At 71.5% G+C, this 56,125-nt stretch carries 51 protein-coding genes, 1 tRNA gene and 1 pseudogene (2 of these 53 only partly in view); 29 read left to right on the forward strand and 24 right to left on the reverse strand.

The genetic code is table 11. From position 1 onward, the window contains the following. The 3 genes from ACH4KB_RS06645 to ACH4KB_RS06655 all read right to left on the reverse strand — a co-directional run. A protein-coding gene (locus ACH4KB_RS06645; protein WP_398064242.1) for a 4'-phosphopantetheinyl transferase family protein crosses the window boundary here: on the reverse strand, positions 1 to 519 show its 5' portion. 258 nt of this gene lie to the left of the window's left edge; 519 of the gene's 777 nt are visible here — the first part of the coding sequence; its start codon is at positions 517 to 519; its stop codon lies beyond the left edge, outside the window. A 10-nt stretch (positions 520 to 529) separates the two neighbouring features. Beyond that, positions 530 to 781 (reverse strand): acyl carrier protein, encoded by a 252-nt coding sequence (locus ACH4KB_RS06650; RefSeq protein WP_398064244.1) that lies wholly within the window; start codon positions 779 to 781, stop codon positions 530 to 532. A 125-nt stretch (positions 782 to 906) separates the two neighbouring features. Then, complete coding sequence (locus ACH4KB_RS06655; protein WP_398064247.1) at positions 907 to 1,764, reverse strand: hypothetical protein; 858 nt, start codon at positions 1,762 to 1,764, stop codon at positions 907 to 909. Between the two features lie 429 nt (positions 1,765 to 2,193). Between ACH4KB_RS06655 and ACH4KB_RS06660 the strand changes: the two genes are divergently transcribed. Genes ACH4KB_RS06660 through ACH4KB_RS06675 form a run of 4 tightly spaced genes read left to right on the forward strand, consistent with a single transcriptional unit; the run spans position 2,194 to position 7,652 of the window. Continuing rightward, the gene (locus ACH4KB_RS06660) at positions 2,194 to 3,282 is read left to right on the forward strand and encodes a phytanoyl-CoA dioxygenase family protein (protein ID WP_398064249.1); all 1,089 of its coding nucleotides are present in this window, start codon (positions 2,194 to 2,196) and stop codon (positions 3,280 to 3,282) included. Next, the gene (locus ACH4KB_RS06665) at positions 3,264 to 4,574 is read left to right on the forward strand and encodes a DUF6271 family protein (protein ID WP_398064251.1); all 1,311 of its coding nucleotides are present in this window, start codon (positions 3,264 to 3,266) and stop codon (positions 4,572 to 4,574) included. Before ACH4KB_RS06660 ends, ACH4KB_RS06665 begins: the two co-directional genes overlap by 19 nt. After that, on the forward strand, positions 4,571 to 6,385 hold the full coding sequence (locus ACH4KB_RS06670; RefSeq protein WP_398064254.1) for a condensation domain-containing protein: 1,815 nt from the start codon (positions 4,571 to 4,573) through the stop codon (positions 6,383 to 6,385). Before ACH4KB_RS06665 ends, ACH4KB_RS06670 begins: the two co-directional genes overlap by 4 nt. Further along, on the forward strand, positions 6,375 to 7,652 hold the full coding sequence (locus ACH4KB_RS06675) for an MFS transporter (RefSeq protein ID WP_398064256.1): 1,278 nt from the start codon (positions 6,375 to 6,377) through the stop codon (positions 7,650 to 7,652). The genes ACH4KB_RS06670 and ACH4KB_RS06675 overlap by 11 nt, the downstream gene beginning before the upstream one ends. A 60-nt stretch (positions 7,653 to 7,712) precedes the next feature. Here ACH4KB_RS06675 and ACH4KB_RS06680 read toward each other — a convergent pair whose 3' ends face one another. Continuing rightward, positions 7,713 to 7,937: a hypothetical protein gene (locus ACH4KB_RS06680; protein ID WP_398064258.1), complete on the reverse strand. Its 225-nt coding sequence runs from the start codon at positions 7,935 to 7,937 to the stop codon at positions 7,713 to 7,715. A 78-nt stretch (positions 7,938 to 8,015) separates the two neighbouring features. Here ACH4KB_RS06680 and ACH4KB_RS06685 point away from each other — a divergent pair, with 78 nt between their 5' ends. From ACH4KB_RS06685 to ACH4KB_RS06700, 4 genes are read left to right on the forward strand one after another with little or no spacing between them, the layout of a single operon-like run. Next, positions 8,016 to 8,507: an SseB family protein gene (locus ACH4KB_RS06685; protein WP_398064260.1), complete on the forward strand. Its 492-nt coding sequence runs from the start codon at positions 8,016 to 8,018 to the stop codon at positions 8,505 to 8,507. After that, positions 8,504 to 9,139, forward strand: coding sequence for a hypothetical protein (locus ACH4KB_RS06690; protein ID WP_398064262.1), 636 nt, complete (start codon positions 8,504 to 8,506; stop codon positions 9,137 to 9,139). Before ACH4KB_RS06685 ends, ACH4KB_RS06690 begins: the two co-directional genes overlap by 4 nt. Then, on the forward strand, positions 9,139 to 13,872 hold the full coding sequence (locus ACH4KB_RS06695; protein WP_398064264.1) for a putative T7SS-secreted protein: 4,734 nt from the start codon (positions 9,139 to 9,141) through the stop codon (positions 13,870 to 13,872). Before ACH4KB_RS06690 ends, ACH4KB_RS06695 begins: the two co-directional genes overlap by 1 nt. Positions 13,873 to 13,906: 34 nt before the next feature. Continuing rightward, a complete protein-coding gene (locus tag ACH4KB_RS06700) occupies positions 13,907 to 14,350 on the forward strand; it encodes a hypothetical protein (protein WP_398064266.1) in 444 nt (147 codons plus the stop codon). 26 nt (positions 14,351 to 14,376) lie between these two features. On the opposite strand, the gene ACH4KB_RS06705 is transcribed toward ACH4KB_RS06700, so the two are convergent. Both ACH4KB_RS06705 and ACH4KB_RS06710 read right to left on the reverse strand, forming a co-directional pair. Beyond that, positions 14,377 to 14,610 (reverse strand): ferredoxin, encoded by a 234-nt coding sequence (locus ACH4KB_RS06705; RefSeq protein ID WP_398064268.1) that lies wholly within the window; start codon positions 14,608 to 14,610, stop codon positions 14,377 to 14,379. Continuing rightward, positions 14,610 to 16,079 carry an aldehyde dehydrogenase gene (locus ACH4KB_RS06710; RefSeq protein ID WP_398064270.1) on the reverse strand — a complete coding sequence of 490 codons (1,470 nt, stop codon included), beginning with the start codon at positions 16,077 to 16,079 and terminating at the stop codon, positions 14,610 to 14,612. Before ACH4KB_RS06710 ends, ACH4KB_RS06705 begins: the two co-directional genes overlap by 1 nt. A 180-nt stretch (positions 16,080 to 16,259) precedes the next feature. Here ACH4KB_RS06710 and ACH4KB_RS06715 point away from each other — a divergent pair, with 180 nt between their 5' ends. From ACH4KB_RS06715 to ACH4KB_RS06740, 6 genes are all read left to right on the forward strand, one after another. Continuing rightward, positions 16,260 to 17,306 (forward strand): MBL fold metallo-hydrolase, encoded by a 1,047-nt coding sequence (locus ACH4KB_RS06715; RefSeq protein ID WP_398064272.1) that lies wholly within the window; start codon positions 16,260 to 16,262, stop codon positions 17,304 to 17,306. Between the two features lie 345 nt (positions 17,307 to 17,651). Next, positions 17,652 to 18,902 (forward strand): prenyltransferase/squalene oxidase repeat-containing protein, encoded by a 1,251-nt coding sequence (locus ACH4KB_RS06720; protein ID WP_398064275.1) that lies wholly within the window; start codon positions 17,652 to 17,654, stop codon positions 18,900 to 18,902. Further along, positions 18,899 to 19,663 carry an SCO2322 family protein gene (locus tag ACH4KB_RS06725; protein WP_398064277.1) on the forward strand — a complete coding sequence of 255 codons (765 nt, stop codon included), beginning with the start codon at positions 18,899 to 18,901 and terminating at the stop codon, positions 19,661 to 19,663. The genes ACH4KB_RS06720 and ACH4KB_RS06725 overlap by 4 nt, the downstream gene beginning before the upstream one ends. Further along, on the forward strand, positions 19,660 to 20,931 hold the full coding sequence (locus ACH4KB_RS06730) for an energy-coupling factor transporter transmembrane component T (protein WP_398064279.1): 1,272 nt from the start codon (positions 19,660 to 19,662) through the stop codon (positions 20,929 to 20,931). The genes ACH4KB_RS06725 and ACH4KB_RS06730 overlap by 4 nt, the downstream gene beginning before the upstream one ends. Beyond that, entirely contained in the window at positions 20,928 to 22,640 is a 1,713-nt protein-coding gene (locus ACH4KB_RS06735) for an ATP-binding cassette domain-containing protein (protein ID WP_398064281.1), read from the forward strand. The genes ACH4KB_RS06730 and ACH4KB_RS06735 overlap by 4 nt, the downstream gene beginning before the upstream one ends. Continuing rightward, the gene (locus ACH4KB_RS06740; protein ID WP_398064283.1) at positions 22,637 to 23,611 is read left to right on the forward strand and encodes an ECF transporter S component; all 975 of its coding nucleotides are present in this window, start codon (positions 22,637 to 22,639) and stop codon (positions 23,609 to 23,611) included. The genes ACH4KB_RS06735 and ACH4KB_RS06740 overlap by 4 nt, the downstream gene beginning before the upstream one ends. A gap of 15 nt (positions 23,612 to 23,626) precedes the next feature. On the opposite strand, the gene ACH4KB_RS06745 is transcribed toward ACH4KB_RS06740, so the two are convergent. Beyond that, positions 23,627 to 24,805: a steroid 3-ketoacyl-CoA thiolase gene (locus ACH4KB_RS06745; protein ID WP_050357854.1), complete on the reverse strand. Its 1,179-nt coding sequence runs from the start codon at positions 24,803 to 24,805 to the stop codon at positions 23,627 to 23,629. A gap of 305 nt (positions 24,806 to 25,110) precedes the next feature. Here ACH4KB_RS06745 and ACH4KB_RS06750 point away from each other — a divergent pair, with 305 nt between their 5' ends. Further along, complete coding sequence (locus ACH4KB_RS06750; RefSeq protein ID WP_398064286.1) at positions 25,111 to 26,364, forward strand: cytochrome P450; 1,254 nt, start codon at positions 25,111 to 25,113, stop codon at positions 26,362 to 26,364. Positions 26,365 to 26,516: 152 nt separating this feature from the next. On the opposite strand, the gene ACH4KB_RS06755 is transcribed toward ACH4KB_RS06750, so the two are convergent. Both ACH4KB_RS06755 and ACH4KB_RS06760 read right to left on the reverse strand, forming a co-directional pair. Then, positions 26,517 to 28,724: a bifunctional glycosyltransferase 87/phosphatase PAP2 family protein gene (locus ACH4KB_RS06755; RefSeq protein ID WP_398064289.1), complete on the reverse strand. Its 2,208-nt coding sequence runs from the start codon at positions 28,722 to 28,724 to the stop codon at positions 26,517 to 26,519. Positions 28,725 to 28,872: 148 nt separating this feature from the next. After that, positions 28,873 to 30,021, reverse strand: a complete 1,149-nt coding sequence (locus ACH4KB_RS06760; RefSeq protein ID WP_398064676.1) for a serpin family protein — start codon at positions 30,019 to 30,021, stop codon at positions 28,873 to 28,875. Between the two features lie 124 nt (positions 30,022 to 30,145). On the opposite strand from ACH4KB_RS06760, the gene ACH4KB_RS06765 reads away from it, so the two are divergent. After that, positions 30,146 to 30,634, forward strand: coding sequence for a GNAT family N-acetyltransferase (locus ACH4KB_RS06765; protein WP_398064291.1), 489 nt, complete (start codon positions 30,146 to 30,148; stop codon positions 30,632 to 30,634). 93 nt (positions 30,635 to 30,727) lie between these two features. On the opposite strand, the gene ACH4KB_RS06770 is transcribed toward ACH4KB_RS06765, so the two are convergent. Further along, positions 30,728 to 32,854, reverse strand: a complete 2,127-nt coding sequence (locus ACH4KB_RS06770) for a DHA2 family efflux MFS transporter permease subunit (RefSeq protein ID WP_398064678.1) — start codon at positions 32,852 to 32,854, stop codon at positions 30,728 to 30,730. A gap of 229 nt (positions 32,855 to 33,083) precedes the next feature. Here ACH4KB_RS06770 and ACH4KB_RS06775 point away from each other — a divergent pair, with 229 nt between their 5' ends. Continuing rightward, positions 33,084 to 34,328, forward strand: a complete 1,245-nt coding sequence (locus ACH4KB_RS06775; protein ID WP_398064680.1) for a peptidoglycan-binding protein — start codon at positions 33,084 to 33,086, stop codon at positions 34,326 to 34,328. A gap of 231 nt (positions 34,329 to 34,559) precedes the next feature. After that, entirely contained in the window at positions 34,560 to 35,222 is a 663-nt protein-coding gene (locus ACH4KB_RS06780) for an HAD-IA family hydrolase (RefSeq protein ID WP_398064293.1), read from the forward strand. A gap of 72 nt (positions 35,223 to 35,294) precedes the next feature. Here ACH4KB_RS06780 and ACH4KB_RS06785 read toward each other — a convergent pair whose 3' ends face one another. Then, positions 35,295 to 36,029: an ABC transporter permease gene (locus ACH4KB_RS06785; protein WP_398064295.1), complete on the reverse strand. Its 735-nt coding sequence runs from the start codon at positions 36,027 to 36,029 to the stop codon at positions 35,295 to 35,297. 280 nt (positions 36,030 to 36,309) lie between these two features. Between ACH4KB_RS06785 and ACH4KB_RS06790 the strand changes: the two genes are divergently transcribed. From ACH4KB_RS06790 to ACH4KB_RS06800, 3 genes are all read left to right on the forward strand, one after another. Further along, a complete protein-coding gene (locus tag ACH4KB_RS06790) occupies positions 36,310 to 36,954 on the forward strand; it encodes an HNH endonuclease family protein (protein ID WP_398064298.1) in 645 nt (214 codons plus the stop codon). 227 nt (positions 36,955 to 37,181) lie between these two features. Then, the gene (locus tag ACH4KB_RS06795) at positions 37,182 to 38,909 is read left to right on the forward strand and encodes an alkaline phosphatase D family protein (protein ID WP_398064301.1); all 1,728 of its coding nucleotides are present in this window, start codon (positions 37,182 to 37,184) and stop codon (positions 38,907 to 38,909) included. Positions 38,910 to 39,026: 117 nt separating this feature from the next. After that, the gene (locus tag ACH4KB_RS06800) at positions 39,027 to 39,476 is read left to right on the forward strand and encodes a DoxX family protein (RefSeq protein WP_398064303.1); all 450 of its coding nucleotides are present in this window, start codon (positions 39,027 to 39,029) and stop codon (positions 39,474 to 39,476) included. Between the two features lie 253 nt (positions 39,477 to 39,729). On the opposite strand, the gene ACH4KB_RS06805 is transcribed toward ACH4KB_RS06800, so the two are convergent. Next, positions 39,730 to 40,503 (reverse strand): superoxide dismutase family protein, encoded by a 774-nt coding sequence (locus ACH4KB_RS06805; protein WP_398064305.1) that lies wholly within the window; start codon positions 40,501 to 40,503, stop codon positions 39,730 to 39,732. 197 nt (positions 40,504 to 40,700) lie between these two features. Here ACH4KB_RS06805 and ACH4KB_RS06810 point away from each other — a divergent pair, with 197 nt between their 5' ends. After that, entirely contained in the window at positions 40,701 to 41,513 is an 813-nt protein-coding gene (locus tag ACH4KB_RS06810) for a DedA family protein (RefSeq protein ID WP_398064307.1), read from the forward strand. A gap of 58 nt (positions 41,514 to 41,571) precedes the next feature. Here the strand turns inward: ACH4KB_RS06810 and ACH4KB_RS06815 are convergent, their stop codons facing one another. From ACH4KB_RS06815 to ACH4KB_RS06830, 4 genes are all read right to left on the reverse strand, one after another. After that, complete coding sequence (locus ACH4KB_RS06815) at positions 41,572 to 41,793, reverse strand: DUF2277 domain-containing protein (RefSeq protein WP_398064309.1); 222 nt, start codon at positions 41,791 to 41,793, stop codon at positions 41,572 to 41,574. A 93-nt stretch (positions 41,794 to 41,886) separates the two neighbouring features. After that, positions 41,887 to 42,351, reverse strand: a complete 465-nt coding sequence (locus tag ACH4KB_RS06820; RefSeq protein ID WP_398064312.1) for a hypothetical protein — start codon at positions 42,349 to 42,351, stop codon at positions 41,887 to 41,889. A 137-nt stretch (positions 42,352 to 42,488) separates the two neighbouring features. Then, entirely contained in the window at positions 42,489 to 42,833 is a 345-nt protein-coding gene (locus ACH4KB_RS06825; RefSeq protein ID WP_398064313.1) for a hypothetical protein, read from the reverse strand. Positions 42,834 to 42,915: 82 nt separating this feature from the next. Then, the gene (locus tag ACH4KB_RS06830; RefSeq protein ID WP_228923307.1) at positions 42,916 to 43,134 is read right to left on the reverse strand and encodes a hypothetical protein; all 219 of its coding nucleotides are present in this window, start codon (positions 43,132 to 43,134) and stop codon (positions 42,916 to 42,918) included. 144 nt (positions 43,135 to 43,278) lie between these two features. Between ACH4KB_RS06830 and ACH4KB_RS06835 the strand changes: the two genes are divergently transcribed. Continuing rightward, complete coding sequence (locus ACH4KB_RS06835; RefSeq protein ID WP_398064316.1) at positions 43,279 to 43,902, forward strand: histidine phosphatase family protein; 624 nt, start codon at positions 43,279 to 43,281, stop codon at positions 43,900 to 43,902. 58 nt (positions 43,903 to 43,960) lie between these two features. Here the strand turns inward: ACH4KB_RS06835 and ACH4KB_RS06840 are convergent, their stop codons facing one another. Both ACH4KB_RS06840 and ACH4KB_RS06845 read right to left on the reverse strand, forming a co-directional pair. After that, on the reverse strand, positions 43,961 to 44,896 hold the full coding sequence (locus tag ACH4KB_RS06840; RefSeq protein ID WP_398064319.1) for an inositol monophosphatase family protein: 936 nt from the start codon (positions 44,894 to 44,896) through the stop codon (positions 43,961 to 43,963). A gap of 55 nt (positions 44,897 to 44,951) precedes the next feature. Continuing rightward, positions 44,952 to 45,620 carry a GNAT family N-acetyltransferase gene (locus tag ACH4KB_RS06845; RefSeq protein ID WP_398064322.1) on the reverse strand — a complete coding sequence of 223 codons (669 nt, stop codon included), beginning with the start codon at positions 45,618 to 45,620 and terminating at the stop codon, positions 44,952 to 44,954. 314 nt (positions 45,621 to 45,934) lie between these two features. On the opposite strand from ACH4KB_RS06845, the gene ACH4KB_RS06850 reads away from it, so the two are divergent. From ACH4KB_RS06850 to ACH4KB_RS06860, 3 genes and pseudogenes are all read left to right on the forward strand, one after another. After that, entirely contained in the window at positions 45,935 to 46,402 is a 468-nt protein-coding gene (locus ACH4KB_RS06850; protein ID WP_398064324.1) for a nuclear transport factor 2 family protein, read from the forward strand. 48 nt (positions 46,403 to 46,450) lie between these two features. Next, positions 46,451 to 46,741: a hypothetical protein gene (locus ACH4KB_RS06855; RefSeq protein ID WP_398064327.1), complete on the forward strand. Its 291-nt coding sequence runs from the start codon at positions 46,451 to 46,453 to the stop codon at positions 46,739 to 46,741. A 252-nt stretch (positions 46,742 to 46,993) separates the two neighbouring features. Beyond that, a pseudogene (locus tag ACH4KB_RS06860) lies at positions 46,994 to 47,575 on the forward strand (IS5 family transposase); the annotation flags it as partial. A gap of 34 nt (positions 47,576 to 47,609) precedes the next feature. Here the strand turns inward: ACH4KB_RS06860 and ACH4KB_RS06865 are convergent. The 3 genes from ACH4KB_RS06865 to ACH4KB_RS06875 all read right to left on the reverse strand — a co-directional run bounded on the left by ACH4KB_RS06865 (position 47,610) and on the right by ACH4KB_RS06875 (position 50,196). Continuing rightward, complete coding sequence (locus ACH4KB_RS06865) at positions 47,610 to 48,434, reverse strand: alpha/beta fold hydrolase (RefSeq protein ID WP_398064329.1); 825 nt, start codon at positions 48,432 to 48,434, stop codon at positions 47,610 to 47,612. Between the two features lie 154 nt (positions 48,435 to 48,588). Beyond that, positions 48,589 to 49,485, reverse strand: a complete 897-nt coding sequence (locus ACH4KB_RS06870) for an HNH endonuclease (RefSeq protein ID WP_398064331.1) — start codon at positions 49,483 to 49,485, stop codon at positions 48,589 to 48,591. Positions 49,486 to 50,124: 639 nt separating this feature from the next. Then, positions 50,125 to 50,196: transfer RNA gene (locus tag ACH4KB_RS06875), tRNA-Val, on the reverse strand. 316 nt (positions 50,197 to 50,512) lie between these two features. Between ACH4KB_RS06875 and ACH4KB_RS06880 the strand changes: the two genes are divergently transcribed. From ACH4KB_RS06880 to ACH4KB_RS06890, 3 genes are all read left to right on the forward strand, one after another. Further along, positions 50,513 to 51,313, forward strand: a complete 801-nt coding sequence (locus tag ACH4KB_RS06880) for a DUF4097 family beta strand repeat-containing protein (RefSeq protein WP_398064333.1) — start codon at positions 50,513 to 50,515, stop codon at positions 51,311 to 51,313. A gap of 71 nt (positions 51,314 to 51,384) precedes the next feature. Next, positions 51,385 to 52,830, forward strand: a complete 1,446-nt coding sequence (locus ACH4KB_RS06885; RefSeq protein ID WP_398064336.1) for a hypothetical protein — start codon at positions 51,385 to 51,387, stop codon at positions 52,828 to 52,830. A 59-nt stretch (positions 52,831 to 52,889) separates the two neighbouring features. Then, positions 52,890 to 53,108 carry a zinc ribbon domain-containing protein gene (locus tag ACH4KB_RS06890; protein WP_073867793.1) on the forward strand — a complete coding sequence of 73 codons (219 nt, stop codon included), beginning with the start codon at positions 52,890 to 52,892 and terminating at the stop codon, positions 53,106 to 53,108. Between the two features lie 36 nt (positions 53,109 to 53,144). On the opposite strand, the gene ACH4KB_RS06895 is transcribed toward ACH4KB_RS06890, so the two are convergent. The 3 genes from ACH4KB_RS06895 to ACH4KB_RS06905 form a co-directional block, all read right to left on the reverse strand. Further along, positions 53,145 to 53,804, reverse strand: coding sequence for an O-methyltransferase (locus ACH4KB_RS06895; RefSeq protein WP_398064339.1), 660 nt, complete (start codon positions 53,802 to 53,804; stop codon positions 53,145 to 53,147). 64 nt (positions 53,805 to 53,868) lie between these two features. Next, on the reverse strand, positions 53,869 to 54,753 hold the full coding sequence (locus ACH4KB_RS06900) for an HAD family hydrolase (RefSeq protein WP_398064341.1): 885 nt from the start codon (positions 54,751 to 54,753) through the stop codon (positions 53,869 to 53,871). After that, positions 54,750 to 56,125: the 3' portion of a phosphoribosyltransferase gene (locus tag ACH4KB_RS06905; protein ID WP_398064343.1), read on the reverse strand. It continues 1,216 nt past the right edge of the window; the window shows 1,376 of its 2,592 coding nt (coding positions 1,217-2,592); its start codon lies off the right edge, out of view; its stop codon occupies positions 54,750 to 54,752. Before ACH4KB_RS06905 ends, ACH4KB_RS06900 begins: the two co-directional genes overlap by 4 nt.

Raw genomic sequence — 56,125 nt, forward strand, 5'->3', positions numbered from 1 at the left:
CCACAGCCGCAGCAGCGCCGGGCCGGGGTCCGGCTCGGCGCAGGCGGCGTCCACCGCGTCCGCCGACAGCAGCCGCCGCAGTACGGGCAGGGGTCCCGGCCGGCGCGTCAGGGGTTCCACGTCGATACCGACCGGGCCGGGTCCGACCGCCGCCGCGGCGAGTCCGTCGGCATGGCTGAAGCTCGCCCCCAGGCCGGGGTGGTCCGGGAGATACGGCCGGCCGTGCCCGTCCCTCCCGCACCCGGGGCAGCGCTGGGCCGGCTCCACCACGTCCGGCGACAGCCCGGTGGCCCGGGAGGCGCACAGCCGCAGCAGCAGGCGGGCCGCGACCACGTCGTCGCGGCGGCCCGGCACCCGGATCCCCGCGAGCCGCCGCCGCTCCCACGGGGCGAGCAGGCGCTCGTCGAGCTCCGGGTGCGCCAGCACCTCCGCGGTGGTGGCCACCAGCGCGAAGGCGCCGGCGGCCGCCGGCGGCGCGGTGGCCGTGCCCTGTTCACGGGGCGGCGGAAGAGGGGTCACCGGTCCGGGCTCAGCCGGCCGGCGTCTCCGCCAGGTCGCCGGCGGCGAGGAAGCGCTCCTTGACGCGGGCGAGGGTGCGGAAGTCGTCGATGGTGACCTCCTGGAGATCGATGCCGCTGCCCGAGATCTCCTCCAGGAGGTCGATGAACTCCAGGAAGTCCATCGAGTCGATGAGGCGGGCCTCGATGAGGTCCTCCTCGACGCCGATCGGGCCGTCGAGTCCGGGGTTCTTCTCGTTGAGCCACGCTACGACACGTTCCATGGGAGAAATCGCTCCTCTTTGCTTCTGTTGACGGCACTTCTGCTGACGGCGCTTCTGCCGACGGCGCTTCTGCTGACGACGCTTCTGTTCGCATGACGGCCGGTCGGCCGGGGCTGAGGGTCGGTTCAGGAACCGGCGGCGCGGACCCGCTCCAGGGCCTGCTCGGCGGTGCCGTGCGCGAGGATCATCGCGTGCACCCAGCGCTCCATGCCGAAGGCGACGCAGGAGCTGTACGCGGGACCGTGCGAGCCGGCCCGGATGCCCAGCCGCTCGCCGAAGAAGTTGCGGTGCCGGTTGACGGAGGCGATGGCCGTGCCGTCGGGGGCGCTGTACTCGTACTTCACCGGGTCCAGTGCCATCAGGCGGGCCCGCGAACCCCTGTTGTCGTAGAACGGGTCGTCGGCCGCCGCCCTGGTCAGGGTCAGGCCGAGCCGTCCGGCCACCTCCTGGACGAACTCCCCGCCACGTTCCTGGTGTTCGGTGGCCCCTTCCTTGGTGCCGAGGTAGATCACCTCGCGCATGTGGAACCCCCACAGGCGGCGCAGGCCGTCATAGTGGGTCTCGTTGCGGAAGCAGCGGCCGACCGCCGAGAGCCTCAGCCCGTCCTCGCCGACGTCCTCGCCCTCCAGGGAGAGCAGCAGCCCGTAGCAGGTCGCGGACGGCAGCACATGGCCGGTCGGCTGCAACGGCAGGTCCTGGGGCGACCCGCCGGAGGCCAGACCGTCGAGCGCTTCCGGGCCGAACCGCCCTGCGGAAACCCCGAGATGGGGAAAGTTGCGGAAGAAGTCGAGCCGTGCCAGCCCCTCGACGGACAGCAGGGGCGGCCCCACCACCTCGGGGGCGGCGAGCCGCGCGGCGAGGCCGGTCAGCAGATCGTCCAGGCCCCGCAGCAGTGCGGTGCGGACCGGGTCCAGCGTGATCAGCCCCGCACCGGGACTCTTCAGCGTGATGTCCGGCAGGGCCGTGATGCTGGATGTGTTCATGGAACCGCATCTTTCTCGGTGTGGGCCGGCAATCGGGGACGCCCCTCGGGCATACGGACCACATCGCCGTGGCGTCGGCGGTCGCGAACAGGTCCGCGACTGTCCGGAGTGCGGACAGAAGTAGAGGTGACGACTCGTCACGAAGCTGACCGCGCCCTTGGACATTAGGCCGGTCACGCACCTGTTGTCTAGACCAACAAAACCGAACGACAGGTATCGATTCCGTGGCCGACGGGTACAGGACGGCATCCCATATACCCATATGTGGATGCCACTTGACAGCTCGGGCGGTCTGGACCAATCCTGCTGATCGACGTGGTCATGGCTCCTCCCGCCACGGCACTGCCATCCGTCCCGCCGTCCGCGGCGACCCCGCTCCCCCGGGGTCGCCGCACGGCCGGCCGAGGAGAAGGACCTGCCATCAACCTCATGACGACCCCCGCCCCTCGTCGTCGGCCCCGCCTGCACCGCGCGGCGTCGGACATCCCGTACTTCAGCGCGGACGGCGAGGCCTACCTCGCGCAGACCGCCCTGCGGGAGCTCGACAAGTCACGCCCGCTGCGGGTGCTCTCCGAGGAGGACTTCGCCCACTGGCAGACGTACGGCTACGTCATCGTCCGGGAAGCGATCCCGGCCCCTGTGGCGCGTCAACTGCTGGACTTCACGTGGGAGTTCCAGGGCCTGGACCCGGAGCGGCCGGAGAGCTGGTACGAGGACCGGCCGCTGCGGTCCGAGCTGGACCAGCAACTCCACATCTACGGCTTCGTGGAGGCCTACCACCACCAGCTTCTGTGGGACAACCGGCAGTCACAGCGGGTCTACGACGCGTTCGTCGACGTATGGGACTGCGAGGAGCTGTGGGTCACCCTGGACCGGCTCAACCTCAACCCGCCCAACCGGGGCAACCGTGACCGCGCCCTGATCGAGCCGACGGACCGGGGCTTCGACATCGAGCTCCACTGGGACATCGACACCACGCTCGCCGTCCCGCCGCAGCGGGTGCAGGGCATCATCGCGCTCAACGACACCCGGCCGGAGACCGGCGGCTTCCAGTGCTGTCCGGAGCTGTTCCGGCAGTTCGACACGTGGAAGACCGCACAGCCCGGCGACCGGGACCCCCTGCGCCCCACCATCGACCGGGACGAACTCCCTGTCGTACGACCGGATCTGCGCCCGGGCGATCTGCTCATCTGGAACGGTCTGCTGGCCCACGGCGTGGCGCGCAACCTCTCCGAGAGCGGGGTGCGGGCCGTGCAGTACCTGTCGATGATGCCCGCGCTGGAGGAGCACGAGCGGTTGCGCAAGTCCCGCGTGGAGTCCTGGCGCCACCTGCGCACCCCACGCTGGAACCGGACCCTGGTCGGCGACCCGGTGCTGCCCGAGGCCAAGCGCTACCCCACGGCCGAGCTGAACCCCCTGGGCAGCCGACTGCTGGGGCTCGCCTCGTGGCAGGACCCCGTCGAGGAGACGGCACCCGCCGCGCGGAGCGGGGAGCCTTCGTGCGCCGCGTCTGTCTGACCCTGCCCACCCACCGGGCCTGCGCCGGCACCATCGCGGCGGTCGGCGAGGAAGCGGCGTACGGGGCACGGCGGTTCGGTGTCGAGGTGCACCTCCTGGTCCTGGACTCCTCCGCCGCGCCGGTGCTCGCCGAGCACCGGCGGGCGGTCGCCGCGCTGCCCCCGTCCCCCGGTGTGACCGTCCACCACCTCGACGAGGACGAGCAACGGGACTTCCTGCGCGCGGTGATCGACCGGTCCGGTGGAGCCCGGCCGGGCCGGCTGCTGGAACTGATGCTGCCGTCCCGCGTCTCCTACGGCGCCTGCACCAACCGGGCGTTCCTCATCGCCCAGGCTCTCGGCTGCACGTCCGTCCACCGCCGTGACTCCGACAGCCGCTACCAGCAGTTCGACGGCGAACCGGTCTTCCCGCTCCACGAGGAGCTCACCTATCTGGGCCAACGCGCCGACGACGTACGCGGGTCGGCGACCCGGAGCAAGCTGCCGCCGGGGGCCGGGAGCCGGCGGGTGACGATGGCCGGCGGCTCCTTCGTGGGGGAGATGTCGGTGGACGTCGCGGAGATCCGCGAACTCGACCCGGACACGTACCGCGAACTGATCGGCCTGTCGATCCCCGAGGGATACCCGGAGATCTGGCGCGGACATCTGATCGACGAGTCCTTCCGGGGCGCCGGGGACACCGCGTTCGACGGCGACCGCACCACGCTCGCCCCCGTAAGCCCGATGCGCGTGGACATGTGCAACATCGCACTCGACCACGAGGTCTACCGCCGAGTCCCGCTGCCGCCCGCCACCGACACCATCGGCAGCGACTACTTCCTGATCCACCTCCTCCACGACGCCCGGATGCCCGGCGTCCAGCACAACCGGCACATCGTCAACTTCCATACGGCGGAACGGCGTACGGACGAGGGGTTCCTCGCGTACCAGGTGCGCTTCGTGAAGTTCCTGCTGTCCAAGGCGTATCTCAACGCCGTGTACGCGAGGACGGCGGCGGCGGGTGACACCCTGCTCGACGCCGACGGCCACATCCGGGCCTCGGAGGTCGCCGGGTTCGTCCGGGACAGCACCGGCCTGGACCGGGCGGCGGGCGCCCTCCGCCTCGACGTCCTCGACGACGCCTACCGGCGGCTCGGCGACCGCTACAAGACGGTCGCCGACGTCCTCGTCGAACGCCGCTCCCGGCTCCTGGACGAGGCCCGCGACGACATGGCCGACTTCGCGCTCCTGATGGACCACTGGGAGGCGTTGACTCGTGCGAGCGCCGAAGCGGGCCTGGCCGTGACTCGATGACCCCCGCTGCCGGCAAGGACACCATGCACCCGAACCCCCCGCACACCACCACGACCACGGTCACCGTCGCCTACGCGGGCGGTGACGAGCGCCGGGGCCCCCTCACCATGGGCCAGGCCAACATGATCCGCTGCATCCTGCGGGACGACCCCACCCACATCAACATCCACGATGTATGGCCCGTCCCCGAGGGCGCCACCGTGGAGGCCGTCACCGACGCCCTGCGCGCCCTGGCCGGGCGTCACGAGGGGCTGCGCACCACCTTCCCGCACCCGCCGGGGGCCGCACCGGTCGACCAGGTCGTGTCGGCGGGGGGCACGTTCACGGTGACCGTCGTCGACCACGCCGACCCCCCCGCTGATCCGGCGGGGTACGCGGAGTCGGTGGCGCGGGCCGCCCGGGCCGCGCGTTTCGCCCTGGAGCGGGAGTTCCCGCTGCGGATCACCCTGCTCACCGTGGCCGGAGCGCCGGTCCACCTGGCGCTGGCGTTCAGCCACGCGGTGGCGGACGGCAGCGCGATGGCCATCCTGCGCGAGGAGTTCGCCGAGCTGCTGGCGGGCAAGGAGCTGCCGGAGCTCACTTCCCTGCCCCCGGTCGACCTGGCCTCCGTGGAGGCGTCCCCGGCCGGGCTGCGGAAGTCCGAGGCCTCCCTGCGGTACTGGGAGCGGATCATCCGCACCGGGCCGCAGGAGATGTTCGCGGAGCCGCGCGGAAGGAGGCCGGGGACGGACGAGGAGGCCCGGCAGCTGACGCTCCGCTCCCGCCGGGGCGCCCGGGCGCTCGCCGGGGCGGCCCGCCGCACCGGGCACCCCGAGGCCACCGTGCTGATGGCCGCCTGGTGCGCCCTGGTGGCCCACCGGGCGGGCCAGGACAGCTGTGTCACCGCCGTCCCGAGCGCCAACCGGTTCCATCCCCGGGTCGCCCGTTCGGTGACCACCGCCTCCCAGGACGCGCTGCTCCACCTGGATGTCCGGGTGCCCGGCTTCGACGCCCTGGTCGCCCGGGCCTGGGGGGCGGTGCTCGACGCCTACCGGCACAGCCAGTTCGACTCCGTACGGCTGTGGGAGATGATCGACCGGGTCACCGCCGAGCGCGGCAGCCACTTCGGCCGGGACGTGGTGTTCAACGATGTGAGCGCCCTGCCCGCGCCGCTCCTGGGCACCGACACGCAGGACCGCGACGACGCCGAGCAGGAGCTGGCCTGGGGGCCGCCCCAGACGCTGCCGACCCGGCTGCTCGCCTTCACGTACCGGACAGCGCCCCAGCTGCACATCTCCCTGTGGGCCGCCCCCTCGCTCTTCACCCCCGAGGAGGCGGAGGGTTTCCTCTCCGGGCTGGTCCTGCTCCTGGAGGCGGCCGCCGCCGGGGACGTGCCGATGGAGACGCTGGCCGAGGTGACGGGGGTCCGTCCCGCCGAACGCGGGCCCACCTGGCTCCGAGTGGACGGCTGCTGGGTCTCGCCCGCCGCCGTGCACGAGACCATCGGCCGGGCGGCGGGCGGACTGCCGGTGCTGGTGGCCGAGGAGCTCGCACCGGACGGGCCGGCGGACGGTACCGCGGAGGGGGCGGCCGGTGCGGAACCGCACCTCACGGCGTACATCGCCCGCGGTGACACCTCCTTGACTCCCGAGGGGGTCCACCGGGCACTGACCGCCCTCATCCCGGCCGCCGGTTCGGGGGTCCTGGCACCCCACCGCTACGTACTCGTCGAGAACCCGCCCACCGAGCCGGAGCGGAGCGACGCCTGGCGTCGGCTCCAGATCATCGAGGAAGGGACCGGCAGAAGCCGGCAGGTACGACATGAGCGTTGACGACACGACCCTCCCGCAGAAGCGGAAATCCCTGCCCAGCCCCTGGCGGTCGGGCCGGTTCCGGCTGTTCTTCACGGCCCGCAGCGCGTCACTGCTGGCCGACGGCATGCTCATGGTCTCCCTCACCACGGCCGTGCTGGGAGCGGGCCACGGGGCGACCGGCGTCGGCTACGCGCTGGCCGCGTGGATGACCCCGATCGTCCTGCTGGTGCTGTTCGGCGGGGTGCTGGCCGACCGGTTCACCCCGCAGCTGATGATGATCTGCGCCGACCTGGTGCGGATGCTGGCCATGATCACGCTGGCGGCGCTGCTCTTCTCCTCCGCCCGCGTCCCGCTGTGGCAGATCATGGCGCTGATGGCGCTCAGCGGGGCCGCGACCGCGATGTTCCAGCCCGGAATGGCGAGCATGGTCCCCCGGGTGGCGGAGGACATCCAGAAGGCCAACGCGCTGCTGCGCATATCCGAGGCCCTGAGCACGCTGCTCGGCCCCGGCCTGGCGGGCATCCTCGTCGCGTACTGGCAGGTGTCGGGCTCGTACCTGGTCATCGCGGCGGCGTACGCGCTCAGCGCGCTCGTCCTGCTGCCCCTGCGGAAGCTGCACACGGTCCGCGACGAGGGCGACGCCCCGATGTGGCGCAGGCTCGCGACGGGCTGGCAGGAGTTCCGGTCCCGGCAGTGGCTGTGGGGCGTCATCGCGGTCTGGTCCGTCTACGGCCTGTTCGTGTTCGGCCCCGCGCTGCCGCTCGGCGCGGCGCTGATGATCGAGCAGCACGGGGCGAGCGGATACGGCTGGATCGCCTCGGCGGACGGCGCCGGCACGATCATCGGCGGCCTGATCGGCATGCGGGTCCGCCCGAGACGCCCGCTGGTGGCCGGCGCCCTGGCCATGCTCTGCTTCGCGCTCAACCCCCTGGCCCCGGCGCTCGAATGGTCCTTCGCGGCAACGGCGATCGCCCACGTGATCGCGGGTTACGGCTTCGCGTTCTGGGGCGTGATGTGGGCGACCAGCGTCCAGTCGCACATCCCGCTGACGGTCCTGAGCCGCGTCTCCGCGTACGACGTCGCCGGCTCGATCATGGTCATCCCGCTCGGCCGCGCGCTGGCGGGCCCGGCGGCGGACGCGTTCGGCGCGAACGAGGTGCTGATCTTCTCGTCCGTCATGTCGTTCGTCCTGCTGGCCGTGATGCTCAGCGTCCCGGCGATCCGGGCACTGCGCAGGGCCCCGGAGAGCCCGCTGAGCAAGCCGGAGGCCGAACCGGCGGTCTGACCCGTTCCACCTGGGTGCGGCGTACCGGCCGGACTTCGCGGGGCGGGCGGGACGTACCGGTCAGACCCGCACGGCCGGTACGTCGTACGGCGTGATCCAGTCGTTCCGGGTGACGAGGACCAGCCGATGGACCTGCGCCTCTGCGACGAGCAGCCGGTCGGCCTTGGTGCACGGGGAGGCGGCGTCGGAGCCCGAGGCGGGTTCGGGGAGGCAGTAGGCGCCCACAGGCCCCCGAAGCGTCAGCGACCTCGCGTAGTCCCGGCCAAGGGCGGACGGCACGGTCACCGGCCTCTCATCGCAGAGGCGTGTCTGGCCGCATTTCGTCGTTGCTGCTCAGCAAAGCGCCATGACAGCATCCCGTACGTGACTGACCACGGGGACGACATACCTGAGCCCGGCCGCCGGTCCAGGCTCGCCGATCTGGCCGACTGGACCGTATCGGAGGACCCGGCGAAAGCCGCACCGACGGCACCTGAACCGGAGTCGGCGGGGGCCCTGTCCTCCGCCCGGCGCGAGTTCGCGATTCTGCTCGGCGAGTTCCGGCGTACGGCGGTCCTCGTTCCGTTCGACGCGTACGGGAGTCTGTGGACGGCGGACCAGAACGGCGTCCGCTGGATCTGCGCGTTCTCGAACGAGAAGGCGCTAGCGCGGTTCGCGCAAGCACAGGGCGACAGCCGGCGGGAGTGGACGTACCGCACAATTCTCGGTGCGCGCCTGCTGGATGTGATGGTGCCGGTGCTGCCGGGTCCGGCGGGAGTCGCGCTGGATGCCGGAAGCACGGACGGCGTGTTGTTTCCGCCGGTCGCGGGCATCGTGCCCGCCCATGTGGCAGTCGATCTGGGGGAGACGGGATGAGCGGGGAGAACGCGGATCTGAACGTGCCGCCGGCGACGTTGGCACAGATCGCGAAGGGCATCGACCTGGCGCACACCGAGTTGAAGGAACTCGGCATGACCGGGCAGGCGACGGCGGGCCGCGGCTTCTCGGATCTCGCACTCTCCGGAATTGAGTTGGGGCACGGCGGGCTGACATCGAGGTTCGAGACGTTCTGCAACCGGTGGGAGTGGGGCGTGCGGGCGCTGTCCCAGCGGGGCAACGGTCTCGCTGCCGGGTTGGGCCTGTCGGTGGGGTCGTTCGCCGAGCAGGAGCAGTACGTGAAGGACTCGCTCAAAATCCTGGTGAACTCCACCAACGGAAACCCCTACCTGTCCGAGGACGAGGTCAAGGGCATGAGCTGGGACTCGATCAGCAGCCAGCACGCCTGGGACGACCCGGACTGGAGCATGGACTCGTTCACCGAGGCCCACGGCGAGGTGAAGCAGCAGTGGAAGGACACCGGATACGACGTCGGGGACGCGCTGCTGGACGCTTCGGGGGCCGACGCGGCGCAGCGTGAAGGAATCGACGCATGGGCTGAGGAGCACCTCGATCCGTCACAGGAGACCGTGGCTCAGGCCGAGGAGCCGCGCTGGGGGCAGGACCGCTGATGGTGGACTGGCGAGGAGGGTTCGACGGCATCGTCGACGGGACCGTCCGGGGTCTCGACAAGGGCAAGGAACTCCTGGGCAGGGGGGTCGACGCGGCGACGGACAAGGTCGGCGCGGGGCTGGACAAGGTCGGTGCGGACGAGTGGGCCGACAAGGTCGAGGACTGGGGTGACGAGACGGCGTCCTCGCTGGGCGCGGAGGTCGGGGAGAAGCAGCTGGGGCAGAGCGAGGAAGCCAACGAGCTGATTCATGGAAAGCCGGAGAAGATCACCGCGACGGTGAAGAACCTCCGTGACTTCCAGAAGGCTTTCGATCTCGTCGGCGGCGGGATGAAGAAGCTCGATGCCGGTCAGTGGCGCGGGGAGGCGGCGGACGCCTTCCGGGCGAAGTTCTCGACGCTTCCCACCGACTGGCTGCGTGCGGCGGACGCGTTCGAGGACGCGGCGAAGGCGCTGGAGACGTACGCGTCGGCTGTCACGAGCGCCCAGAGCAAGGCACGTGCGGCGATCGCGCTCTACAAGGAGGGCACGCATGCCTCCGAGAAGGCGGCTTCGGCGTTCAACGAGAAGGTCGATGCCTACAACGCGGCCCGCACCGGCGACGATCCCCTCCCCCACCCGGGCACCTTCTCCGACCCGGGCGTGTCCAAACGGAAGCAGGCTCAGAAGGACCTGGACGACGCCCGCCGCATACGCAACGAGGCGGGCGGGCGGGCCGAGAGCGCGGTCAACGCGGCGATGGCACACGCCCCGAAGGAGCCGACGGGAACGGACCTTCTCAAGAACGAGCTGTACGACCACGGCCTCGCCCAGGGCGTGGAGCTGGCCCACTTCGGCGGGGGCGTGCTCAAGGGCGTGGGCGGCCTGGTGGGCTTCCTCCGCCAGACGAACCCGATCGACCCTTACAACCTGACCCACCCGGCGGAGATGTACAAGGGCGTCAACATGACACTCTCCGGCCTGACCAGAACGGTCGCCAACCCCGACCGGGCCCTGGAGAACGCATGGGACGCGGCCAAGGGCGACCCGTCCGAATTCGTCGGCCGTCTGCTCCCGGAGGCAGTCGGGACGAAGGGAGCCGGAGCGCTGAAGGGCGGCCTGCGGGCGGGGCTACGGAAGGGCGACGGGCCCGAGGAGCCACCGAAACCGCCGGGGCCGGCGCGCGAAGGGCATGAGAAGGCACCCGACTCCAATGGGAAGCAGTGCAGTGAAGTCAAGTGTGCCAATGACCCGATCGATGTAGCGACCGGACGCATGCTTCTTCCCCAGACCGACATCGCTCTCCCAGGGTCTCTCCCTCTCATCTTCTCGCGCGTGTTCGACTCCTCGTACCGAAGTGGCCGCTGGTTCGGCGCCAGTTGGTCGAGCACAGTCGACCAGCGCCTGGAGATAGACGAGCAGGGGGTCGTGTTCAGCTGTGACCAGGGCAGCCTGCTGGCGTATCCGCACCCTGCGCCCGGTGTTCCCGTCATGCCCACACACGGACGGCGATGGCCTCTTGACCGGGTGGCCGACGGCTACACCATCACGGACCCGCAATCCGGCCACGTTCTGCACTTCGCCGACCAGAACCCCGAACTGGCTCTGCTGGCCCAGATCGACGACCGCAACGGTCGCTGGATCGCCTTCGAGTACGACGAGCTGGGCACGCCGACCTCGATAGTCCACCATGGCGGCTACCACCTGAAGCTCACTACGCTCGGAGGGCGGGTCACCGCTCTGCACTTGGCTGGGGCAGCACCGGACGGAACCGACCAGGAAATCCGGCGTTACGGCTATACCGATGGCCACCTCACATCCGTGACCAATTCTTCTGGTCGCCCCCTGCGCTTCGACTGCGACGACCTCGGCCGCATCACCGCCTGGACGGACACCAACGACCGCCGCTACGAGTACGTCTACGACGATCTCGACCGCTGCGTCTACCAGTCCGGCACGGACGGCCACCTTAAGGCCAGTTTCACCTGGGACAACACCGACCCCGAAACGGGTCTGCGCATGACGTCCATGACCGACAGTCTCGGTCACACCAAGCGCTACGTGATCAACGAACGAGCCCAGGTAGTGACCGAGATCGACGCCCTCGGAGCGGTGACCCGATTCGCGTACGACCGCTACCACCGACTGCTTGCACGTACCGATCCGTTGGGTCATGTCCACCGCTTCGAGTACGACCGGCTTGGCCGACCTATTGCCGTAGTCCGCCCGGACAGCAGGCGGTCCACCACCGAATACAATGAACTCGGCTTGCCAGTAAAGGTGACTGGCGCGGACGGAACCGTGCTTCGCCAGAGTTATGACCAGCGAGGAAATCTCACGTCCGTCACGGACGGACCGAACTCCACCACGCTCTTCGCTTACGATGGAGCCGGCCAGCTCATCTCAGCTACCGATGCGCTCGGCCGAACCACGGTTGTACGCAATAACGCGGCAGGGCTGCCGCTGGAGATCACCAACCCTCTCGGCGCCACGACACGGTGTAAGCGCGACCCATTCGGCCGGCCGGTGGTGGTCATTGACCCACTCGGGAGAACGAGTTATCGACGGTGGACGATAGAAGGCCAACTCGCCCTTCGGGTCGGGCCTGATGAAGTCGAGGAGTCCTGGACCCACGACGGTGAAGGGAATTGCCTGTCTTACACCGACGCGATGGCCAGGACCAGCCGCTACGAGTACGGCGCCTTCGACTTGCTCACAGCCAGTACCGGCCCTGATGGAATGCGTCATCAGTACACACACGACAGCAACCTCCAACTGACAGGCGTGATCAACCCCCAAGGCCTGAAATGGAGTTACGAATATGACGCCACCGGGCGTCTGATCAGGGAAGTAGACTTCGACGGCCGAACTCTCACCTATGGCCACGACAGTGCGGGAAGGCTTGCCTTTCGCAGCAATGGCCTCGGCCAGAAAATCTACTATGAACATAACGTCATGGGACAAGTTGTCCGCAAAAATGCAGACGGCGCTGTCACGACATTTGATTACGACATCTTCGATCAACTTGCTCACGCGGTCGGACCCGACGCCACACTGACCCGTTTGCGCGACCGATTCGGCCGACTCAAATCGGAGACAGTGAATGGGCGAACTCTCAATTTCGAACACGACAAATTGGGGCGACGTAGCACACGCACGAGCCCGTCAGGAGTGGTGAGTACCTGGGAATACGACCTCATCGGGTACCGGAGCAGAATTATCACCTCCGGTCGCGAGATGGTTCTCACACGGGACGCCGCCGGACAGCGGACGCAGCAACGGTTCGGCGAGACGGTCATAATCGACCAGGAATTTGATGCACTAGGCCATGTCGTACGCCAACACGTGGGGACGTCGGATAATGCTCTGCGCAGTCGCTCCTACGCCTATAGTGCGGACGGAAATCTCACTGCAATCCATGACTCCACCGACGGCGAGCTACAGTTCGGACTCGACGCAAATGGCCGCGTCACCAGAGTTGGCGGTAGGAGTTGGTCCGAGAGCTACGCCTACGACGAGACGGGCAATCAGACATACGCGTCTTGGCCTCACCGCCACCCCGGCCGCGACGCCACAGGAGAACGCACTTACAGCGGAACACGCATAGAAAAGGCGGGCCGCGTGCGTTACGAGCACGACGCCCAGAACCGTATCGTTGTACGCCGAAAAACCCATCTATCCCGCCCGCCGGAGACATGGCGCTACACATGGGACTCGGAAGATCGACTCACCGCCGCGACCACCCCGGACGGCACGATCTGGCGTTACCTATACGATCCCCTCGGTCGTCGCATTTCCAAGCGCCGACTGGCAGCAGACGGTAAGACGGTAATCGAAAACACGTCTTTCACCTGGGATGGCAGCAATCTATGTGAACAGGTTACTCGCGCCGAAGACCTGCCCAACCCCGTGTCCCTGACTTGGGATCACGAAGGTTTTCGCCCGCTCACCCAAACGGAGCGAGTACTCTCAGCAGACATACCGCAGGAGGTAATTGACGAACGATTTTTCGTAATTGTCAATGACGTCACCGGAACCCCGACGGAGGCAATTGACGAAACCGGCGATATCGCCTGGCGTGCCCGTAGAACCCTTTGGGGAGAGACAGCGTGGGCCGCGGACGGCACGACCTACATCCCCTTCCGTTTTCCCGGCCAGTACTTCGATCCAGAAACCGCTCTTCACTATAATTATTTCCGCCACTACGATCCGGAAACCGCCCGCTATCTCACGAGTGATCCACTAGGCCTCGCCCCCTCCCCCAATCCGGTCGCCTATGTGTCCAATCCACACACCTGGACAGATCCGTTCGGATTGGGCCCCTGTCCCCCCAGAGGGGAAAGAAGCAACCCGTTCAAAACACGAGGCGAGGCAGAAGAGGCGGCCTTCGAAGCGGCCGGCGTACCTTACGGAGAAGCCCCTGTCGCCGAATGGACCGTCACCGGGGACAAAAATTTGAAGTATGCCCCCGGTTATGTATATTCCAAAGACATGTCACATTGGGGCAACTTTCGACAATTCGAGACACCTCAGGGGTCCCGTGTGGTAGTTGAGCATGTCGCCGATCCAGCCGGGCCTCACTTCCATGCGGGAAAGCCAAAAATTGACGACAGTCGAAGTCTGGTCAATTTCGGCTGGGACAACGCAAGAGTACAGCGCGGGGACGGGTCTTTCGGCTACCCTGAGAATATGGAGCGGTATGGGAAGATAAATAAGCCCGGAGGGGATCATCACTTCTTCTACGAAGAAGGCTAAACAGCATAACCTATTGCCGGACGGAGCGATCAAAGTGCCCAATATCGAAGATCAGAAATTCAGTAGGCTATTGCAGGCCTGCGGACTGGAACTCACGGACACGGAGGTCCCGACTGCGGCACCGTCTATGGCGAAGGCAATTCAAATGGTCGCGGGCGTAGATGTTGAGCCGACAGCATTCACCAGGGCAACGGGCGATGGCTCTCTGGGGGAGCTCGATCGCCAGTGGCAGGAAATGGGACGGCCGACACTGACCGAAGCAGGTTCCGGCGAGTTCTTCATTGTGCCGCCAGGAAGCGGGGGGTCTGCCGTCGGATGGCTCCCCGTAAAAGAGGCTGCGGGTTCCAGCCTGCCGTCGCGTGTCGCCGCGGCAACCGGCTCCCCCGAGTTCGTGGCACTGTCCGCCGATGGAATGCATCTGTGTGCGGTCGCGGAGGAAGAGGATCAGTACTGGATCATTGTGCGTTCGCTCGGCTGAGCCCGGCCCCCCGGGCCGGTCGCCCCTCACTCCTCCGGCGGAAAAACCACCTCCCCCGACCCCGCCAGCGTCAGCGTGATCGCCTCCACCGGGCAGCCCTCCGCCGCCGCGAGGATCTCCTCGCCCGCGTCCCGGTCCTCCTCGGTCGGGTGGGACTGGCGGGCCGAGTCCAGGTGGAAGGCGTCCCCCGCGTGGTTGACGCACATGCCCGAGCCGATGCAGACCGAGCGGTCGACCTCCACGTGCCAGCGGTCGCCCATCACGCCTCCCGGTAGCCGGCGGGCAGGTGGATCATCTTGTGCTCGAAGAACTCGCCGTAGCCCTCGGGGCCGAACTCGCGGCCCAGCCCGGAGTTCTTGTAGCCGCCGAAGGGGCCGAGCATGTCGAGGCTGAAGGTGTTCACGCTGTACGTGCCCGTGCGGACCCGGCGGGCCACGTCGATGCCGCGTTCCGTGTCGGCCGTCCAGACGCTGCCGCTGAGGCCGTACGGGGAGTCGTCGGCGATGCGGACGGCCTCGGCCTCGTCCTCGTACGGGATGAGGCAGATCACCGGGCCGAAGATCTCCTCGCGGGCGATGCGCATGGAGTTGTCGACCGAGCCGAAGAGGGTGGGTTCGACGTACCAGCCTCGCTCCTGGGAAGGGGGGCGGTTGCCGCCGGTGAGGATCTTGGCGCCCTCCTCCTGGCCCAACCGGATGTAGTCGAGGGAGCGTTGTCGCTGGCGTCGGGCCACCAGCGGGCCCAGTTCGGTCGTGGGGTCGAGGGGGTCGCCCACGCGCAGGGCTCCGGCCGCCGCCGCGAAGGCTTCCGCCATCTCGTCGTAGCGGGAGTTCGGGGCCAGGATGCGCGTCTGGGCCACGCAGGCCTGGCCGTTGATCATCCAGGCGAAGGGGACGATGCCCGCCACCGCCGCCTCCAGGTCGGCGTCGGGGAGGATGACGGCCGCCGACTTGCCGCCCAGCTCCAGGGTGACGCGGGTCAGGTTGCGGGAGGCCACCTCCATCACGCGGCGGCCGGCCGCCACCGAGCCGGTGAAGGAGACCTTGTCCACGTCCCGGTGGCCCACCAGGTATTCGCTGACCTCCCGGTCGGCCGGGAGGATGGAGAGGACCCCGGGCGGCAGCCCCGCCTCCGCCGCGATCTCCGCCAGGAGGTAGGCGTCCAGGGGCGTTTCCGGTGAGACCTTCAGGACCGCCGTGCAGCCCGCCAGCAGGGCCGGGGCCAGCTTGGCGGCGGCCGTGAACTGCGGGACGTTCCACGGGACGACCGCGGCGACCACACCGACCGGTTCGCGGCGGACCAGGAGGGGGCCGAGGACGCCGTCGCGTCGTTCCTCGTACGGGAAGTCGCGCGCCACCGTGAGCGCCGAGTCCCAGACCATCATCGCGGCCAGCGCCTGCACCATGACGCTCGCGCTGTACGGGGTGCCGTTCTGGGCGCTGATCAGGCGCGCGAACTCCTCGTGGCGTACGGCGAAGGCGTCCTTGATCCGGGTGATCACCGCGATCCGCTCGTCCAGGCCCATCCTCGGCCAGGGGCCCTCGTCGAAGGCGCGGCGGGCGGCGGCGACCGCCCGGTCCACATCGCCCTCGGAGGCGTGCGGCACTCGGCCGATGACCTGTTCGGTGTGCGGGGAGATCACCTCGATGACCTCGGTGCCGAGCGGATCGGTGAACTCCCCGCCGATGAACAGCTGTCCGTGTTCCACAAGCTCCGTAAGTTCCGTCATGGCCGTCGCCTCCCGCGAACCCGTGCACCCATAACTGACTGTTCGTCAGAACTGATACCAGTTCCCGCCCCAGGAGTCCACGGCGCGGACCGCCCCCAGCCGTCGGACAGTTGGGAGACCCGGGCTACCACTGGAACGAGTTCTCGTTACAGTGGAGGCCGATACGGCGAGGGGGAGCCCATGACGCAGGCGACGCAGGTGACCGACCACGGCGGGGGCGTCCACAGCATCAAGGTCCCCATCCCCGACAACCCGCTGGGCCACACCCTGGTCCACCTCGTCGACACCGACCGGGGGCCGGTCCTCATCGACACCGGCTGGGACGACCCGGCGTCCTGGGAGACCCTGGCCGCCGGACTGACCGCCCTCGGCACCACCGTCGCCGACATCCACGGCGTCGTCATCACCCACCACCACCCCGACCACCACGGTCTCTCCGGCCGGGTGCGCGAGGCGTCCGGGGCCTGGATCGCGATGCACGAGGCCGACACCGCGATCGTCCGGCGCACCCGGGAATCCGAGCCCGGCACCTGGCTCGACTACCTCACCCGCAAGCTCGCCGCCGTCGGCGCGCCGGACGAACACCTCGCCCCGTTGCGCGCCGCCCGCGGCGGAGGGCGGCCGGGGACGCTGCCAGGGCTGCGCGCCGCCCTGCCCGACCGGGAGATCGCGCCCGGCGAGCTGCTCGACCTCGCCGGGCGGCGGCTGCGGGCCGTCTGGACGCCCGGACACACCCCGGGGCACGTCTGCCTCCATCTGGAGGAGCTCCATCCGGCGGCCCTGCCGGGGCAGGGGCGGCTGTTCTCGGGGGACCATCTGCTGCCGGGGATCAGCCCGCACATCGGGCTGTACGAGGACCCCGACGACACGACGGTCACCGATCCCCTCGGCGACTACCTCGCCTCGCTGGAGCGGATCGGCCGCCTCGGGGTCGCCGAGGTGCTGCCCGCGCACCAGTACGCGTTCACCGACGCGGGCGGGCGGGTGCGGGAGCTGCTGGACCACCACGAGGAGCGGCTGACCGGGCTCCTCGCACTGCTCGCCACGCCCCTCACCCCGTGGCAGGTCGCGGAGCGGATGGAGTGGAACCGGCCCTGGGAGCAGATCCCGCACGGCTCGCGGTCCATCGCCGTCTCCGAGGCCGAGTCCCATCTGCGGCGGCTCGTGAAGCTCGGCCGCGCGGAGGCCGTACCGGGCGGGCCCCCGGTGACGTACACCGCCGTCTGACGCCGCCGTCTGATCACCGCCGTGGCGCACGCCCCCGTCGACGTACACCGCCGTCTGATCACCGCCATGGCGCACGCCCCCGGCCACGCCCCCGGCCGCCGGCCGCGGACCGGTAGAGTGGGCAGGTCGTCATCATGCCCGTACAGGGGAAGCCGGTACGCATCCGGCGCAGTGCCCCAGCCGTGACCCGTCCGCCCGACGGCAGCCGGACCGCCCGCCGCGGAGCGTGACCGGCTCGGGCCACCGGAACCCCGGTGGCCGGCACCGTCGAGGCATACGGGGCCGGAGCCCGGGGACCTCGTGTGCCCGGGGAGTCCGGCCCTCGCAGGAGAGGCCCAGCCAGCCATGACCGTACGCCGCAGCGCAGCCGCGCTCGCGACCACCGCCGTGCTCCTGGGCGCGGCCGCACCTGTAGCGGTCGCCGCGCCGAGTCCCTCCCCGTCGGCGGAGCTGCCGGCCGGGCTCTACGGCACCACGGACCCCACGTACGACGGGGTGTGGCGGCAGTCGCTGGCCTTCCTCGCGCAGAAGATCGAGTACGTCACGCCGTCCACCGCCGCCGTCGACTGGCTGGTGGGCCAGCAGTGCGACAGCGGGGCGTTCACCTCGTACCGCGACGCCTCCAAGCCCTGTGACGCCTCCACGGTGATGGACACCAATGCCACCGCCGTCGCCGTGCAGGCCCTCGTCGAGATCAACCAGCGCCGCGACGACGCCAACAACGGGGCCGACTGGCTGAAGTCCGTGCAGAACGAGGACGGCGGCTGGGGCTACAACCCCGGCAGCCCGTCCGACGCCAACTCCACGTCCATCGTGATCGGCGCGCTCGCCCGGACCGGTGTCCCGGTCAACGAGCTCACCACCGCCGACGGCAGCACCCCGTACACCGCGCTCCAGTCGCTGGCCATCCCCTGCGGGGACGAGGACGGCGGCGCGTTCGCGTACCAGCCGGGCAAGAAGGGCGAGCTGACCGCCAACCTGGACGCCACCGCGGCCTCGGTGCTCGGCCTGATGGGCAAGGGCATCGCCTCCGGCACGTCCAACGCGGTCAAGGACCCCTCCTGCACGAAGGGCGACGACCTCAGCCCGGAGCAGACCGCCCAGAACGGCTCCTTCTTCCTCGCGGACGCCTTGAAGAAGTCGCCGTACCTGGTGCAGGCCCCGATGCCGGGCGCCGAGAACACCGAGCCGCAGCCCGACTACGGCAACACCGCGGACGCGGTCGTCGCGCTCGCCGCGTCCGGGCACACGGACAAGGCCGAGGCCTCCGTCGCCTGGCTCCAGAAGAACGCCACCGACTGGGCGAAGCAGGGCGGCCCGGCCGCCACCGCACAGCTGATCCTCGCGGCGCACGCCACCGGCGCGGACGCCCGCAGCTTCGGCGGCGTCAACCTCGTGAAGCAGCTCAACACGATGGGCCCCGCCCCGGCCGCCACCGCCCTCCCCTCGCCCACACCGACCGGCCCGCAGCCCTCCAGCGGCACCGACAGCGACGACAGCGGACTGAGCCTGGGGTGGCTGATCGGCATCGGTCTCGTCGCCGGGGCGGGCATCGGCTTCGTACTGAGCATGCGCCGGAAGAAGCAGCAGCCGTGAGCCGTACGCCAGTCCCGGCGCGACGACGCAACCCCGCCACCGCACGGCTGCGAAATCCCGCCGTCGCGCGGCTGCGGAATCCTCTCGTCGCACTGCTGGCCGCCCTGGTCGCCGCCTCGGCCGTCCTCCTCGGCGCGGGGAGCGCCGAGGCCTCCGGTTACCGCTACTGGTCCTTCTGGGAGGGCAACGGCAAGAACTGGGAGTACGCCACCCAGGGGCCGTCGCTGCTGCGCCCGGACGACGGTGCGGTCCAGGGCTTCCGGTTCGCCGTGAGCGAGGACTCGGGCGATGCCGCACAGCCGCGCCGCGCCCCCGACTTCGGGGCGATCTGCGCGGGCACTCCCGCGAAGGACGGACAGAAGCGGGTGGCGCTGGTGATCGACCCCGGTACGGCGGCGGACGCCCCCGACGGGCAGAAGCCGCCCGCCCCGCGCACGGCGTGCGCGCAGGTGGCACCGGACGCCAGCAGCGCGGAGGCGCTCGCCGCGGTGGCGAAGCCGCTGCGGTACGACAGCAGCGCCATGCTCTGCGCGATCTCGGGCTACCCCGAGGCGGGCTGCGGCGAACAGGTGTCCGGTGAGGACGGCAGCGCGGAGCCGTCCGCCCCCGCGGGGACGGGCGACGCGTCGAAGTCCGCCGACGACTCGGGCGACGGGTCCCCGGAGGGCGCCGGCGGCCCGTCCGTCGGGCTCCTCGTCGGTATCGGCGCCATCCTGCTGCTGGGCGTCGCCGCCGTGGTCCAGGCCCGCCGCCGCCGGTGACCGCCTCCCCCGCCCCGGCTCCGGCCCGGCTGCTGCGCCGTGCCCTGCACGCCCCCGAGGCGGACCGCGGCAACGCGCTGCCCGCCGGGGCGTGGTGGCTGTGGGCGCTGGGTCTGGCCACCGCCGCGTCCCGGACGACGAACCCCCTGCTGCTGGGGCTGCTCGTCGGGGTGGCGGGGTATGTGGTGGCGGCGCGGCGGACGGATGCGCCGTGGGCCCGCTCCTACGGCGCGTTCGTCAAGCTCGGGCTGTTCGTGGTGGCGGTGCGGCTGCTGTTCTCGGTCTTCCTCGGTTCGTCGATCCCCGGCTCCCACACGGTGTTCGTCCTCCCCGAACTGCCGCTGCCCGACTGGGCGCAGGGCGTGCGGATCGGTGGCCGGGTCACCGCCGAACAGCTGGTCTTCTCGCTGTACGAGGGGATGAAGCTGGCCGCGCTGCTGATCTGCGTCGGTGCGGCGAACGCGCTGGCCAACCCGGCGCGGCTGCTGAAGTCGCTGCCGGGTGCGCTGTACGAGGCGGGGGTCGCCGTCGTGGTCGCGATGACGTTCGCGCCGAACATGGTGGCCGATGTGGTCCGGCTGCGCACCGCGCGCCGGCTGCGGGGGCGGCCGACCGGAGGTGTGCGGGCCGTGGCGCAGATCGGGCTGCCGGTGCTGGAGGGGGCGCTGGAGCGGTCGGTGGCGGTGGCCGCGTCGATGGACGCGCGCGGGTACGGGCGTACGGCGCAGGTCCCGGCCGCCGTCCGGCACACCACGAACGTCCTCACCCTGGGCGGGCTGCTCGGGGTGTGCGCCGGCACGTACGGGCTGCTGGCCGCGCAGGGGGCGGTGTACGGGCTGCCGTTGCTGCTGGCCGGTCTGGTCATCGCGATGGCCGGGCTGCGGCTCGGGGGGCGGCGCTCGGTGCGCACCCGGTACCGGCCGGACCGGTGGGGCGTTCGGGCCTGGCTGGTGGCGGGCTCGGGTGCGGTGGTCGCGGCGGCGATGATCTGGGCGGGCGCGGTGGATCCGGTAGCGCTGCGCCCCGGGGTCGTACCGCTGGTCGCGCCGGCGCTGCCGCTGTGGCCCGCGGCGGCCGTGCTGGTCGGGCTGCTGCCCGCGCTGGTCGCCCCCGTGCCGCGGTCCACGTACGGGGGCGGAAAGCCGTCCGCGCACAGGACCGGGGAGCCGTCCGCGCACAGGACCGGGAAGCAGTCCTCGTACGAGGACGAGAGGCCGTCCGCGTACGGGACCGGGAAACAGGCTCGTATCGGCAAGGAGCAGGCGTGATCAGGTTCGAGCGGGTCTCCGTGCGGTACGAGGGCACGGAGCACCCCACGCTGTCCGACGTCGACCTCACGGTCCCCGAGGGTGAACTCGTCCTGCTCGTCGGCCCCTCCGGTGTCGGCAAGTCGACTCTGCTGGGTACGGTCTCCGGGCTCGTCCCGCACTTCACGGGCGGGCTGCTGTCGGGCCGGGTCACGGTGGGCGGCCGGGACACCCGTACGCACAAGCCCCGCGAACTGGCCGATCTGGTCGGCACGGTGGGCCAGGACCCGTTGGCCCACTTCGTCACGGACACCGTCGAGGACGAGCTGGCGTACGGCATGGAGTCGCTGGGTCTCGCCCCCGACGTGATGCGCCGCCGGGTCGAGGAGACGCTCGATCTGCTGGGCCTGGCCGAGCTGCGCGACCGGCCGATCGCGACCCTGTCGGGCGGCCAGCAGCAGCGGGTGGCGATCGGTTCGGTGCTCACCCCGCACCCGAGGGTGCTGGTGCTGGACGAGCCGACCTCCGCGCTGGACCCGGCGGCGGCCGAGGAGGTCCTCGCGGTGCTCCAGCGGCTGGTGCACGACCTGGGCACGACCGTGCTGATGGCCGAGCACCGGCTGGAGCGCGTGGTGCAGTACGCGGACCAGGTCGTCCTGCTGCCCGCCCCGGGCGTCGCCCCCGTGATGGGGCCGCCCGCCGAGATCATGAAGGTGTCGCCGGTACGGCCCCCGGTGGCCGAGCTGGGACTGCTCGCGGGCTGGGACCCGCTGCCCCTGTCGGTACGGGACGCCCGGCGCGGGGCGGGCGGGCTGCGGGAGCGGCTGGCGGAGGCGTCGCCGCCCGTGCCCCCGGAGGCGCCGTCCGGTCGGTCCGTCGCGCCCCCGCCCGTGGCGCAGGCCGCCCGGCCCGGCCGGTTCGCCCGGCTCCTGGGGCGTGGGGCCGCCGCCCCGGCCACCCCGGTCGCCGATCCGGTCACCCGGGTCGACGGGCTCGGGGTGCGGCGCGGCCGGGTCGAGGCGCTGCGACGGGTGACGCTCACCGTGGCCCCGGGCGAGACGGTGGCCCTGATGGGCCGCAACGGGGCCGGCAAGTCCTCGCTGCTCGGCGCGCTCGTCGGCATGATCGAGCCCACCGCGGGCACCGTGCGCGTCGGCGGCCTGGCCCCGGCCCGGACGGACCCGCGGGCGATGGTGCGCCGGGTCGGCCTCGTACCGCAGGAGCCGCGCGATCTGCTGTACGCGGACACGGTGGCCGCCGAGTGCGCCGCCGCCGACCGGGACGCGGGCGCGGCGGAGGGTTCCTGCCGGGCGCTGGTGTCGGAGCTGCTGCCGGGCGTCGGGGACGACATCCACCCCCGGGACCTCTCCGAGGGCCAGCGGCTCGCCCTGGCCCTGGCGCTGGTGCTGACGGGCCGCCCGCCGCTGTTGCTGCTGGACGAGCCGACGCGGGGCCTGGACTACGCGGCGAAGGCCAGGCTCGTCGGGGTGCTGCGCGGTCTGGCGGCCGAGGGGCACGCGATCATCCTGGCGACGCACGACGTGGAGCTGGCGGCCGAGCTGGCGCACCGGGTGGTGATCCTCGCCGACGGGGAGGTCGTCGCGGACGGCCCGACCGGGCGCGTGGTGGTCTCCTCGCCCGCGTTCGCCCCGCAGACGGCGAAGATCCTGGCCCCGCAGGGGTGGCTGACCGTGTCCCAGGTGCGCGGCGCGCTGGAGGCGGGCGGATGAGCGAGAAGGAGGCCGTCGTCCGGGAGCGGGCGGCCCGGCCCGTGCGGCTCGGGCCGAAGTCGGTCGCCGTCCTGTTGCTGACCGGGGCCGTCGGTGTGGTCGCCTTCGGGTGGCCGCTGCTGGCGGACACCGGGTCCGGGCTGGCGCACGCGCAGGACGCACCCTGGCTGTTCGCGGCGCTGCTGCCGCTGCTCGTCGCGGTGGTGGTGGCGACGATCTCCGAGTCCGGCATGGACGCGAAGGCCGTCGCGATGCTCGGGGTGCTGGCGGCGGTCGGGGCGGCGTTGCGCCCGCTCGGCGCCGGGACGGCGGGCCTGGAGCCGATGTTCTTCCTGATGGTGCTGAGCGGGCGGGTGCTGGGCCCCGGATTCGGCTTCGTCCTCGGCTCGGTGACCATGTTCGCCTCGGCGCTGCTGACCGGCGGGGTGGGCCCGTGGATGCCGTTCCAGATGCTGTCGATGGGCTGGTTCACCATGGGCGCGGGGCTGCTGCCCGGAGCGGACCGGCTGCGCGGGCGGGTTGAGCAGGCGATGCTGGCGGCGTACGGGTGCGCGGCGGCGTTCGCGTACGGCGTGGTGATGAACCTCCAGGGCTGGCCGCTCATCACGGGGCTCGGTTCGGGGATCTCGTTCGACGGGGACGACCCGCTGCGCGAGAACCTGGCGCGCTTCCTCGCGTACTACGTCACGACCTCGCTGGGCTGGGACCTGGGGCGGGCGGTGCTGACGGTGGTCCTGACCCTGACGCTCGGCCCGACCCTGCTGAGGGCGCTGCGCCGGGCCACCCGCCGCGCCGCCTTCGACGCGCGCGCCGTGTTCGGGGAGCCGGAGGAGGCCGGGAAGCAGCCCGGGGAGCAGGCAGGTAAGCGGCCCGGAAAGCAGCACGGGAAGCAGGCACGTAAGCGGCCCGGAAAGCAGCCGGGGAAGCAGCCAGGGAAGCGGCCCGAGGGGACTGCCCCGGGCTCGCCATGACGTGCCCTCACGGGGTCACAGCCGCTGGATGATCGTGCCCGTCGCCAGGGCCCCTCCCGCGCACATCGTGATGAGCGCGAACTCCTTGTCGCGGCGTTCCAGCTCGTGCAGAGCCGTGGTGATCAGCCGGGCGCCCGTCGCGCCGACCGGGTGGCCCAGCGCGATCGCGCCGCCGTTGACGTTGACCTTCTCCAGGCCGTCGAGGTCCGCCTCGAACTCCTGCGCCCAGCTCAGCACCACCGACGCGAACGCCTCGTTGATCTCGACGAGGTCGATGTCCCGCAGCGTCATGCCCGCCTTGCCGAGCACCGCCCGGGTCGCGTCGATCGGGCCGTCCAGATGGAAGTGCGGGTCGGAGCCGACGAGGGCCTGGGCCACGATCCGGGCCCGCGGCTTGAGCTTCAGGGCCCGGGCCATGCGCTTGGAGGACCACATGATCGCGCAGGCCCCGTCCGATATCTGCGAGGAGTTCCCGGCGGTGTGGATCGCACTCGGCATGACGGCCTTGAGCCCCGCGAGCGCCTCCATCGAGGTGTCGCGCAGCCCCTCGTCCCGGTCGACGAGCCGCCACATGCCCTGGCCGGCCGCCTGCTCCTCCTCGGTGGTCGGGACCTGGACGGCGTACGTCTCGCGTTTGAAGCGCTCCTCCGCCCAGGCGGCGGCCGCCCGCTGCTGGGAGAGCAGGCCGAGCGCGTCGACCCGTTCCCGGGTCAGGCCGCGCTTGCGGGCGATGCGTTCGGCCGCCTCGAACTGGTTGGGGAGGTCGATGTTCCACTCGTCGGGCCAGGGCTTTCCCGGGCCGTGCTTGGAGCCGCTGCCCAGCGGCACCCGCGACATCGCCTCGACGCCGCAGCTGATGCCCACGTCGATGACCCCGGCGGCCACCATGTTGGCGACCATGTGGGAGGCCTGCTGCGAGGAGCCGCACTGGCAGTCGACGGTGGTGGCGGCGGTCTCGTACGGCAGCCCCACGGTCAGCCAGGCGTTGCGGGCCGGGTTCATGGACTGCTCACCGGCGTGCGTGACGGTACCGCCGACGATCTGTTCGACGCAGTCGGCCTGGATGCCGGTGCGCCCGAGAAGTTCTCGGTAGGTCTCGCCCAGCAGATAGGCGGGGTGCAGATTGGCGAGTGCGCCTCCGCGCCTGCCGATGGGAGTGCGTACGGCTTCGACGATGACGGGTTCCGCGGCCATGAGCTCGTCCTCTCCTCGCGCTTCCGCAGGGGGCGTCCCGGCGCCCACGGAAGGAACTAGTACGCGTTCTAGTTCTGCTAGCAGTCTCGTGACGGCGACCCGGCTGCGCAAGGGGCGTGCACGCACCTGCGCGTGCGCCCCTCCGGCGGCGCGGCGGCCGGCACCGACCGTCGGGGCAAGAGATCCGGCCACGGCTCTTGCCACTTGTAGAACTCGTTACTACCTTGCGGGCAACTTCTGATGGAGCGTCAGACAGTCGCGGCCGACGGACGGTTCGCCGGCTGTTCCGGAGTGGAGAGGTGCCCATGCGCTGCCCCCATCTGCCCGACGGGTTCGACTTCACCGACCCCGACCTCCTCCAAGCCCGTGTGCCACACCCGGAGTTCGCGATGATGCGGGAGACCGCACCGGTCTGGTGGTGCACCCAGCCCCGCAACATCTCCGGGTTCGGCGACGAGGGGTACTGGGCCGTAACCCGTCACGCGGACGTCAAGTACGTCTCCACGCATCCCGAGTTGTTCTCCTCGAACACCAACACCGCCGTCATCCGCTTCAACGAGACGATCAGCCGCGACCAGATCGACGTCCAGAAGCTGATCATGCTGAACATGGACCCGCCGGAGCACACCCGGGTCCGCCAGATCGTCCAGCGCGGCTTCACCCCGCGCGCGGTGCGCTCCCTGGAGACCGCCCTGCGCTCCAGGGCCCGCTCCATCGTCGAGACCGCCCTGGCGTCCGCCGACGCCGATGGCTCCTTCGACTTCGTGACCAACATCGCGGTGGAGCTCCCGCTCCAGGCCATCGCCGAGCTCATCGGCGTACCGCAGGAGGACCGTTCGAAGATCTTCGACTGGTCCAACAAGATGGCCGCGTACGACGATCCGGAGTACGCGATCACCGAGGAGGTCGGCGCCGAGGCGGCGATGGAGATCGTGGCGTACTCGATGAACCTGGCGGCGGCCCGCAAGGAGTGCCCGGCCCAGGACATCGTGAGCCAACTCGTCGCGGCGGAGGGGCAGGGGAACCTGTCCTCGGACGAGTTCGGGTTCTTCGTGATCCTGCTCGCGGTGGCCGGCAACGAGACGACCCGCAACGCGATCAGTCACGGCATGCACGCCTTCCTCACCCACCCCGAACAGTGGGAGCTCTACAAGCGGGAGCGCCCGAAGACCACGGCCGAGGAGATCGTGCGCTGGGCGACGCCGGTCGTCTCCTTCCAGCGGACCGCCACCCAGGACCTGGAACTGGGCGGTCAGCGGATCAGGAAGGGCGAGCGGGTGGGGCTGTTCTACTCCTCGGCCAACAACGACCCCGAGGTGTTCGACGGACCGGAGTCCTTCGACATCGCCCGCGACCCCAACCCGCACCTCGGATTCGGGGGCGGCGGCCCGCATTTCTGCCTGGGCAAGTCGCTGGCGGTGATGGAGATCGACCTCATCTTCAACGCCATCGCCGACGTACTGCCCGACCTGCGGCTCCTGGAGGACCCGCGGCGGCTGCGTTCGGCCTGGCTCAACGGGATCAAGCAGCTCCAGGTGACGACGGTCGCGGCCACCTGACACCGGCGCGCGGCGCCGTCCGGGCCCGGCGCCAGGGTGGCGGGACGTACACGGCAATCCATGCCGAAGGGGTGCCGGAACGGCTGAAACCGTCCCGGCACCCCTTCGGCCTGCTGCTACTTGCCTACCTACCTGCCTACTTGCCTACTTGCCTACTTGCCGCCGACTTTTTCGGCGGGTTCATGCTCCGGTACGAGGGCGGGTCCGGCCGATTCCGAGCCTTCGGCGGATTCCGTGGCCGCGGACGCCTCGGACGCCTTGGAGGTCTCGGAGGTGTCGGAGGTCGCGGAGGTGTCGGAGGTCGCGGAGGTCGCGGAGGCCTCGGCCGCCGGTGGCTCCCCCGGTCCCGTCGCCGTCCCGGTCACCTCCTCCTGCCCGGTCACGAGCTTCCGCGGCCCCGACAGCAGATACGTCAGCCCGAAGCCCATCGCCACGACGAGTGCGCCGCCGGCCGCGTCGAGCACCCAGTGGTTGGCGGTGGCCACGATCGCGGCGATCGTGAAGAGCGGGTGCAGCAGGCCGAGCGCCTTCATCCAGAGCCTCGGGGCCAGCATCACGATGACCACCCCGCACCACAGCGACCAGCCGAAGTGCAGCGACGGCATCGCCGCGTACTGGTTGGTGACGGTGGTCAGCGTCCCGTAGTCGGGCTTCGCGAAGTCCTGCACCCCGTGGACGGTGTCGATGAAGCCGAGGCCGGGCATGAGCCGGGGCGGGGCCAGGGGGTAGAGCCAGAAGCCGACGAGCGCGAGCAGCGTGGCGAAGCCGATGGACGAGCGGACCCAGCGGTAGTCGGCGGGGCGGCGCGCGTACAGCACACCGAGGATCGTCAGCGGGACGATGAAGTGGAACGTGGAGTAGTAGTAGTCGAAGAACTCACGCAGCCAGGTGATCTGCACGACCGCGTGGTTGACCCAGTGCTCGATGTCGATGTGCAGCCACTGCTCGATGGCGTGGATCTGCCGGCCGTGCTCCTCGGCGAGCGGGCGGCCCGCCCTGGCGGCGAGGCGGACCTGGGCGTAGGCGTCGTAGACGACCCGGATGAGCAGGAGTTCCAGCAGCAGGTTGGGGCGGGTGAGGACCCGGCGCCAGAACGGCAGGAGCGGCACGCGTCTCCAGCGCGCCGCGACCGGTTTCGCGTAGTCGGTGGGGACCGGGTGCTGCCAGTACGGCGAGGTGCGGGGCACGAACGGGGCGAGGCAGGCCGCGCCGAGCGCCACGAGGAGCAACACGTTGTCGCGGACCGGGAAGAGCGCCTCGATGTTCGGCAGCAGCATCGTGCCCGGGAGGGTGACGACCAGCAGCACCACGGCCGGCCAGACCAGCCGGTCGGAGGCCCGCTTGCCGACCTTGCCGACGACCGCGAGGAGCACCCAGAGCAGCTGGTGCTGCCAGGCGGTCGGCGAGACGGCGACCACAACACAGCCGGTCACGGCCACCGCCAGAAGCAACTGCCCGTCCTGCGCGTACCGCACCGCGCGCCGCAGTCCGACAACCACGACGGCGGCGGAGAGAACCAGGAACAGGGCGATCTCCACGGGGCCTTCGAGGCCGAGCCTGAGCAGCGCCCCGTGCAGGGACTGGTTGGCGAGGCTGTCCGGCCGCTCCCCCAGTCCGGCGCCCGCGAGATGGTGCACCCAGTACGTCCACGAGTCCTTCGGCGCCGCCGCCCAGGCGGCGGCCGTGGCGAGGGCGAAGGTCACGCCCGCGCTCAGCGACGCCTGCCGTCTGCCGGTCAGCCAGAGCAGGGCGGCGAAGAGCAGCAGCACCGGCTGGAAGGCGGCGGCGAGACCGACGAGGACGCCCGCCGCCCGGTGCTCCCGGACGACGAAGCAGGCCAGGAGCACCAGGAGGACGGGCAGGATGCTGGTCTGGCCCAGGTGCAGGGTGTTGCGGACCGGCAGCGACAGCATGAGCAGGCTGATCGCGACGGGGGCCGCGAGCAGGGCCGTCCGGCGGCCCACCGGCGAGGGCAGGGCCCGGGCCGCGACGACGCCGAGGGCGACGACGAGCAGCAGGGACCCGAACGTCCACGCCACGCCCAGGGCCTCCTGGGCCGACGCGGTGAGAGGTTTCAGGACCAGCCCGGCGAAGGGCGTGCCGGTGAACCGGCCGCTGTCGTACAGCGAGCCCGTCACGTGCAGGACGCCGTTCTCCCCGATCCAGGTCTCCAGGTCGAGGAGCCGTTCCCCCGGTGGCTGCCGGAGCACCACCGCCACCTGCCGTACCGCCAGCACGGCCACGACCAGCCAGAGCAGGGCCCGGACCAGCCCGGTTCTGCCTCCCGTGTCCGTCGCCGCGTCACCGCGCACACTGTGATCCGCATTCACCACGCTGCGCCGACCCTCCCACCGTTCCATGCATCGCCCCTTCGAGTGGGGGCATGCCGGATGAAGCCTCGCATTGCCCTACGAGGTAGACACAATCAACCCCCTCTTTGCCTGACTGTCATCCTGCTTCGGTCCGGAAGAAGTCGTCCGTGGGGATGACGGGGGCCGCTGACAGGTCTCAGGCGTTCGGGTCGGCGGGGGCCTGGGCCTGCCACGCGGTGAACAGCGGGGTGTCCTCGGTCCCGGCCAGCACGACGATGCCGAAGGGGCGGTCGAAGGCGATGTGGTGCACCCGCTGGGGCCGGGGGGCGGCGCCCGCCGCCCGCATCGCGACCACCGTCACGGCCGCGGCCTCCACGCCGTCCTCGGCGATCTTCAGCACGGCCTCCTGGACCACGTCGGAGATGGCGAGGGGTTCGTGTGAGAGACCGGAGAAGTCCGCGGCGTCCGTCAGGGCCAGCCGGACGCCGAGGGAGGCCAGCTGCCCGGTGACGGGCACCCGCGTCCGCAGGGTGAGCCGGGGCAGCCCGATGGTCACCCGGTCGGTGTCCAGCGGGACGCCCGCGGCCCGGGGCGCACAGCCCACGGGCAGTACCCGGCCGGCCCCGGCCCCCGGCTCGCCCAGGACGAGGCGGACCCGGGCCCCGGGGCCGCCGCCCGGTTCGGTCGCGCAGCGCAGCTCGACGACGTAGGCCCCGCCGGCCGTCCAGGCGTCGGTCGGCGGCACGTCCTTGGCCATGGTCGGCACCCGACCCACCGTCCCCGCCGCGTCGGTGAACGGCAGGTCCTGGGTCCGCCGGGCCTCGAACGGCTTCTCCCAGCGGGCCTTCAGCGCCAGGACGTTGACCAGTGCGAGGAGGGTCTCGTCGGTGATCTCCAGCGGCAGCCGCTCGATCAGCCCTCCGGTGGCCTCGCGGACCCAGGCGTCGACGGCCGCCACGTCCACCGGATCGAAGCGGACGTCCGGCAGCGCCTCCTGGAACGCGGGGAGGACGGGCACCCGCCCCCAGACCCGGGTGGCCACACCCAGCGCTCCGGTCCGGGCCAGCGCGCGGGCCAGCTCCGTGACGGCCGGCGCGGCCTCCCGGTCCGCGGTGCCGAGGAGCGCCCGCAGCTCGGCCGCGGTCGCGCCACGCGCACCGGCGGCCACGGCGGCCAGGGCGAGCCAGAGCCCGGCGGGCGAGCACACGAAGCCGGCGCCCGTCCCCGCCCCCGTACCGCCGGGACCCTTTCCCGCGGCCATGCCGTCCCGTATCCAGCGCTCGGCGAGGCGCTGGACGGCTCGGGTCGTGGTCACGGCGTCGATCGCGGTCGCGGTGCCGGTCATGGCGTCGGTGCCGGTGCCGGTGTCGGTGCCGGTCATGGCGTCGGTCGCGGACACGTCCGTCATTACTGCCCCCTACAGGTCAATTGCGTCGTCGTTCGGCCGTGCGGCAGCAAGAATGCCCCACATGACCTGGACCGTGGCCGCCGAACCATTCGACTCCCCCGACGCGAGCGCCCTGCGCCGTGACTACTACGACGAGGTCGCCAGCCGTTACTGGCAGCGGCCCGCCACCGCCGAGGAGATCGACGACGGGCTCGACGGCGACGGGGCCGACCTGCTCGAACCGCCGACCGGGCAGTTCGTCGTCGGCCGGTACGGGAGCAAGGCGGCCGGCTGCGCCGGGCTGGTGCTGACGGAGTCCGCCGGTCCGGGCACGGCGGAGCTGACGCGCGTGTACGTGCGCCCGGCGTTCCGGGGCACGGGCGGCGGCGGGCTGCTGCTGGCCGCGGTGGAGGAGGAGGCGAGGGCCTACGGCGTACGGCTGCTGCGGCTCGACACCCGCAACGACCTGGTCGAGGCGCGCGGGCTGTACACGAAGCACGGATACCGGGAAGTGCCGGCGTTCCACCGCCGCAATCAGTACGCGCAGCACTGGTTCGCCAAGGAGCTGTGACGGCCGCATCCGGGCCCGGGCCCGGGCCCGGATGCGGATGCGGATGCGGATGCGTCACATGCTCAGGCGGGCGGGGGGCGGTGGCCGCGCTCGTCAGTCACGGCCGTCGGGCCGCCGGTCGTGGCCCTCGCGCTCGTCGAAGCGCCGTTCGTTGGCCTCGCGCTCGTCGTGGCGCAGATGGGCCTCGTGGTCGCGGGGCGGCTGCGGGGTGTGGGGGCGCTCCCTGGTCGAGCCGGTGACCTCGGCGGTCAGTTCGCTGACGAGTCTGACGAGGTCGGTGGGGCGCTCGGGGCCCCACCAGTCGCCGAGGAGTTCGGCGAGGGAGTCCTCGCGGGCCTGCGAGAGCCGGACGACGGCCTCGGCCCCGGTGTCGGTGAGGATCATCTGGAGGCCCTCCCGGCGGGCCAGTCCGCGTTCCTCGACCTGCCGGGCCGCATCGGTGATCACGTGCAGGGGCACGGGCGCCGTCTCGGCGAGCCGGGCGGGTTCGACGGTGCCGTGCCGCTTGATCCGCAGGAGCAGCCAACTGGCGGCGGGCAGCAGGTCGTACCCCGCCCGCGCGGTGATCCTCTCGTAGATCTCACGGCGGCCCTCCCGGGTCGCGAGCACCGAGAGGGCGCGGGCGCACTCGTCGTACGAGGAGCGCTCGACGGGGTTGGAGGCGAGCGTCTGACTGGTGTCGGGGGCGGTCACCGAGCCCCGGAGCTTGTCCTCACGGAGGAACCAGGCGAGGACGAAGGCCAGGAGGACCACGGGGACGGCGTACAGGAAGACGTCCGTGATGGAGGTGGAGTACGCGCCGAGGACGGAGGGCCGCAGATCGGGCGGGAGCTGCCCGATGGCCCGGGGGTCGGCGGCCAGCCGCCCCGCGTCGACACCCGGCGGCAGCGGCTGCCCGGTGAGCGCGTCCGTGAGCTGCCCGGTCAGCCGGTTGGCGAAGATGGTCCCGAAGATGGCCACGCCGAACGCGGAGCCGATGGACCGGAAGAACGTCACGCCGGAGGTGGCGACACCGAGATCCCGGTAGGAGACGGAGTTCTGGGCGACCAGGACGAGGACCTGCATCACCAGGCCGAGACCGGCGCCGAAGACGAAGAAGAAGGCGCTCATCAACCAGGTTGAGCTGTTCTCGTCGAGCTGGTGGAGCAGCAGCAGCCCGACGGCGGTGATGGCGGTGCCCAGGATGGGGAAGACCTTCCAGCGGCCGGTGCGGCTGACGATCTGGCCGGAGCCGGTCGAGGTGATCAGCAGGCCGAACACCATCGGAAGCATGTGCACGCCGGACATCGTCGGGGTGATGTCGTGGACCACCTGGAGGAAGGTCGGCAGGTAGGTCATCGCGCCGAACATGGCGAAGCCGATGACGAAGCTGATCACGGCGACGAGGGCGAAGGTCCTGATCCGGAAGAGTTTCAGCGGCAGTACGGGTTCGACCGCGCGCCGCTCGGCGGCGATGAAGGCCACGAGCAGCACGACGGCGAGCACCGCGAGCCCGATGATCTGCGGAGAACTCCAGGCCCAGGTCGTACCGCCGAGGGAGGCGACGAGCACCAGGGCGGTGGCGACGGCCGCGATGAGGAAGGTGCCGAGGTAGTCGATGGTGTGCTTCTCGCGGCGGACCGGGATGTGCAGGACGGCCGCGATGACGACCAGCGCGACGACGCCGATCGGCAGGTTGATGTAGAAGACCCAGCGCCAGCTGAGGTGTTCGGTGAAGAAGCCGCCGAGGAGGGGCCCGAGGACACTCGTCACGCCGAAGACCGCGCCGAAGAGCCCTTGGTACTTGCCGCGTTCGCGCGGTGTGACGAGGTCGCCGACGATGGCCATCGACAGCACCATGAGCCCGCCGCCGCCGAGCCCCTGGAGGGCCCGGAAGCCGATCAGCTGGGGCATGTTCTGGGCGACCCCGCAGAGGGCGGAGCCGATCAGGAAGATCACGATCGCGGTCTGGAAGAGCTTCTTGCGGCCGTACTGGTCACCGAGCTTGCCCCACAGCGGGGTCGCCGCGGTGGCCGCCAGCAGGTAGGCGGTCACCACCCAGGACAGGTGGTCGAGGCCGCCGAGCTCACTGACGATCGTCGGGAGCGCCGTGGAGACGATGGTCTGATCGAGTGCCGCGAGGAGCATGCCGAGGAGTAGCGCACCGATCGCCACCAGGACGCTCCGGTGGGACTGCCCCTCACCGGGCGCCGGGGGTGACGGGCTCAGCTGCCGGGCCATGGGCGTCTCCTCGATCCGCTGCGTCCACTGATCCACTACACCCCCATCCTGGACGTTTCGCCCTGTTATGGCCTGCCGGGGGCGCGTCGGGCTCCAGCGGGCCGTTGGGCTTCCCCGGAGCGGGCTGCATAATCGCAGGCAGCTCAAGGGGAGGGGACCCACCATGACCGGACACGCATGCCCGGAGTGCGGGAGACAGACGGCCGGGCAGCCCGGCACGGAGCACCGGGTGCCGTGCCGGTGCGGCGCCGGCGCGCCGTCGCGGCAGCTCACGGAGGACGAACAGCGCGCCGCCCGTACGGCGGAGATCGCCGCCGCCGAGGACTTCGATCCGCTGCGCATCCGGCCGTACGTGACGCTGACGGACCTCGCCGGGGCGGACGGGGGCGAGGCCGGGGGACCTCGTTCCGGGTCCGGTACAGGGGAGGGCGCGGCCACTGGTACGCGGGAGCACCCGGCCACCGGTACGTGGGACGACGCAGCTTCCCGTACGTGGGAGGGCACGGCCGGCGGTACGTGGGACGGGGCGCGGCCCTCCGGGATACGGGACGACGCGGCCTCCCGTACGTGGGAGGGCTCGGCCGCCGGGACCGGTCCGTCGGCACCCGACGCGGAGGGGACCGCGACGGGGGCCGCAGGGGCCGCGATCGATCCGGGTGCGGCGGCGAGCACCATGCCGCTGTTCCTGGGCGGCGACGGCCTGAACGGCGGCATGGGCACGGGCATGGACACGGGCACGGGCACGGGCATGGGCATGGGCTCCGTGCCGGACGGCAGTGGCGCCGCGCCGGACGGAAGCCGGAGACGGACCGCGGCCCCCGTCTTCGCCCCCGACCCCGTGCGACCGCGCCGCAGGCGCCCCCTCGGGGCGCTCGCCGTGGGGGCGGCCGTGGCCGCGGTGGTCGGCACGGCGGCCTTCGCCGGCGGGCTGTTCGGCGGCGGCGACAGCGGGGACGAGGCGCTGCCGGAGGCCACCACGAGCGTCCCGGACACCGAGGACGAACCGGCCGCTTCGGTGGCCCCCTCCCCCTCCGCGTCGGCCACGTCACCCCGCACGCAGTCCCCCTCGGCCACCCCGTCCGCATCACCGTCCGCACCACCGTCCGCGTCCGCCTCGCCGACGAAGAGCCGGGAGCCCTCCCCGGCCGCCACCGCGTCAGCGTCGCCGAAGGCGAGCGCGTCGCCCACGCCGACGGTCAGCGCACCGCCCTCCGTTCCGCCCCCGGGGCTGGCCAGCTCTTCGCTACGGCCCGGCGACCGCGGCCCGGAGGTCGCCGAGTTGCAGAACCGGCTCCAGAGCATCGGCAGATGGCTCTACCCGGGGCCGGTTGACGGCAGCTACACCGACCAGGTGGCGCACTCCGTAGCGTTCTACCAGTCGTACAAGTCGATCGGGAGCGATCCGACGGGCGTGTACGGGCCGAGCACCCGGAGCGCGCTGGAGGCGGAGACGAGCGGACCCCGGCGCCACTGAGCCAGCCCGCCGCGCCGGGGGATTGGCGTTCCGGCCCGGGTTTTTGTATCGTGATGGAACAAAGTAGCTCCCGCCCGCACTCCCTGACCGGCGGGCGGGGGTTGCTCTGGTTGCCGCGCGTGGTACCGCACACCTCGTACCGCGCACCCTTCGCAGCCCGTGTACGTCACGCCCCGCGGCACGCGCACCCGGGCTGTTCGCACACACCTCCCCCGCGTTCTGGAGCAGCCGATGCCTCCCACCGTCCTCACCGCACGAGCCCTCCTGCTGGACATGGACGGCACCCTCGTGAACTCCGACGCGGTGGTGGAGCGCTGCTGGCGGCGCTGGGCAGTCGAACACGGGCTGGACCCCGAGGCCGCACTGAAGGTGGTCCACGGCCGTCAGGGGTACGCCACGATGGCCGTCCTGCTCCCGGACCGCCCGGTGGAGGAGAACTACGCGGACAACCGGGTGATGCTGGCCGAGGAGACCGCCGACGTCGAGGGCGTCGTGCCGATCGGCGGGGCGCCCGCGTTCATGGCCGCGATCGCCGAGCTGCCGCACGCGCTGGTCACCTCCGCCGACACCGCACTCGCGACAGCCCGGATGGATGCAGCCGCGCTGCCGATGCCCGCCGTCCGCGTCACCGCCGAGCAGGTCGGCGCCAGCAAGCCGGACCCCGAGGGTTTCCTCAAGGGCGCGGCGGAGCTGGGCTTCGACGCGGCGGACTGCATCGTGTTCGAGGACTCCGAGGCGGGCATCGCGGCCGGCCGGGCGGCGGGGATGCGCGTCGTGGGCGTCGGCCCGCGCGCCGCGGCCCTCGCGCCGGACGCCCATGTCGAGGATCTGACGCGGGTACGCGTGGAGGCGGCCGAGGACGGCTCGATCCGCCTGCACATCGACGAGGCCTGAGCCGCACCCCCGGCCCGCGGCCCGCGCCCCTGGCCCGCACCCGGCCCGCACTCCCTCGCTCCGAAGCGGGGCTCACTCCCGGTGCAACAGCCCGCGCGCGACCAGTTCCAGGACCGCCGCGACGGCGACCACCTGAACCGCCATCAGCGCCACCAGGACGAACAGCTGCACGGCGCCCGCCTCCACGGGTGAGTCGCCGCCCAGCAGTATGCCCACGAACGCCCCCGGCAGGGTGACGAGCCCGACCGTCCGGGTCTGGTCGAGCCCGGGCAGCAACGCGTCCGACGCCGCGGGCCGCACGATCTCCAGCCTGGCGTCCCGGTCGAGCAGCCCGAGCGCCATGGCCGCCTCCACCTCCCCGCGCCGGCCGGCGAGTTCGTCCAGCGCGCGCCGCCCACCGAGCACCGTCGCGGTGAGCGCCCCGCCGATGAGGATGCCCGCCACCGGGATGAGCGCCAAGCCCCGGACCGGCACGAGCCCCGTCAGCAGCAGCACCCCCACCACGGGCAGCACGCCCGCCCCGATCGGCACGGCCGCCCAGCGCCAGGTGCGGTTGCCGGTGATCCGGCGCCCCGCGGTCCACACGGCCACGGCGAACATCAGCGCCACGAAGCCGAGAAGCGGCGCCAGGGAGCGGACCACCCAGCCGATGAGCAGGGACACGGCGGCGAGTTGGACGGCCGCCCGCACCCCGGCGACGAGGATCTCGCGCGACCGGCCCAGCGAGGCCCACGCGGCGACGGCGGCGGCGAGGACCAGCAGGACGGCGAGCACGACACCGAGGGTGAGGGAGACCGGAAGCAGCACCCGGCAACGATAGGGCCGCACCCAGGGCCGCTCCCGGGGGCGCGCCCGGCAACGCGCGCGCCCCCGAGCCCCCGGCGGAGACCCAACACCACCCGGACCAACCGGCCGTGACGGTTCCGCGCGCTCCCGCGATCCGTCACTCCCCTCGCACACCCCTTGATGTGACGTGCACATGTCGTCACTCTGTTACCTGACGCCCACCCCACGGAAACCTGGCGTCGCCACGATGGCCGGGCCCTCGCACGCCCGCCCAAGCACCCCCCACTTCAAGGGAGTTCGCATGTCCGGTGTCTACGCGCGTCGCCTCTCCGTCGTCGCCGCAACCGCCGCGCTCGCCGCCACGTCCGCCCTGTTCACCGCCCCGAGCGCGCAGGCCGCCATGCCCACCCCGGTCAGCGCGGCGACCGCACGCACCTACCTCGGCCAGCTCACCGTCGGCGCGGAGGGCTCGTCCAGCGGCTACAGCCGCGACAAGTTCCCCCACTGGAGCACCCAGTCGGGAGCCTGCAACACCCGCGAGGTCGTCCTCAAGCGTGACGGCACGAACGTCCAGCAGAACTCCTCCTGCGCCGCGGTCAGCGGCAGTTGGTACTCGACCTACGACGGTGCCACCTGGAGCGCCGCGTCCGACGTGGACATCGACCACATGGTCCCGCTCGCCGAGGCCTGGCGCTCCGGCGCGAGCGGCTGGACCACCGCCCAGCGCCAGTCGTTCGCCAACGACCTGACGCGCCCCCAGCTCATCGCGGTCACCGACAACGTGAACCAGTCCAAGGGCGACAAGGACCCGGCCGAATGGATGCCGCCGCGCTCCTCGTACAAGTGCACCTACGTCCGCGCCTGGGTCCACGTCAAGAAGCACTACAACCTGACCGTGGACTCCGCCGAGAAGAGCGCCCTGCAGTCCGCCCTGAACGGCTGCTGACCACCGCACGCGACCACTGACCACCGCACACGCCCGCCAACCACCGCGCACGGCCGCTGACCCCCACACAGGCCCGCCAACCACCGCGCACGGCCGCTGATCACCGCGCACGGCCGCTGATTCCCCGACCCGCGGCACGGCCCCCGACCGCCGGAACCCGTGCACCTTCCCCCCGCGTTCTGTACGTTACGGACCCCATCCGTGACGGCGTCGCGAGGAGATATCACATGGCCGGGCTGCGCCTGGGACCACTGCTGCGGTACGTCGACTGGGAGTCGGGGGCCACCGCCACCGTCTGGGTCGAGGCGAGCCGTCCGTGCACCGTGGAGGTCCGGTGCGCGGACGGCGCCTCGGGGGCGTCGCCCACCTTCTCGGTGGCCGGGCACCACTACGCCCTGGTCGTCGTAGAGGGGCTGACCCCCGGTTCCACCACGGCCTACGAGGTGCTGATCGGATCCCGGCGCGTCTGGCCGCCCGACGACGCCCGCCTCCCGCCGAGCACCATCACCACGCCGTCCGCGGCGACCGCGGGCGACGCCGGGGCGGAGCCGGACGGGGTGCGGATCTCGTTCGGGTCGTGCCGGTGGGCGGCCGCCCCCGGCGGCGGGCACGACCCCGTGGGGCCGGACGCCCTGGTGACCCTGGCCGCCCGCCTCGCCGCGGATCCGGCGGCCGAGCGGCCCGACGTCCTGCTGCTCCTCGGCGACCAGGTGTACGCGGACGAGACCTCCGCGACGACCCGGCGCAGACTCGCCGCCCGCCGGGACCTGGGCGAGGCGCCGGGCACGGAGATCGCGGACTACGAGGAGTACACCTACCTCTACGACGAATCGTGGCGCGATCCGGAGGTCCGCTGGCTGCTCTCCACGGTCCCCAGTTGCATGATCTTCGACGATCACGACGTCATCGACGACTGGAACACCAGTGCCGCCTGGCAGCGGGACATGCGCGCCACACCCTGGTGGCACGAGCGGATCGTCAGCGGGCTGATGTCGTACTGGGTCCACCAGCACCTGGGCAATCTCTCCCCCGCCGAACTGGCCGCCGACCCCGTGTACGCGGCGGTCAGAGCATCGCCCGACGGCACCGAGACGCTGCGCCGCTTCGCCGCCGAGACCGACGCGGACCCCGCCCGTACCCGGTGGAGCTACCGGCGTGTTTTCGGCCGAGTACGGCTGGTGATGGTCGACACCCGCGCGGCCCGCGTCCTGGCCGAGAAGGAGCGGGCGATGCTCGACGCCGAGGAGGCCGACTGGCTGCGGGACGCGGTCCTGGACGACCCCTCTTCCTACGATCATCTCCTCATCGGCAGCTCCCTGCCGTGGCTGCTGCCCCCGCTCGTCCATGACGCGGAGCGCTGGAACGCGGCCCTGTGCGCGGGCGTACGCGGGCCACGCTGGGCACGCTTCGGCGAGAAGCTGCGCCGCGCCTCCGACCTGGAACATTGGGCCGCCTTCCCGGAATCCTTCGACCGGTTCACGGAGCTGCTGCGGGAAGCGGGGAGCGGCCCGGAGGCCCCGGCGACGGTCTGCGTCCTCTCGGGCGATGTGCACCACGCCTACATCGCCGAGCCGCGGTGGCCGAAGTCCGATCCCGGACCCGGTTCCCGCCCCGGAACCGACTCCGGTCCTGGCCCCGGGGGCGCCCCGATCGCCCATGTCCTCCAGCTGACCTGCTCCCCCGTGCACAACTCGATCCCCCGGCCGATCCGAGCGGGTTTCCGTTTCGGCTGGAGCCGGGCGGGCCGGCGGATCGGCCGACTGCTGTCCCGGCACGGCCGTACGGGCGCGTCGCCGGTGATCTGGAACAAGGCGGGCGGCCCCTGGTTCGGCAACCAACTCATGACGCTCACCTTGCATGGCCGGAAGTCTGCGCTGACATTGGTCCAGGCCAGGGCGAGCAGGCAGGGAGCCCAGCTCGAAGCGGTTCTTGAGCGTTCACTCACCTCTGATTAGGGGGTGATTTTCAGCCACTCGATAGAATGTTGAAGTTGCAAGTATTGATGAGGTCTCCCTAACCTTTGTCGCTCAATCGGTTCACGTCCCCACCACGACCGAAGGAGCCCACCCCCCATGCTCATCCGCTTGAACCAGGCCCAGCCCTACGTCCTCAGCCTCTTCCGCTTCGTCGTCGGCCTGCTCTTCGCCGCCCACGGCGCCGCCACGCTCTTCGGGGTACTCGGCGGCAACCAGGCGGAGACCGGCGCCTGGCCCGGCTGGTACGCCGCGCTGATCCAACTGGTCTGCGGGTCCCTGGTCGCCCTGGGCCTGGGCACCCGCGTCGCAGCCTTCCTCGCCTCGGGGTCGATGGCCTACGCGTACTTCAAGGTGCACCAGCCCGAGGCGTTCCTGCCGCTCCAGAACGGCGGCGAGGGCGCGGCGATGTTCTGCTGGGCGTTCCTGCTGCTGGTCTTCACCGGCCCGGGCACCGTCGCCCTGGACCGCTTCTTCGGTTCGCGGAACGCGGCGGCCGTCGCCGAGAACACACCCAGGCGCGACAAGACCGCGGCCGTCTCGGCCTGACCTGGCGTCTCGACCCGACCTGGCATCTCGGCCCGACCTGCCGTCCCGCTCCGCCCCCGCCGTCCCGGTCCGCCCCTCCTGGTGTCCCGCTACGACCCTGCCGTCCCGCTCCGCCCCTGTTGTCGCGGCGTTGCCCCGCAGCCTCCTCGCACGGAGCGGCGGCGGGGACGTACGGCGGTGCCCCGCCCCTCCGATGACGCGGAGGACGAGACACCGCCGTACGCCGTCGTCCGCCCGGGAGAGCAGAGCCCGGTCAATCCCGCCCGTGGGGCCCGAACGGCACCGTGAAGCAGGCCGACCGCTCCCCCGCGCCGCCCTGCCGATCATGGATGATCACCGACCGTGCCCCGTCCTCGCGGAAGCCCCAGCCGTGCAGGGCCTCCGCGCGCCCGTCGCCCTCCTCGTCCGTCCGGAAGTCCAGCCACACCTCGTTGACCGGGTCCGCCGTCGCCGCCGGGCGGTGCTGGTAGTGGGGCCCTGCAGCAGCGGGGTCGGCGCCACAGGGCGAGGTGTGCACGTGCATTCCGTACGCACGGCCGGGCACGAGCCCCCGCAGCCGGGCCCCCACCCGGGTGCCGGACGGATCCGCGAACTGTGTGACCTCGATCCGCGCACCCGCCGGCACCAGCCCGGTGTCGTACGTCAGCGCGTCGGACGGGACGAAGGAACCGGGCGGGGAGAACACCCCGGCGGCCCGCATCCACGAACCGCCGCCCACCGCGACGCCGACGTCATCCGTGCGGCTCGGGTCTCCACCGCCGCCCGGCTCGTGCGCCGAGACCTCGGCCGCGGGAGCCCCGTGCGCGCCGTGGCCGCCGGAGACGTCCGCCGCGCCGCCGCCCGTTCCGTCGGCGACGCCGACGCCGGAGGCCAACGCCAGCAGGGCTGCCGTGCCCACCAGCACGCCCGGGGCCCGGGAGACACGCCGGCTCCGCGACCTCGTCCCGCCCTCGCGTCCCGCCGTCCCCCGCCGCCGGGAAATCGGGTGCGCCGGACCGCGTCCCGTCCGTACCATCCATGCCGTCATGCGCTGCTCCTCGCTCGTGTCGGTCGTTCTCCCCGCCTAACGGGCACAAGGCCTCCAGGTGTACGTGACCTGCACAACATCACCCGCCCTGGGCGGCGTCCGGATGACCCTCAGGCGTACGCTGTACAGCTGAACCTGCCGCCCATGCCGCTCCCCTGCGACGTCGCGGCGTTGACACGAACGGGGAGTAGTAGACGGTGCCAGAGAGTGTGGCCGCGCTGACCAGCGGCCCATGGATCTACGCGGTGGTCGCCCTCTCCGTCCTCCTGGACGTCTTTCTGCCCCTGCTGCCCAGCGGCGTTCTCGTCATCACGGCCGCCACGGCGGCGGCAGCGGGCACCACGACCGTCAGCGGCGCCGGTGGAGGCGCCGACGGTCAGGTTCCCTCGCTCGCCGTACTGATTCTGTGCGCGGCCACCGCCTCGGTACTCGGCGACCTCGTCGCGTACCGGCTCGCCTGGCGCGGGGGCGACCGGCTGGACCGGGCCATCGCGCGCTCCCGGCGGCTCACCTCCGCGCAGGAACTTCTCGGCGCGGCGCTGAGCCGGGGCGGCGGCGCGCTGGTGATCATCGCGCGGTTCGCACCCGCGGGCCGCTCCGTGGTCTCCCTCTGCGCGGGCGCCGCCCACCGCAGGAAGCGGGACTTCCTTCCCTGGTCCGCGCTGGCGGGCCTGGCATGGGCGGGTTACAGCGTGGGCCTCGGCTACTTCGGCGGCCGGTGGCTGGGCTCGACGTGGTTCGGCACGGCCGTCGCCGTACTGGCCCTGTTCGTGGCGGGCGCGCTGGCCACGTTCCTCGTGAAGCGCCCGGCGACGCGGACGGCGGCCGAAGCCAGGACCGAGGCAGCGGCGACGTCGGATTCGGCAGCGGCATCGGCATCGGCATCGGAGAGGGAGCTGACGACACTCGTCTCCGTGCCGTCGCCCACCCCCGCCCCCGCTCCCCGGGGCGGGCCGGCCGCCCTCGGTGGTCCGGGTCCTGCCTCGGCGCCCGCACCGGCCGCCCCCTGACCGGAGGGCCTCACCGGAGGGGCTCACCGGGGAGCGGTCGGCTTGCGGGCGGCGTGCCTCAGCCCCGGGTCGCGCCCCGTATCTCCAGGCCGTCGAGCAGCTTCATCGTGGCTGCGGTGATCTCGTCGACGGCCCGGTCGAAGACCTCCCGGTTGTGCGCGGCGGGCGCGCGGAACCCGGAGACCTTGCGTACGTACTGGAGGGCGGCGGCCCGCATGTCCTCCTCGGTGGCCTCTTCGGGGAGGGCGGGCGGGCGGAGCGTCTTGATGCTGCGGCACATGACTCCAGTGTGTACCGCCCCACTGACAACGGACACCCGCGGCCGCCGCCCGCCCCGCCGCCAGGCCGGTTCGCCTGCCCGACCGCTCCTCGCTCAACTGCTCCGCGCCAGGTCGCTCGGGTTCGACCGGTCGGTGCACAGGGCCCAGATGACGAAGACGTCGATCGCGATGGTGACGATGGCCCAGACAGGGGTGTACGGCAGCCACATGAAGTTGGCGATGAGGTTCAGGGAGGCGAGGACGACACCCGCGCCGCGGGCCCAGGTCGCGCCTTTGAGGATGCCCCAGCCCACGAGGATGAGGATCACGCCGAGGATCAGGTGGATCCAGCCCCACGAGGTCACGCTGAACTTGAAGACGTAGTCGTTGATGCTCGTATAGACATCGTTGGAGGCGATCCCCGCGATGCCCTTCAGGACGCCGAGGACGCCGTCCACGAAGAGCAGGACGCCGGCGAACACGGTTCCCCCGGCCGCCCACGGACTGCCTGCCTTGCCGCCCGGACGGGGGTCGGCGGGGCGCGAGGCGCCGGGTGCGGGGGTGCTGGGCTGCGACATGAGGACTCCTTGGCCGGAACAGGCACCGGCGGGCACCTGCTGTGCTGACCTGCCCTGGTTAGTGCGTGCAGATCAGCTCCGACGCTCCTCCCGGCCTCTGCGCAGGGCCACCCGGACGCGCCCGTTCGGGTGAGGCGTCACGGCGCGCCGACCGAGACGACGCGCCCCTGGGCGTCGACGGTGAGCGCCACCCGCTCGACGCGGTTGACCAGGGCGACGCCCGCCCACACGAGCCCCCACGCCAGGCAGGAGAAGACAGTGAGGAAGGCGTGCAGCACATGGTTCACCGGCTGCCCGCGCACCAGCACCACCTGGCTGTCCGAACGCGCCTCGACGCGCCAGCCGTCCGCGATGCGCCGGCTCACGATCCAGTCCAGGATCAGTGCGCGCCGCGCCGGGTCGGGAGGCTCGCCCCCGGCGACGTAATAGCCGGGCGGCGGTTCGATCGAGGCGCTGTCCCGTACCGTTCGACGACGCTTCACGGGATCACTCCCAGGTGTCGTGGCACGGGATCACTCCCAGGTGTCGAGGCACGGGATCACTCCCAGGTGTCGAGGCACGGGATCACTCCCAGGTGTCGAGGTCGCCGCCGCGCCACTCGATCAGCCCCGGCCGGTCCAGCTCGACGATCTTGTCGGGCCCCGGGGCGAACCCGGCGGCCCGCAGCAGCGCGGCCACCTCGCCCCGCCCGTGTGCCAGGCCCACGATCTGCCCGTGCACGGTGACCCGCCGCCCTCCGGTCGCGGAAGGCGGATAGACGATCACGGGCGGGTGCTCGGCCATGCCTCCACGGTGCCCCGAGCACTGCCCCCGCGCATCCCGGGAGGCGTGGCCCCTGTCCCGCTCACCTCGGCGGAACCGCCCGATCATGGCCCGGCGTCCCCGCAGACGTTCGTACGATCATGAACCGCGACGGAGGAACCGCCCATGACGGCAACGGCTGCCCGCTACCTCTACCTCACCCGGCACGGTCAGGCCTCCGCCGACGAGAGCACACTGACGGACGAGGGCCGCCGGCAGGCCGCCCTGCTCGGGGAACGGCTCCGCGGGGCCCCGATCACGGCGATCCACCACGGCCCGCTCCCGCGCGCCGAGCAGACAGCGCGGCTGGTCGGCGCGCGGCTGGCGGGAGTTCCTCTGCTGCGGTCCGAACCGGCCGGCGACTACATCCCGTACCTGCCGCGACGGGAGGAGCTGCCGGCCGAGTCGGCCGACGAGACGCTCGCCCGGCTGGCCGGGTTCCCGACGGCGGAGCGCGAACAGGGCCCCGGGCTGGCCCGGGAGGCTCTCGCACGGTTCACGGGTACGGTCGAGGGCGACGAGCCCCGCCACGAACTCCTCGTGACGCACAACTTCCTGGCCGGCTGGCTCGTCCGGGCCGCACTGGACGCCCCGGAGTGGCGCTGGCTGGGCATCAACCACGCCAACGCCGCACTGACCGTCATCCGTTACGCGCCCGGCCGCCCCCCGGCCCTCCTCCTGTTCAACGACACCGGCCACCTGCCCGCCGAACTCCGCTGGACCGGCCTCCCGCCCGAGCTGCACGTCTGAGGGGGACGCGGCGGGCACACCTCCCGCTCGGCACGGGCCACGCAGCCGGCGCGGTGGCTCAGCCACTCCGCCCGCGATCGCGGATCAACGACATCAGCAGCCCGTGCGTTCCGGCGTCCGCGGCCACGACGAGGCCACGGCCCTCCCGCCCGACAGGAGCACCATCGACGCCGGTGACGACGCAGCCGGCGGCCCGGCACAGCGCGATCCCGGCGGCGAAGTGCACGCTCCCGCTCAGGTCGCCGCCGTCGGTGACATAGGCGGCCCTCCGACCGGCCGCGACCCAGGCCAGGGCGAGCGTCGTGGAGACGACGCGGGGGCGGAAGCGTTCGACGAACCCGGGGTGGGCGAGCAGGTCGACGGCCCGGAAGGAGGGCGCGCCGGGGAAGGGTGGATCGAGGTTCACGTCCACCAGCCGGGTATCCGCCGTCGGCGTCAACTGCTCCTCGCCGACCGGCTGTCGACCCGCAAGAAGGCCGGAGACCTGCCCGCGGGCAGCACGCCGGGCCGGGATGGAGGCCTGCCCGTCCCCGTACCCGTACGCGTCCCCGTCCGCACCACCGGCGTCCGCGTCCCCGGAGGCACCGTAACGGACCCATGCGGTCTCGCCGTCGGTCAGGAAGACCTCGCCGCTGAACGGATCGGCCACCGCGGCGGGGCCGTCGCGCAACACCACGTTGACGGCGACCAGTTGGGATCCGGTGGCATAGTTGAGCGTCCCGCACAACGGGTCCACCAACCACTCGCGCACCGCGTCGACCGCGCCTCGCCGGCCGCCCTCCTCGCCATGCACCGCGTCCCCGGGCCGGGCGGCACGGATGATGGCAAGGATCGCCTCCTCGGCCGCCACATCGGCGTCGGTGGCGAAGTCCCCGGCCCCTTTGTCGATACGGGTGTGCCGCCGCCCGTAACGGGCGCGCACGACCTCCGCCCCCGCCAGGGCCGCGGCTGAGGCCACCTCGGTGTCGGTGAGGCTCCCGGGTGAGTCGATCATGGCGAGCAGAGTAGCGGGAGGCCACGGCCGCCGTACGGGGAATACGGCACAGCTCTCACGCTCCCCCGGCGTCCCGCCCCCGGCCACGGCCGAACAGCAACGCCTCCGAGCCGACCGGGCGGAATCCGGCGGCCTGGAACGCCCGGATGCTGCGCGCGTTGCCCGCGGCCTGCTGCGACCAGAGCGGTTCGCCCGGGGGTACGAGGTGCCGTGCGGCGGTGGCGAGGGCGCGGCCGAGGCCCCGGTGCCGGGCGTCCTCGTCCAGTTCGACGGCGACCTCCCACCGCCCCGCCACCCCGCGCCCGAGCACCAGCACTCCCCCGTCGGCCTCCCACATCCGCACCCCGTCCCGGCGCCGACGGGCACTCATCACCCGCGGGTGCACGGGATCGGTGACCTCCCGCAGCTCCAGCGCGGGTTCCCCGGGCAGCGAGGCCGCCACGGTCAGGAGGTCGATCGTGTCGGTGACCCGCCCGGTGCGCTCCAGGAAGGCCGTCAGGAAGCGGGGGTGCATCGTGGCGGCCAGCGCATCGCATTCCAGGGCGGCCAGCGTCGCATGGACCCACTCGGGGTCCTCATCGGTGAACACGACGGAGTGCGCGGTGAAGGCGATCACCCCCGTGTCGCGGCCACTCGGCGCGGCGACCACGGTCGTCCTCCCGTCGGTCTCCGGAAACCGCCCGTGCGCCGCCCCGCCCAGGATCTCGGCCAGCGTCTGCCCCATGAACTGCCCCCACATACCTCGTCGTTCGACGGGAACGCCCTATCGCCGCGGCCTGCGTCACCGCACGGGTCCAACGGACGGCAAAACGTCCACCCGCCGCTCTCGCGGCGCACCGGCCCAGGGTAGGCCGGTCCGTCGCACGGCAGACATCCAGATGCCCCTGTACCCGCGCCCAGGAGGCGCCCCGACTCTGCCGCCCCCTCATCGCTTCCGGCATTACCTCCGGCGTAATAGACCGCGCCCGCCCGCCCCGGCAAGATCGAACCACCGACGGGAAGCCCTGAAGGCCCCGCCCCCACAGCGAGGAGAGCCCCATGTCCCTCACGTCCCCCACTCCCACGGCAAGCCCGGCCGACGCGGCACCCTCATCCGCCGCTACGACCCGGGCCGTGGTCCAGGCCTTCCTCGCCGCCCGGCTGGCCGGAGACACCGCGCGGCTCACGGCACTCTTCGCCGACGAGGTCGACTGGCTGCTCGCCGAGAACCCGACCGTTCCGTGGATCCGCCCCCGGTCCACGGCCGCCGAATGCGCGGCCCAGTTCACGGAGTTGATGGAGCACACCGTGCCCGAGGACGCACGCGCCTCCGTCGACGCCTTCCTCGTGGACGGCCCGGACGCCGTCCTTACAGGGCATCTGTCGGGGACCGTACGGGCGACGGGCAGATCCTTCGAGGGACCGTTCGCGCTGCGCCTCACCGTGGAGAACGGCCGGATCACCCGGCACCACCTCTACGAGAACAGCCTGTCGATCGCGAAGGCGGTGAACGACCACGCGCGTTGACGGGACATACGATGGTGCACCGTTCGCCACGCATGAGGTTGGAGAGCTGTGGATCTGGCGGAGTCCCTCGACCGTGCCGTGGCCGCCCTGAAGGCTCCGTTGAAGCGAATTGACCGTGAGCAGGGCTGGACCGATGACCTGCGGCGGGAAATCCAGGAAGAGATCTCGATCAACCGCTCGGCCCTGCGGCGTCACGGGCACGGGACAGTCCGGTACCTGCGACCCCGTCTCGATGAGTGGCTGGCGCGCGAGGCCGTACGGCCGGGACGCCTCCTCGATGTCGTCATGGAAGTACAGAGGCTCATCACCGGGGCACGCGATGGCGCTGGTCAACGATGACGATCTTGAGAACCGTCGTCGCGGCGACGCCACCGCGGCCGGGAACAAGTAGATGCCGACGTTCCCCGCCCGGGCGTCGTGGTACGGGCGTTCGCGCTGGTGGGCGCGGGCGTTTTTGAACCGTCGACATCTGCTTTGTCGGTTCGGCCGGAGGTGGTTGGGGCCTGTCCCGCGGATCATGTGACCGTCTCGACCTGGACTCGTTGGCATGTTCATGGGCGGGTCAGCGTGGCGGCCGTTGGAGCAGTCACCGTGGACTCCACCTCCTGCCGGGCCCCCGAGCACGCCGCCGGAGCATGCAAGGAGCCTCCGCGGCTGCTGGGAAAAGACACACGCCCCGGCAGCACCGCCCCGACAAGGCACTCGGACGCTCCCGGTGCGGCCTGACCTGCAAAAGCCTCCTCGCCGATGAGGGCGGACGCCGCCCACTGGCGCTGCTGATCACCCCGGGCCAGTGGGCGACGCCCCGCAGTTCATCCCGGTAATGGAACGCGTCCGTGTCGCCCGCATGGACGGTGGGCGGCCCCGGACTCGTCCCGACCATCTCGGCGGGGACAAAGCGCTTTCCTCTCGCCGAAACCGCCGCTACCTGCGACGACGCCAGATCAAGCACACCATCCCCGAACCGAAGAACCAACGGGCCCACCGCCAAGCCCGCGGCGCCAAGGGCGGCCGGCCCGTCGGCTTCGACGAGACAATCTACAAGCTCAGGAACGAAGTTGAGCGAACGATCAACGCGCTGAAGACCTCCCGGGCCGTGGCCACGAGTTCGACAAGCGCGCCTACGTCTTCCACGGCACCGTCGCCGCGATCCGCCTGTGGCTCGGGTCGTGACGTGACCAGCTTGGCCCGCAGTTCCTGAAAGGCTTCAGGACCGCGGCAAGAAACGAGCGATCTCCGCCGCCACGGCTTCGGGGACAACCGAGGGGGCGAAGTGCATCTGGCCGGGGAACGTCGTGTAGGTGACGTGGGACAGTGCGGTCGCGAGCCGGTCGAGCGTCGCTGGCATCGGCTGCCAGGTGTCGGCGCCCCGCATCAGCAGTGTCGGGACGCTGACCAGGGACCAGCGCTCCACGTCCACCGAGTCGGCGGCCATCGACTCGAGGTCACAGCGCCAGCCGGGCGCGTCGTCGGGTTCGTTTTCGGCGGGCTCGCCCGCATCCATGAGGTCCAGAAGCGCGGCCGGGACGCGGGCCACCTTCTCCGCCAGCAACCGATCGGCCTGCCGCCGGTCACCGTTCGCGGTCAGCGCCGAGAACTCGCCCAGGACGGGTGCCAGCTCTTCCCCGGCCGCGTACAGAGGTGGCTCCCACAGCACCAGCGAGCGAACCGGCAGTCCAGTTGCCGTGGCGTGCAGGGCGACGGAGGCTCCATAGGACATTCCGACCAGGTGCACGGGACTGCCGATCTTAGCGATCAGTGCCTCAAGATCCCCCACCTCGTCGGCAAAGCGCTTCGGCGATCGGCCTAGCCCGCTCGGGGCATATCCGCGGCGGGCGGGCATCCAAAGCTCGAACTGGTCAGTGAGGTGCTCGGCCACCGGCTGCCAGGAGTGCAGTCCACCGCCGGAGCCGTGGACCATGACGACCGGTGGCCCCGAGCCGAGCTGTCGATAGCCGATGGCGGTGCCGTCGAAGGACTCCAACGACGCGGTGGCTCCGAAGGACTCTGACAGGGTTATCTCGCTCGGCATGCCAGGAACGTTGCACAGTGCATCCAAGCCAGTCCACCGAATTTCCGTAGCTGAAGCAGCCGCTCTCAGCTCGGCTCCATGATCCGCCGGACAGGCCCTAAGCACCCTGACGGACCCGGCCGCGGCTGCCGTTGCGCGTCGACGTTATGTCAGCTCACGGTTTCGGCATCTGCTCGTCGGCTGCCCTGCGCGGTCGTGTCAACGCTGCCGCGGCGCGCCTGTCGTCGGCGTGCTTCTGCGCTATCGAGGCTCGCAGTTCCCCAGGGCTCGGCCATGGCGCACGCCGGTGGATCATGCGGTGACAGTTGGCGCAGATGAGGGCGAGATCGCTGAGCTTGGTCCTGCCTTCGCCGGCCTCATGGAGAGGAACGACGTGGTGGCACTCGATATAGCCTCTTCCACGGTCGCCGTAGACCCTCTCGAAGTCGAATCCACACGCCTCGCACTCAAGTTGACGCCCCTGGCGCTGCACCGTATCGATCTTCTTTTTGCGCAAACCTTTGTTCCGCTCGCGACTACGGTGGCGGCTCAGCAGCAACCGGCCTTCGGGGGCGCTGAACTCGTCTTCCTCTTCAGCCTCCGGGGGCAGGTCCTGAAACGCCCCCGTGGTGAGACCTTGCCGGATCTGCTGGGCCACCTCCGTCATCTCGGCCGGCCTGGCAAGAAAGTCGTTCATGACTTCGGCGTCCAGCATGTTGCCGTTTGTGGGTTTCCCTCGGTAGTCCGGGTGTTGGCACGTGATGTCAACCGTCTTGCGGGCCACGCCGTTTGGATTCCGAAATAGCTCATTGCGTAGTTCTTCAGGATGGATCGGCATGGTCTGTAGAAGCGCAGACAGCTCCACCACACGGGGGTCGTCGAACTCCAGCCGCTTCCACCCGTTAGCCATCGCCAGGTCACAGGCCAGGATGATCTCATCACGAGTCCAGTCGGGACTCCGAGACGAGCGGATGACGAACCCGAGCCGGGCGAGCCACCTGGCAGCGTGCGACCTTCCCCCGCTCAACTCTTCCGGCCTGAGCACGCGGCCTTGATCAAACTTGTGGGCCACGCCGGCGATGGCCTTGGAGTCGTATGTCTGCTCCTCGTGTACGAGTAGGTACCCGGTCGCCGGCTTGTATCCGTACCCGGCCGGCCTGACAGGCTCCCGCTCGTCGCTGTCTCGCCGTCCAGGCTCCCCAGTTGCCGGACGGTCCTGCGCCGCTCCCTGACGTGCCAAGTGATGAGCCAGACACCCCCGAGGGCTGCGATGGGGCAGAAGATGCGGCCAAAGAGGGTTGCGCTGGTGAACGCTCCAGCGATGTTCCCGGCGAGGAGCACTACATAAAAGATCAGCATGGTGGGGTGCTCAGCTTGCTGATCGCTTCTGACGCTCATGGTTCCCCCCTGCGACCACAGTATCGGTCTGACGAACGCCTCACCCTGCACCAACCGCAGGGCCCCTACCTCGACCCGCCACTCGCCCCGGTCGGCACTTGCGAACGGCACCCCTCCCATCCCGGAGTCTGAGCGCCCCCGCCGGAGGCGCCCCCGGCGGTGCCAGCGATCCGGGTGAACGAGCGGTACAGGTTGCGCGGCTCGACCGCATGTTGAGCGGCAGCGTCCCGCCCATGGGTGACGGCGCCCGTGGATGCCGGAAGTGGATGGCAAAGACCCCCAGCCGTGTTCCACTGGGGGTCTCTGTCCTCGGTGGGCGCGGACGGTTTCGAACCGCCGACATCTGCTTTGTAAGAGCAGCGCTCTACCCCTGAGCTACGCACCCGTGGATGAGGCAACAGCGTACATGGGTCGGCGCCCCTGCTCATAAACCGGTCCTGACGGGAGCGGGCCGCCTCCACCGGGGCCGGGGCGGGCCCACGGTCGGGGCCGGGGCCGGGGCGGGCCCACGGTCGGGGCCGGGGGCCGGGTCGGGGCCGGGGGCCGGGGCGGGCCCACGGTCGGTGCGGGGGATAACCCCACCAAGAGAACGGTAGCCGTCCGGATCCCGCCGGGGGGCGTGGGTGCATACGGTTTGAGTGCACCGGCAGCGACGTCCGGTGCGGCACCGTCCGGCAGCACGCACTGGGGGAACGATCACCGTGGACATCGTCAAGAGCGCAGCGACCCGCACGCTCCGTGGAGCGCCGGGGCGGGCCCTCGCTCTGGGGAGCGGGGTCGCGTTGCTGGCCCTGGCTCTTACCGGGTGCGGGGGTACGGACGTGGACGGCGCCCCTGTCGAGCGCAAGTCGTTCGATCTGGAGGGGAAGACCCTGACCATCGACTCCGAGAACGCGACCGTGGACCTCGTGCCGGCCGACGTGGAGCAGGTCGAGGTGGAGCGGCAGGTCGACGGGTGGGTGGTGCTGGGAAGCGGGCCCGACCCTGTCTGGACCATGGAGGGCGACACCCTCACGCTCCGGGTGAAGTGTGACGCGCTGATCAACAACTGCGAGGCCCGGCACCGGGTGAAGGTGCCGCGCGGGGTCGGTGTGACGGCCTCGTCGGACAACGGGACGATCAGCGCCACCGGCTTCGATCGCCGGCTGGACCTCTCGTCGGACAACGGGGAGATCAACGTCCGGGACGCTCGTGGCGCTCTCAAGCTGAAGAGCGACAACGGGGAGATCCGGGCGGACCGGATATCCGCCTCCTCCGTGGTCGCCCGCGCCGACAACGGCGAGATCCGGCTGGGCTTCAGCTCCGTGCCCGACCTCGTGGACACCGTGAGCGACAACGGGGACATCACCATCGACCTGCCGCCGGGCGGCCAGAGGTACGCGGTGAACGCTTCCGCCGACAACGGGGACGTCTCGATCGGGGTGCCGCGCGGCGACGACAGCGCCCATGTGGTGAAGGCGCGCAGCGACAACGGCCAAGTCACCGTGCGAAGCGCGAACTAACCGACCCGTGTGTTCGTCCTTACCTGGTGGGAGAATGTACCGGGCAGGGCGAATCGGCACGGGAGAGGGATGTGACGGCGACACACGCGCGGCCGGAGGCAGGAGCGGGTGGGAGTTCCGCCGTCCAGAGTGGTCAGGGCCTGTCGGGGCAGCATGCCCCCGGGAGGTCGCGGAGGTTGCGCGAGCGGGGCCGTTCCGGCAGCCGGGATGTCCTGGCGCTGATGCTCCTGCCCGTGCCCCTCGTGCTCGCCGCGCTTCCCGCCGCCTTCGCCGGTGGCGGTACGCGCCGGTGGTTCGGCGGGCGCGGGGAGAACGAGCGGGCCGAGGCACAGGCCGCGAAGGACGCCGCCGCCGAGGCGTTCTACGAGCTGGACAGCGCCCAGCGTGATCTCAGGATCTCCATCGAGACCATCAACGCCGTGGACAGCTCCTCTCGCGGCCGCAAGGCGTCCGAGGACTTCGCCGCGCTCGGCCGACGCATCGACGAGGTCAGTCACACCTACATCACCGCCGTCGACAGCCACGACCTGGACCGGGACGATCTGGAACCCGCCGTCGCCTCCCGGGCCCGCACCGAGCTGACCCGGGCCAAGGACGACCTCGTACGGGTCAAGGGCGAGCTGGATCGCTTCACCCGGGGGCTCGGGCCTCTGCTGGGCAGCGCGGAGACGCAGCTCGCCCGGCTCGTCCCGGCCGTCGAGCGGGCCCGGCAGGCGCTCCTGGGGGCGAGCAACGCCCTCGACGGGGCCCGGGCCTCGGGACTGCGGGCCGATGAGCTGGCCGCCCGGCTCGCCGCGCTCGCCCCGGAGCTGACCAAGCTGAACCAGGGCGCGGGAGCGCACGGCGTCCCGGAGACCCTCCAGCGGGCCGACGCGGTGCTGCGCGATGCCGAGGCCGTGCGCATCGAGGCGGAGCGGCTGCCCGAGCGGGCCGCCGAGATCGACCGCAGGCTCGTCTCGCTGCGGACCCGCGCCCAGGCCCTGACGACACGGGCGGGCTCGGTGGAGCCGGTGCTCAGCGAGTTGCGGCGGCGTTTCTCGGCCGCCTGCTGGCAGGACCTCCAGCCCGTCCCGGAGCAGGCCGCCGTCAACGTCCGGCAGGCCGAGGAGAAGCTCGCGGAGGCGGCGAAGGCGCGCGACGAGCAGCGCTGGGCGGACGCCACGTCCCGGCTGTCCACGGTCCGCGCCCTCCTCAACGCCACGGACGAGGCGGTCTCCGCCGCCGGGGACCGGTTGCGGCAGTTGAACGCCGTGGCGAAGGACCCGCAGCAGGAGATCGAGCGGACCCGGTTCGCGGTGCGGGACGCCCAGCGCCTCGCCATGGCCGGCCGGCACACGCCCGACCCCCGGCACGCCCGGCCCCTGGACGACTCCGTCGCCCGGCTGGAACGCGCCATCGCCGGTCTGGAGGGGCGCCACCCCGACTACTGGCACTTCCTGACCGAGACCGAGGCCGTGCGGCAGACCGCCGCCCGGGTCGTCTCCGACATCCGCGAGGAACGCGGCACCGGGGCCTGAGGCGGCCGCCCGGGGACGCAGCCCCCGGCCGCGATGGCGACAGGGCTTAGCCTGAGCCCATGCCTCGCTATGAATTCCGCTGCCGCACCTGCGGAGACACCTTCGAAGTCAGCCGTCCCATGGCTCGGTCCTCGGACCCCGCCTCCTGCCCCGCAGGCCACGACGACACCGTCAAGCTGCTCTCCGCCGTGGCCGTGGGCGGTGGAGCGGGGTCCGCTCCCGCGCCCTCCGGCGGCGGTGGGGGCGGGGGCTGCTGCGGGGGCGGGTGCTGCGGCTGAACCCGGCCGGGAGAGGCCCCCGCGACGGGCGGGGGCCTACTTCTTGCGGGACAGCGTCAGGCCGTCCGAGACGGTCAGCAGGACGCTGTCCATCCGGTCGTCGGCGCTCACGTGGTCGTTGAACTCCTTGATCGCCGCCGTCGGACCGGTCGCCGCCGGGTCCGTGACCCCGCCGTGGAAGAGCACGTTGTCCGTGGCGATGACCCCGCCCTGCCGCATCCTGGGCACCAGCTCCTCCCAGTACGCGATGTATCCGCCCTTGTCCGCGTCCAGGTAGGCGAAGTCGATGTGCGGCTCGGCGGGCATCGCGCGCAGGGTGTCCAGGGCCGGGGCGATGCGCAGGTCGATCCGGTCCGCGACGCCCGCCTTCTCCCAGGCCTCACGGCCGTACGCCGTCCACTCCTCGGAGATGTCGCAGGCGATCAGCGTGCCGTCGGCGGGCAGCGCCCGGGCCATCGCCAGGGCGCTGAAGCCGGTGAACGTGCCGACCTCCACCACATGCCGGGCGCCGACCAGCCGGACGAGAAAGGCGAGCAGCGGGGCCTGTTCCTCGGCCGACTGCATGCCCGCGTGGTCGGGGAACCGTGCGTACGTGGTGTCCACCAGTTCTCGCTGGACCGGGTCCAGCGGCGGGTTGTGGGCCAGCATGTACGCGTACAGCTCGGCGGTGATCGTGGTGTCGTTGCCCTTGGTCATGCCCACAGCCTCGCGCAACGCGCGCCCGCCCGCCCGCCCGCCCGCCCGCAGGGGAAGTATCGGCTCAGACAGCTGCGGCCGCCAGGAACCGGCGCAGGATCTCCTCGCCCGCCGCCCCTCCCCGCTCCTCCAGGGCCACCACGTGCGGGGCCCGCCAGCCCTCGTCGGCCAGTTCGCCGTGGCCGGGGCGCCAGCCGAGGTCGGCGGCGAGCAGCAGATCCGCGTCGAGGAGGGAGTCCCCGGCGGCGAGCGTGCGCGTGGCGCCGGTGCGGCGGGCGACCTCGCGCATGGCGGCGCTCTTGGTGAGCGGTGCCGGGACCGCGTAGATCTTGCGGCCCTGGAGGGAGACCGTCCAGCCGAGCGGCCCGGCCCAGGCGGCCAGTTCCTTCACCCATTCCTCGGGCAGCAGCGAGCGTTCGACGACGAGGTAGGCGAAGAGGTTCTCGGCGACCCGTTCCTTGAGGAGCCAGGCCGGGTCGGCGGTGGTGGCGAGGTGGGCGCGGATCTCGGTGAGCGGGGCGCACTCCTGCGCGATGCGGGCCTCCACCCGCCGCTGCCAGTCGCGGTCGGAGACGCCGTCGACCAGGATGTGGCCGCCGTTGGCGCAGATCGCGTACCGGGGGGCGGGGCCGGGGAGGTGGATGCGCCCGTACTGCTCGCGGGTGCGGGTGGTCGTCGGGACGAAGACGGTGGAGGTCGCCACCTCGGTGAGGAGGGCGGCGGCCGTCTCGGTCATGTACGAGAGGGGCTTGTGGCCGTACACCTCCACGCACAGCAGCCGGGGGGCCTCCGCGTCCGGCATCGACAGGTCGAGCGAGGCCGCCGAGTAGATCAGCGTGCGGTCGAGGTCGCTCGCCACCAGGGTGGCAGGTGACGTCCCCGCCGGAGCGGCCTGAGCGGCCGGTGAAGTCGTCGCCGACGGGGTGGGCCGTGAGGTCGCCGCGCTCATGCGCCCTGCACCGCCTTGCCGTCCGCGCCCGTCGCGCCGCGCGTGAACCGGGGGTGGATCAGACCGACACAGCTGTACGGGAGGTCGTCGACCTCCTCGACCGGGACGCCGCGCTGTTCGGCGAGCAGCCGGATGTGCTCCAGGTCCGCGCCTGCGCCGCGCTTCGCGAGGATCTTCCAGGGGACCCGGCGGAGCAGGACCCGGGTGGTCTCGCCGACGCCCGGCTTGACCAGGTTGACGTCGTGGATGCCGTACTCCTCGCTGATCCGCTCGACGGCCGCCCAGCCCTCCCAGGTCGGGGCGCGGTCGGCGGCGAGGAGTTCCTTGGCCTCGGCCTCGACCTGGCCGGCCACCCCGTCGAAGCGGGCGGCGATCGTGTCGAGGAAGAGTCCCGAGACGTCGGAGTCCGCCAGCTCCCGGTAGAACTTCCCGCCGTGGAAGTCGTCGGGGCCGACCAGGTCGGCGCGGAGCACCGTACGGGAAATGAGGCCGGAGACCGTGGAGTTGAGGCAGGCCGAGGGGATGAGGAAGTCCTCGCGGGTGCCGTACGTCCGCACGCAGCCGCCCGGGTCGGCGAGCACCGAGATCTCCGGGTCGAAGCCGGCGGGTCCGCCCGAGGCCTCGAACTCGGTGATGGCCGCGGCCAGTTCGCGGGTGATCGCACCCTTGCCGGTCCAGCCGTCGACGAACACCACGTCGGCCGGGTCGTGATGGGCCGCCAGCCAGCGCAGGGCGGTGGCGTCGATGCCGCGGCCCCGGACGATGGAGATGGCGTAGTGCGGCAGGTCCAGGCCGTGCCGGTGCTGGGCCCAGCGGCGCATCAGCACGCCGACCGGGGTTCCGGCGCGGGCGAGCGAGACGAGCACGGGGCGGGGGCCGCGTTCGGCGAGGACCGTCTCGGTGACGGTGCCGACCGCGCGGGCGATGCGCGCGGCGGAGGTCTCCAGGGCGGCGGTGAACAGGGTCTGGTAGGCGGCGCTCGGCTGGTACTCGACGGGCAGCGACTCCGCGTAGTGCGCGCCGCCGCTCTGGATCGCCTCCTCGCGCTCCTCGGTGGGGGCTTCCAGCTCGGTGTCCGAGAGGTCCTGGAGCAGCCAGCCGACGTCCTCGGGCGCGTAACTGGAGAAGTCGGGGCCTCGGAGGGGCTCGGGCAGCACGGCGGGCTCCTGCCGGTGGGGAACGGGGGCGGGGGTGTACGAGGGGACGACCGCGAGGAGTACGTGGCCGGTGTGCTCGGCGAGCCGGGCCAGCAGCCCATCGGGGGCGTGCAGTTCGGGGGTGTCGGCGATGGAGTCGACGACGGCGACCACCGCGTCGAAGCCGGCGCCCGCCACGTTGTACGCGTACCGGTCGCCGGGGCCGTCGGCCGGAT

It is taken from the genome of Streptomyces sp. NPDC017520 (genome assembly GCF_044329855.1).
GTDB lineage: Bacteria > Actinomycetota > Actinomycetes > Streptomycetales > Streptomycetaceae > Streptomyces.

Bases quoted from the DNA above. Each gene is read 5' to 3' on its own strand.
- ACH4KB_RS06650 (WP_398064244.1), bottom strand. From the start codon at position 781: ATGGAACGTGTCGTAGCGTGGCTCAACGAGAAGAACCCCGGACTCGAC.
- ACH4KB_RS06655 (WP_398064247.1), bottom strand. From the start codon at position 1,764: ATGAACACATCCAGCATCACGGCCCTGCCGGACATCACGCTGAAGAGT.
- ACH4KB_RS06660 (WP_398064249.1), top strand. From the start codon at position 2,194: ATGACGACCCCCGCCCCTCGTCGTCGGCCCCGCCTGCACCGCGCGGCG.
- ACH4KB_RS06670 (WP_398064254.1), top strand. From the start codon at position 4,571: ATGACCCCCGCTGCCGGCAAGGACACCATGCACCCGAACCCCCCGCAC.
- ACH4KB_RS06675 (WP_398064256.1), top strand. From the start codon at position 6,375: ATGAGCGTTGACGACACGACCCTCCCGCAGAAGCGGAAATCCCTGCCC.
- ACH4KB_RS06690 (WP_398064262.1), top strand. From the start codon at position 8,504: ATGAGCGGGGAGAACGCGGATCTGAACGTGCCGCCGGCGACGTTGGCA.
- ACH4KB_RS06695 (WP_398064264.1), top strand. From the start codon at position 9,139: ATGGTGGACTGGCGAGGAGGGTTCGACGGCATCGTCGACGGGACCGTC.
- ACH4KB_RS06705 (WP_398064268.1), bottom strand. From the start codon at position 14,610: ATGGGCGACCGCTGGCACGTGGAGGTCGACCGCTCGGTCTGCATCGGC.
- ACH4KB_RS06710 (WP_398064270.1), bottom strand. From the start codon at position 16,079: ATGACGGAACTTACGGAGCTTGTGGAACACGGACAGCTGTTCATCGGC.
- ACH4KB_RS06715 (WP_398064272.1), top strand. From the start codon at position 16,260: ATGACGCAGGCGACGCAGGTGACCGACCACGGCGGGGGCGTCCACAGC.
- ACH4KB_RS06720 (WP_398064275.1), top strand. From the start codon at position 17,652: ATGACCGTACGCCGCAGCGCAGCCGCGCTCGCGACCACCGCCGTGCTC.
- ACH4KB_RS06740 (WP_398064283.1), top strand. From the start codon at position 22,637: ATGAGCGAGAAGGAGGCCGTCGTCCGGGAGCGGGCGGCCCGGCCCGTG.
- ACH4KB_RS06745 (WP_050357854.1), bottom strand. From the start codon at position 24,805: ATGGCCGCGGAACCCGTCATCGTCGAAGCCGTACGCACTCCCATCGGC.
- ACH4KB_RS06750 (WP_398064286.1), top strand. From the start codon at position 25,111: ATGCGCTGCCCCCATCTGCCCGACGGGTTCGACTTCACCGACCCCGAC.
- ACH4KB_RS06755 (WP_398064289.1), bottom strand. From the start codon at position 28,724: ATGGAACGGTGGGAGGGTCGGCGCAGCGTGGTGAATGCGGATCACAGT.
- ACH4KB_RS06760 (WP_398064676.1), bottom strand. From the start codon at position 30,021: ATGACCGGCACCGCGACCGCGATCGACGCCGTGACCACGACCCGAGCC.
- ACH4KB_RS06765 (WP_398064291.1), top strand. From the start codon at position 30,146: ATGACCTGGACCGTGGCCGCCGAACCATTCGACTCCCCCGACGCGAGC.
- ACH4KB_RS06770 (WP_398064678.1), bottom strand. From the start codon at position 32,854: ATGGCCCGGCAGCTGAGCCCGTCACCCCCGGCGCCCGGTGAGGGGCAG.
- ACH4KB_RS06780 (WP_398064293.1), top strand. From the start codon at position 34,560: ATGCCTCCCACCGTCCTCACCGCACGAGCCCTCCTGCTGGACATGGAC.
- ACH4KB_RS06790 (WP_398064298.1), top strand. From the start codon at position 36,310: ATGTCCGGTGTCTACGCGCGTCGCCTCTCCGTCGTCGCCGCAACCGCC.
- ACH4KB_RS06795 (WP_398064301.1), top strand. From the start codon at position 37,182: ATGGCCGGGCTGCGCCTGGGACCACTGCTGCGGTACGTCGACTGGGAG.
- ACH4KB_RS06800 (WP_398064303.1), top strand. From the start codon at position 39,027: ATGCTCATCCGCTTGAACCAGGCCCAGCCCTACGTCCTCAGCCTCTTC.
- ACH4KB_RS06805 (WP_398064305.1), bottom strand. From the start codon at position 40,503: ATGACGGCATGGATGGTACGGACGGGACGCGGTCCGGCGCACCCGATT.
- ACH4KB_RS06815 (WP_398064309.1), bottom strand. From the start codon at position 41,793: ATGTGCCGCAGCATCAAGACGCTCCGCCCGCCCGCCCTCCCCGAAGAG.
- ACH4KB_RS06820 (WP_398064312.1), bottom strand. From the start codon at position 42,351: ATGTCGCAGCCCAGCACCCCCGCACCCGGCGCCTCGCGCCCCGCCGAC.
- ACH4KB_RS06830 (WP_228923307.1), bottom strand. From the start codon at position 43,134: ATGGCCGAGCACCCGCCCGTGATCGTCTATCCGCCTTCCGCGACCGGA.
- ACH4KB_RS06835 (WP_398064316.1), top strand. From the start codon at position 43,279: ATGACGGCAACGGCTGCCCGCTACCTCTACCTCACCCGGCACGGTCAG.
- ACH4KB_RS06840 (WP_398064319.1), bottom strand. From the start codon at position 44,896: ATGATCGACTCACCCGGGAGCCTCACCGACACCGAGGTGGCCTCAGCC.
- ACH4KB_RS06845 (WP_398064322.1), bottom strand. From the start codon at position 45,620: ATGGGGCAGACGCTGGCCGAGATCCTGGGCGGGGCGGCGCACGGGCGG.
- ACH4KB_RS06850 (WP_398064324.1), top strand. From the start codon at position 45,935: ATGTCCCTCACGTCCCCCACTCCCACGGCAAGCCCGGCCGACGCGGCA.
- ACH4KB_RS06865 (WP_398064329.1), bottom strand. From the start codon at position 48,434: ATGCCGAGCGAGATAACCCTGTCAGAGTCCTTCGGAGCCACCGCGTCG.
- ACH4KB_RS06890 (WP_073867793.1), top strand. From the start codon at position 52,890: ATGCCTCGCTATGAATTCCGCTGCCGCACCTGCGGAGACACCTTCGAA.
- ACH4KB_RS06895 (WP_398064339.1), bottom strand. From the start codon at position 53,804: ATGACCAAGGGCAACGACACCACGATCACCGCCGAGCTGTACGCGTAC.
- ACH4KB_RS06900 (WP_398064341.1), bottom strand. From the start codon at position 54,753: ATGAGCGCGGCGACCTCACGGCCCACCCCGTCGGCGACGACTTCACCG.